The sequence below is a fragment of the Paraburkholderia steynii genome, assembly GCF_900100565.1.
Lineage (GTDB): Bacteria > Pseudomonadota > Gammaproteobacteria > Burkholderiales > Burkholderiaceae > Paraburkholderia > Paraburkholderia terrae.
The window spans coordinates 1-41155 of the sequence record NZ_FNDI01000052.1 but is presented as its reverse complement, the minus strand read 5'-3'; the positions used below and the strand labels follow the sequence as shown (position 1 = coordinate 41155).

The following is a 41155-nucleotide window of genomic DNA, read 5'->3' as shown; positions in this document are numbered from 1 at the left end:
CAAAACAAGCAAACCACCCAGCGTCGCAGACAACCCAAAGCGGGTGCCGCCCCGCACAGGGGCAACGCGTGAAGCGAGCTAACGCATCGCGGATGCCAGCGCAAAACACACGCAAGCCAGACAGCTTGCGCAGCAAAAAACGAAAACCAAAACCAAACCAAAAACCGCCGGAGGCACAGACCCCCAATAGCCGCCTCCCGTTTTTTGTGTTTTACTTTTCGTCACAAACAACAAAAACAAAGCAAAAAAAGCACCCCAACCGTACCGGACCCTCCCAGCAGGCAGGCGGTAGCAAGTGAACAACGGGCCCGAGCCGGTCTCACCCCACCCGGGGCTCAATACAAGAGCGTCCCCTAGGAGACAGTTCATGGCGATCAGCATCAGTCTGACGGTGAACGGTTCACCCGTTACCGCGAACGTCGAGCCGCACACCCTGCTTGTCCAGTTTCTACGAGAACAATTGCGGCTGACAGGAACGCACGTCGGCTGCGATACCGCGCAATGCGGCGCGTGTACGGTTCATCTGAACGGCCGCGCGATCAAATCCTGCAACATGCTTGCCGTGCAGGCAGAAGGCCAGGAAATCACCACGATCGAAGGGCTGTCGAAAAACGGCGAACTGCACCCGATGCAAGCCGCTTTCCGCGAGTGCCACGGCCTGCAGTGCGGCTTCTGCACGCCAGGCATGGTGATGAGCGCAACCGCGCTGGTCGCGACTGATCCGAACCTCACGGAAGACGAAGTGCGTCGTCAGCTCGACGGCAACCTGTGCCGCTGTACGGGCTACCACAACATCGTCAAGGCCGTCGTTCAGGGCGCTGCCGGCATGCAAGCCGACGCGTCTTCGAAAGCCGCCACGACCGTCTGAGGAGCCCGCCATGAACGCACCCGATTCGCACCGCATGGTGGGCACGCCCGTCCGGCGCAAGGAAGACTATCGCTTCCTCACCGGCAACGGTCAGTACACCGACGACATCGTCCTGCCCGGTCAGACCTACGCCGTATTCCTGCGCTCGCCCCACGCGCACGCGCGCATCACACGTATCGACACCGCCGCCGCGAAGCAGTCGCCCGGCGTCGTCGCGATTTTTACCGGCGCGGATCTCGCCGCTGAAAACGTCGGCGGGCTGCCGTGCGGCTGGCTGATCCACAGCATCGACGGCAAACCGATGCACGAGCCGCCACACCCCGTGATTGCGCATACGAAAGTGCGCCACGTCGGCGACCAGGTCGCAATCGTGATCGCCGATTCGGTGAAGGCCGCAAAAGATGCCGCCGAACTGATCGAAGTCGATTACGCCGAACTGCCCGCCGTGATCGACACCACGCACGCGTCGGATGCCGGCCAGCCCGCCGTCCACGACGAAGTGCCCGACAACACCTGCTACACATGGGGCCACGGCGACAAGGCGGCCACGGATGCCGCGTTCGCCAAGGCGCATCACGTGACGACGCTCGATATCGTCAATAACCGCCTCATCCCGAACGCGATCGAGCCGCGCGCCGTCAACGCCAGCTACGCGCCGCAGGACGACAGCTACACCGTGTATGTGGCCAATCAGAATCCGCACGTCGAACGGCTGTTGATGGCGGCGTTCGTGCTGTCGCTGCCGGAATCGAAAGTGCGCGTGATCGCGCCGGATGTCGGCGGCGGCTTCGGCTCGAAGATTTTCCTGTACGCGGAAGACGTCGCGCTGACGTGGGCGTCGAAGAAAATCCGCCGTCCGGTCAAGTGGACGGCCGAACGTTCCGAAGCGTTTCTATCGGACGCGCACGGCCGCGACCACGTGACGAAAGCCGAACTGGCGATGGACGCGGACGGCAAGTTCCTCGCGATGCGCGTCCACACGATCGCGAACATGGGCGCGTATCTGTCGACCTTCGCCTCCAGCGTGCCGACCATCCTCTACGCGACGCTGCTCGCGGGCCAGTACGCGACGCCCGCGATCTACGCCGAAGTGAAAGCGGTCTTCACGAACACGGTGCCCGTCGATGCGTATCGCGGCGCAGGCCGTCCGGAAGCGACGTACGTGGTCGAGCGCCTCGTCGAAACGGCGGCGCGCGACATGAACATAGACCCCGCTGAAATCCGCCGCCGCAACTTCATCCGCTCGTTCCCGTATGCGACTCCCGTCGGCCTCACATACGACACGGGCGATTACGAACCCTGTCTCGACCGCGCGATGGAACTCGCGGACGTCAAAGGCTTCGCCGCGCGCAGACAGGAATCGGAGAAGAACGGCAAGCGTCGCGGACTCGGCTACTCGTGCTACATCGAAGCTTGCGGTCTCGCGCCGTCGAACATCGCGGGCGCGCTCGGTGCGCGCGCGGGCCTGTTCGAAGCGGGCGAAGTGCGCGTGCATCCGACGGGCTCGGTCACCGTCTTCACCGGCTCGCACAGTCACGGCCAGGGCCACGAAACGACGTTCGCGCAAGTCGTGTCCGACCGGCTCGGCGTGCCGATCGACAACATCGATATCGTCCACGGCGACACCGGGCGCATTCCGTTCGGCATGGGCACGTATGGCTCGCGTTCGATTGCAGTCGGCGGCTCGGCAATCATGAAGGCGCTCGACAAGATCGAATCGAAAGCGAAGAAGATCGCGGCGCATCTGCTCGAAGCATCGGCGGATGACATCGAGTTCAAGGACGGCACGTTTCGCGTCGCCGGTACCGACCGCACGAAGACTTTCGCCGACGTATCGCTCGCCGCCTATGTGCCACACAACTATCCGCTCGACAAGCTCGAGCCTGGCCTCGACGAAAGCGCGTTCTACGATCCGACCAACTTCACCTATCCGGCGGGCGCGTATATCTGCGAAGTCGAAGTGGACGTCGATACGGGTGAGACGCGCATCGAGCGCTTCACGGCCGTCGACGACTTCGGCAACGTGATCAATCCGATGATCGTCGAAGGGCAGGTACACGGCGGTCTTGGCCAGGGCATCGGCCAGGCGATGCTGGAGCGCTGCGTGTATGACAAGGACACCGGCCAGTTGCTATCGGGTTCGTACATGGACTACGCGATGCCGCACGCGTCCGATCTGCCGTCGTTCACCGTCGAAACCGCAAAAGGCACGCCGTGTACGCACAATCCGCTCGGCGTGAAGGGTTGCGGCGAAGCGGGCGCGATCGGTTCGCCGCCTGCCGTGATCAACGCGATCATCGACGCGCTCGCGCCGCTCGGTGTCACGGACCTGCAGATGCCGGCCACGCCGCATCGCGTGTGGTCCGCGATCCACGCTGCACAAAACTCACGTCCCTGAGCGGAGGCCGACATGTATTCATTCGACTATCAACGTGCAGCCGATCCGAAAAGCGCCGTGGCGAACCTGAGCGCCGACAGCGAAGCGAAGTATCTGGCAGGCGGACAGAGCCTGTTGCCAACGATGCGCCTGCGTCTCGCGCAGCCATCGAAGCTGATCGACGTCACGCGCATTCCGCAGTTGAAGGAGATTCGCGTCGAGCCGACCAAAGTGACGGTCGGCGCGGCCGTCTGTCATGCGGACGTCGCGAGTCACGCGGAAGTGCAGCGCGTATTGCCGGTGCTCGCGTTTCTCGCGGGGCATATCGGCGACCGGCAGGTGCGCTCGCTCGGCACGATCGGCGGATCGATCGCGAACAACGATCCCGCCGCGGATTATCCTGCCGCCGTGCTCGGCCTCGATGGAACGGTCGTTACCGACCGGCGACGCATTTCAGCGGCGGATTTCTTCGTCGGTATGTATGAAACCGCGTTGCAGCCCGACGAACTGATCGTCGCCGTCGAGTTTCCGGTGCCGGAAAAAGCCGCGTACGAGAAGTTCAGGAATCCGGCGTCGCACTTCGCGTTGACGGGCGTGTTCGTCGCGAAGACGGCGGGCGGTGTGCGCGTCGCGATCACGGGCGCGGCGTCGTCGGTGTTTCGCGCGACGGACATGGAGAACGCGCTCGCCGCGAACTTCACGGAAGCCGCCGCGCGCGGCGTGACGGTCGCACCGGACGATCTCAACACCGACATGCACGCGAGCGCCGAGTATCGCGCTCACCTGATACCCGTGCTGACGGCGCGAGCGGTGCGAGCCGCAAACGGTTAGCGGACGCGGCGCGCGAGGCGTTTGTGTACCCGAGGCCCGGCGCGTCCGGGCCATTTCGTTTATCGGGTTTGTCCAGCTTCTTCAGTGTTCGAGCGATGCAAGCCGAAATGCCAGGGAGGACCATGCAGCCCGCTTCAATCGACGACACCCTCGCCCAGCTCACTGCGCAAGGCTACTTCGCGAGCCGCGAGCTGGCGACCGCGCTGTTTCTCGCGCTGCGCATGGAACGGCCGCTGTTCGTCGAAGGCGAGCCGGGCGTCGGCAAGACGGAATTGGCCAAGGCGGCGGCGGGCATGCTCGGCACGTCGATGCTGCGGCTGCAGTGCTATGAAGGGCTCGATACGGCGAGCGCGCTGTACGAGTGGGACTATCCGCGGCAGATCATGGCGCTGCGGCTCGCCGAAGCGGCCGGCGAGAAGCCCGACAGCAGCACGCTGTATCGCAGCGAGTTTCTATTAAAGCGACCTCTGCTGCAGGCGCTCATGCCAGATGAGCATCATCCCGGCGCGCGGCGTGTGTTGCTGATCGATGAAATCGACCGCGCCGACGAGCCGTTCGAGGCGTTCCTGCTCGAACTGCTGTCGGACTTTCAGGTGTCGATTCCCGAATACGGCACGGTGCGCGCCGAGCATCCGCCACTCGTCGTGATGACGTCGAATCGCACGCGCGAAGTGCATGACGCGTTGAAGCGCCGCTGTCTGTATCAGTGGATCGGTTATCCCGACCGCGAACGCGAACTGGCGATCGTCGCGGCGCGCGCGCCCGAAACGGGCGAAGCGCTGCAACGCCGCGCCGTCGATTTCGTGCATCGGCTGCGCGGCATGGATCTGTTCAAGGCGCCCGGCATTGCCGAGACGATCGACTGGTGCCGCGCGCTCGCCGCACTCACCGTCACCGAACTCGATCCGCAGTCGGTCCACGACACGCTCGGCGTGCTGCTCAAGTATCAGGACGACCTCGCGCGATTCGACGCCGAGCAGATCCGCCAATGTCTTGCGGCGGCGGAGTAACGTCGATGATGCCCGTCAGCGATCCCAACACCGCGACGCTCGCACGCAACGTCGTGCATTTCGTGCGGCTGTTGCGCGGCGCGGGCTTGCCGATGTCGCCCGCGCAAGCCGTCGATGCGCTCGAAGCATTGCGCTGGATCGATCTCGACCGGCGCGACGACGTACGCGCGGCGCTCGCCGCGTTGCTGTTGTGCGCGCCCGATGAGCGCGACCTCTTCAACGCCGCGTTCGATCTCTTCTGGCGCGATCCCGATTGGGAAGGCAAGCTGCGCGCGCTGCTTCTGCCGAAGGTGACGAGCGGCATCCCGCCGCCGAAGCGCAACAACCGGCTCGCCGACGCGCTCGCGGCGCATCACGCGAAGCAGCGCAAGCAAGCCCCGCAAGCCGCCGACAAAGACCGCCACGAACTGCACGCGCACGTGACGTTCAGTGCCGAAGAGCGTCTGCGTCATCGCGATTTCGACACGCTTACCGCAGACGAATGGCGCACGCTGCGTCACCTGATTCGCGCGCAGCGTCTGCCCCTCGCGATGGAGCCGACACGCCGGCTGAAAGCGGCGTCGCGCGGCACGCATGCGGACCTGCGCGCGAGCGCGCGACATGCCGTGCGCGCGGGCGGCGACTGGACCGTGTGGAAGTATCGCGCGGTGGTCGCACGCAAGCCGCCGCTCGTGTTGTTGCTCGATATTTCCGGCTCGATGAGCAGCTATTCGCGTGCCGTGCTGTACTTCTGTCATGCGCTGCTGCAATCGCGCGAACGCTTGCAGGTGTTTCTGTTCGGCACGCGCCTCACCAACGCGACGCGTGCGTTAAAGGAACGCGACCCCGATGTCGCGATTGCTGCGCTCGCGGATCAGGTGGTCGACTGGTCGGGCGGCACGCGCATCGGCGCGGCGCTCGCCGAATTCAACCGCCGTTGGGCACGCCGAGTGCTGACAGGCAGGGCGACCGTGCTGCTCGTCACCGATGGCCTCGATCACGAAGCCATCGACGTGCTCGAAACCGAAATGGCCCGCCTGCGCCGCTTCGCGCATCGCATCGTGTGGCTCAATCCGTTGTTGCGTTACCGCGAATTCTCGCCGAAAGCGCGCGGCGTACAGGCAATGCTGCCGTTCGTCGATGCGCACAAGCCAGTTCACAATCTCGACAGCCTGGCTGCGTTCGGCCGCGATCTCGCGCAATTGACGCGCGTGTCCCGCGATGCCGCACGCGCCGCGATCTCTGGAGGAGCGACGTCATGGAGTTGACCGAAACCTACACGCTACCGGTGCCGCAGCAGCGCGCGTGGGAAGCGCTGAACGACACGGAGATTCTGCGCGCGTCGATCCCCGGCTGCGATAGCATTGAACCGGACGGCGAGAACGCTTACGCCGTCGCGTTGAGCGCGGCCGTCGGACCGGTGAAGGCGCGCTTCAAGGGACGCATGGAACTCACCAATATCGATGCGCCTCACACGTATACGATCGTGTTCGAAGGCCAGGGTGGCGCGGCTGGCTTCGGCAAAGGGCAAACGCATGTGACGCTCGAACCCGAAGGCGACGAAGCGACGAAGCTCACCTATACCGCCACTGCGCAGGTCGGCGGCAAGCTCGCGCAGATCGGCTCACGGCTCGTCGACGGCGCCGCGCGCAAGCTCGCGGGTGAATTTTTCAAGCGCTTCGGCGAGCAATTGACGGGCGGCAGTGGCGGAGTGCAGGCAGAATCGGGCGATTCAGGCGACACTGCGAGTCCTGTCGATGACGGCGAAGCCGCCGCCGAAGGCAGTGGCGAAGAACCGAAGAGGAAGAAATCATGGACAGCGTGGATCTCGAAGTCCTGAAGTCCAGCGCGCGCTGGCTCGAACAGGGACATCGCGCGCTACTCGTGACGGTCGTGAAGACGTGGGGCTCGTCGCCGCGTCCCGAAGGCGCGATGCTCGTCGTGCGCGACGATGGCGCGGTGGTGGGGTCGGTGTCGGGCGGCTGTATCGAAGACGATCTGATCGATCGCGTGCGTCAGCGCGGCATCGAGCAGACGAAGCCTGAAGCGGTGAAGTACGGCATTTCGGCGGAAGAGGCGCATCGCTTTGGTTTGCCGTGCGGCGGGACTATTCAGCTTGTGCTGGAGCCTTTGACGGCGGCGAGCGGCATCGCTGAACTGTGCGATGCCGTTGAAGACGGACGTCTTGTTGCGCGCACGCTCGATATGGAAACGGGTGTCGCGCGTTTGGGCCCCGCGCAGGCAACGGATGGCGTGGACTTCAACGACAAGCGGCTGCTGACGATACATGGCCCGCGTTATCGGATGCTGGTGATCGGGGCGGGGCAACTGTCGCGCTATCTGTGCAATATCGCGGTCGGGCTCGACTATCAGGTGACCGTGTGCGATCCGCGCGAAGAGTACACGGATGAATGGGACGTGCCGGGCACCAAGGTCGTTCGTACGATGCCCGACGATACCGTGCTCGATATGAAACTCGATGAGCGCTGCGCTGTGATCGCGCTCACGCATGATCCGAAGCTCGACGATCTCGCGCTGATGGAGGCGTTGAAAACGCCTGCGTTTTACGTCGGTGCGTTGGGTTCGCGGCGCAATAACGCGGCGCGGCGCGAAAGACTCAAGGAGTTCGATCTCACCGAGACGGAACTCGCGCGGCTGCATGGGCCGGTTGGGATTTATATCGGCAGCAGAACGCCGCCTGAGATCGCTGTGTCGATTCTTGCCGAAGTGACGGCGGCCAAGAATGGCGTGTCGCTGCCGACGCTGCTGCAAGTCGAAGGCGCCAAGGCGGCGCGTGAGATTGCGGCTAGTGGGGGAGCGGCTTGTAGTATTCCGGATTAAGTTCTCTCAGACCGCGAACAGTGCCTGTTCGCGGTCGATTTCTCTCGCCTGGCTTTAGCCGTTCGGCTGACTGTCGCCGGGTTCTTCTGATCCCTAGCATCGAATTTTTGCGGACTACCACGTGGCTTCACGGTCGCGTCGTGACTCGTCCGCAGTCGCCACTATTCCCTTGACGGAATATTCCATGGAGGCTATATTTTCGATGACTTGGGACGTTGAGTACACCGATGCATTTCAGGCGTGGTGGGAGGGGCTGCGGAAGGCGGAGAGAGAGAGTCGATCGCGTCGACGATCCTCTTGCTCAAGGATCAAGGTCCCCAGCTGCCGTTCCCGTACTCCAGCAAGATCATAGGTTCGACAATAGGAAATCTGCGGGAACTACGAATTCAGCATCGCGGAAAGCCGTATCGAGTGTTGTATGTGTTCGATCCGCGACGCACTGCTGTATTACTGCTCGGCGGCGACAAGACTGGCCACGAACGTTGGTATCAACAGAACGTACCGCGAGCTGAAATCATCTATCGTGTGCACTTGCTGCGCACCACGCATGGAGGAGCCAAAGATGGCGAAAAAATTTGAAGAGCTCTGGCTGAAAATGCCGCCGGAATCACGCGCCCGTTCGGAAGCGATGGCGGAGAAACTTCGCGCCGCAATGCCCCTTCACGGCTTGCGTCAAGCGCGCGGCCTTTCTCAGGAAGCGCTCGCAAAGCGCCTCAACGTCAAGCAACCCAGTATCGCGAAACTCGAACAGCGCACGGACATGTATATCTCGACGCTGCGCGATCACATCCGCGCACTCGGCGGCGAGCTTGAAGTCATCGCGCGCTTTCCGGAAGGCGAGGTGAAGATCACCAACTTTGCGCAAATCGAAGACCCGAGCCGCGAAGAAGCGCAAGACGACTGACGGAGCACCAAACGCTCACATCAACCCACAAACCACCGCCGCCACGATCGACCCGCCAACCAGCACGACACCCACGGTCCGCCGCTTGTTGAGTTCCGTCCACAGCAGCACGCCCGTCAGCGACAGCAGAATCAGACTGCCCGCGATCGTATCGATCAACAGCACCCAGCCGACGCTCAACCCAACGCCCTTATGCAGGTTGTTCATCGTGCCGAGAAACGAGTTTTGCGTGCGCTTCACCGACACGAAGCCGTTGCCCACCCAATACTCGGCCTGCACGTTCTGCCCCGGCGCGGCGATCGCAATCTGCCAGAACTCCGGCTGCACGGCGCTTTGATCGCCCCACGCGACGGGGTGCGCAGGCTCGCGGCGCGCCCTGCCCGGCTTGCCATCGATATGCAGTTCGTCCTTCAGCCAGTGCGCCATGTCGCCGGGCGACTTGAAGCCTTTCTGCGGCAACGCAATCTGCAGCTGCTCGACCTGCGGCTCACCTGACGACACCTTCAGCGGTCCCGCACGGTGATTCAGCAGAAAGCCCGTCACGCCGAACAGCAGCCCGAGCACGGCGCCCCATAGCCCGACCCAGCCATGCACCTTGCGCAGCCACTTGATGAAATTCGCCCGTCGCGAGCGCTGGCGTCGCGCGGCCAGCTCGTCTGCATCCAGTTGCTGGGCGCCAGCAGCGGGCATCATGCCCGCGCGGGCAGCAGGCTTCAGTTCGATCGATTCGGGCGCGTTCATCGTGTTCCTGGCAAAACGGGTCGTGCGTCGCTGGCGTGAGGCGACGTTGGAATGGAAACTGGAAATGCCGTTCCGGAGCGGAACGACGGATGCCCGAAGCGTGCTTACCGTGTGACAGATGGCAGCTATGGCATTCCGGGTAAAAGCAGGATGGTCATCGAAGAGCTGGCTGGCTGCTTTGCCACGAGGAGAAAGATGACAATTAGCTGGCGACGCCCTTCAGATGAGAATAACTATCATTACACAGAATGTGATTTCTTTCAATCCCGAAGGTTTGAGCCAACTTCCGGAAATTGTTGCCGTTGTGTGCGGTTTGCCCGCTTGACACAAACGTCGTGTGATTTTGAAGTGTGAGATGCGACAGAACTAGACCAATTCCTTCGGACGCCTGATTCCCCATGCGCCTTTTCACGATCTTCCGTATCGCGATGGCTGCTTGCGCCTTTTTCACAGGCGCGGCCCGCGCCGCCGACCAGGCGGCTAACAACGCAGGCCTGTCCACACTGAACGCAGCAACCGCCGCACCCGTCGAGCCGTACACGAACGAACGCGAAACCCAGACCTTCACGGTGAACGCGGACGGCTCCTATACGAAGGTCGACGAAATGACGCTGCGCGTGAACAACGAGGCGGGCGTCGCGCGTGTTGCGCAGTACTACATCTGGTTCAACCGCAACATGGCGAGCGTCGACGTTCTGGAGGCGTACACGACATCCGCCGACGGCACGCGCCACGACGTGCGCCCCGAGCAGATTCGCGACGTGCAAGAAGCGCGATCGTTCGACGCGCCGATGTTCCAGGACATCCTCGAAAAGGTGATCGTGTTTCCCGCCGTCGAGCCGGGTGCGCGGGTGTACCTGAAGTATCGGAAGACGCAGATGCAGCCGATCGTGCCGGGCCATTTCAGCGACTTCACACCGCCCGATCTCGCGCCGACTCATAACTTCCGTCTCGTCTACGATCTGCCCGCTGACAAGCCGCTTTATGCAGACGCGCGCGGCTTCACCGCACTGCCGCCATCGACGAAGGACGGCCGCACGCGTTATGAGTTCCGCTACGACAAGGCGCATTTCGCGCGTCTCGAATATGGATCGATTGCGTACGTGAGCTATGGCGACCGGCTGATGGTCTCGACGTTTCCCGACTACGCCGCGTTCGCCGCGAAGTACCGTGAATCGGCCGTCGATGCGAGCGGCAGCGATCCGGCAATCGTCGGACTGGCCCGCTCGCTCACCGCCGGCGATCAGACGCCGCGCGCAAAAGCCAGGACGCTCTACAACTGGGTCCGCAAGAATGTGCGCTACGTCGCCGTCAATATCGGACGCGGCGCCGTCGTGCCGCATCGCGCGACGGAAATCCTCGCGCTGCGTTATGGCGACTGCAAGGACCACGTCGCGCTGTATGGCGCGCTGCTCGACGCCATCGGCATTCGCAACGAGCCCGCGCTGATCAGCAGCGGCACGATCTACACGCTGCCCGACGTGCCCGGCTACGGCGTGCTGAATCACGTGATCACGTGGCTGCCCGAGCTTCAGCTATACGCCGATTCGACCGCGCCGAACGTCGAGTTCGGCTATCTGCCGTCCACCGACATGAACCGCCCCGTCGTGCTCGTCAACGAAGGCGTGCTGTCGCGCACACCGTCGACGGCCACGATGTCACGCACCACCGATCTGTCGATCAACGTCGCGCACGATGGCTCCGCGACCTTCGTCTACCGGCTGGAGTCCGCAGGTTGGGCCGCAGAACAGGGACGCGCGCTTTTGCGGATGCAAACGCCTGCGCAGCGCGAAGAGTCGCTCCAGGCGGAACTGCGTTTCGTGAACCTCTCGGGCACAGCAACGCTATCGACCAGCAACCTCAACGCGACAGACGGCCCTCTGTCGCTCACGATGAAAGGCAAGCTCGAAGACTTCGTCGTGCCTGGCACAGCCGCGTCGATTCCGGCACTCACGAGCTTCGTCGGCGGGTTTCAGTCGGACGCGCGCTACTGGCTCGGCGAGCGGCAGCGCACACAGCCTTTCGTGTGTCGCAATGTCGAGTTGCACGAGCGCACGCAGATTGCACTGCCTGCAAATTTTCGCGTGCTAGATATGCCGGAAGCAATGGCCGCGCGAGACCGCTTCATCGACTATCGCTCGACCTATTCGTACGACGCGAGCGCAAATGTCATCACTGTGACGCGCGACGGGACCACACGTTTTGGCAGCGAAGTCTGCTCGCCTGAAGATTTCACGCAGATGCGCGCGGGCATCGAAACGATCGGCCGCGACGTGCGCGCGCAAGTGATCGTACGTTCGACGCTTGTGGATGTGGCACGCGGCGCTTCATCGACGCTATCGGTGCCGTCGCGCGTGATCGCCGGTTCGCCAGCCCGCGTTCAATCCGCAGACTGACGACCGAGACACCTGCTCACGAATCACACTGGCCAGAGCGGCCCTTCCTGCATCGCGCCGATCTGCTCGCGCAACTCGAGAATGCGGTCTTCCCAATAGCGTTGCGAGTTGAACCACGGAAACGCGACAGGAAACGCCGGGTCGTCCCAACGACGCGCGAGCCACGCCGAGTAGTGAATCAGCCGCAAGGTCCGCAACGCTTCGATCAGATGCAGTTCGCGCTGATCGAAGTCGCAGAAGTCCTCATAGCCTGCGAGCAGATCCGTCAACGCGCGTGACGCCTCGTTGCGTTCGCCCGGCAACAACAGCCACAGATCCTGAATGGCGGGGCCCATGCGGCTGTCGTCGAAATCGACGAAATGCGGGCCTGCGTCGGTCCACAGGACATTGCTCGGATGACAGTCGCCGTGCATGCGCAACTGGCGCACGTCACCGGCGCGTTCGAAGGCCTGCTCGACGCCTTCCAATGCCATGCTCACAACCGCTTCCCACGCAACCCGCACGTCAGCGGGCACGAAGTCTTGAGAGAGCAGATAGTCGCGCGGCTCGTAGCCGAAGGTTTGAATGTCGAGCGTCGGGCGCGCCGCGTAGTTCACCGTCTGACCAACCGCGTGAATGCGCCCGATAAACCGGCCAAGCCATTCGAGCGTGTCCTTGCGGTCGAGATCGGGCGCACGGCCGCCGCGCCGTTCGAAGATGGAAAAGCGAAAGCCGTCGAATGTGTGCAGCGTGCGGCCATCGAGCGTGCGCGCCGGCACGGCGGGAATCTCTCGCTCGCACAGTTCCGCGACGAATGCGTGCTCTTCGAGAATTGCTTCGTCGGTCCAGCGCTCCGGCCGATAGAACTTCACGACGACAGGCGGCCCGTCTTCGACGCCGACCTGATACACGCGATTCTCGTAGCTGTTGAGCGGCAGCATGCGCCCATCCGTACGCACGCCTACCGTGTCGAGCGCGCTATCGAGCGCGTCCAGCACGACTTCGGGCGTGAGGCGGGCGAAGGGAACGGCGTGGCCGTCCTGCGGAGTGGGAATCTCGGGAGTGTCTTCGTTCATGCCCGCATTGTGCGCCGTGCCGCGAGCAAAAACGAGCGCCAGTGTCACTCGCGATGCGTCGACCGCTCAGCGGCGCCGCATCTCGTCAATCACGACAGCAGGCAGGAAGACCGCGATCAATGTATCTGCGCGCCAGCGGGGCGGACGAATTCGCCCGTGTCGATCAGATCCTCGAGGAAAAAGGGTTCCGTGTTCAGTATCTTCGACGTCCCCGGCTCGCCGGCGTACCACGCCACCATCGCCATGTCGCCGAGAATGCGCATCACGATCCCGCGTGCGCCTTGTGGCACGGCGATATGCACGGATCGAACAATAGAACCGACTTGCATGATGTTTCCCCGTTCTCCCAATTGCCGGCTTGTTTGGGACTGCGCCGGTCAACGTGATGATAAAAGCGCCGCAACATCCGAGTGGTTGCGTACGCACCTGAATCCTAAAAACCAGGGGCCAGGATCGACTCGCATCCCATCCGGCGCACATGCGCCGATGCGAACCCCTGAGCCCCATTGTTGCCCTTTTGGGCGCTTTGGCAAAGTAAAAAGTAAGGCCTCGTGAGGCATCCGTTCCGTCAATTCGACTTACGAAACCCTAACTGTAACGACCCGTAACAGGCCCATCATAAACCGGACCGCACGGTAGTCTCAAAAATGTCGATGTAAGCTACGATACGCGTTATATTCCAGTCGCGCACGCCCGGCCGGGCCGCCGTCGCGCAATGCTCGCTGCCGCCAGAAGCAGCGGCCCCCGCCCTCATCGGACCGCCCTTTTCATGTGGATCGTTCGTCTCGCGCTGCGGCGCCCCTATACGTTTGTCGTGCTCGCGCTGCTGCTGCTGATCATCGGCCCGCTGACGATCCTGCGCACGCCTACCGACATCTTCCCGAACATCGACATTCCCGTGCTGTCGGTGATCTGGACGTACAACGGCCTGCCTGCCGACGAGATGGAAAAGCGCATCGTGCTGAACTACGAGCGCGGGCTGTCCGTCGCGGTGAACGATATCGAGCACGTCGAATCGACTTCGCTGAACGGTATCGCCGTCGTCAAGATCTTCTTTCAGCCGCACGCGAACATCAACGAAGCGCTCGCACAAGTCACGGCGCTGTCGCAAACGCAGCTGCGTTCGCTGCCGCCCGGCATCACGCCGCCGAACATACTGCGCTACAACGCATCCACCGTGCCCATCCTGCGGCTGTCGCTGTCGTCGCCGTCGCTCACCGAACAGGAGCTCTTCGACTACGGTAATAACTTCCTGAAGACGCAGCTCGCGACCGTGCCGGGCGCGTCGGCGCCGCTGCCGTACGGCGGCAAGCAGCGTCAGATCATGGTCGATATCGATTCGCGCAAGCTGCAGGAGCGCAACCTGTCGCCGATGGACGTGGTGAATTCGATCACCGCGCAGAACCTGATCGTGCCGACGGGCACCGCGAAAATCGGTTCGACGGAATACTCGGTGCAGTTGAATGCGAGCCCCGATTCGCTCGCAGGACTGAACAACATTCCCATCAAATCGGGGCCAAACGGCACCGTCTATATTCGCGACGTCGCGCATGTGCGCGACGGTTATCAGCCGCAGACCAACATCGTGCGCGTGGACGGCCAGCGCGCATCGCTCTTGACCATCAACAAGAGCGGCAATACATCCACTCTGGAAATCGTCGATCGCATCAAAACCATGATGCCGGCGCTGCGCAATCTCGTGCCCGAGTCGCTGAACATCGATCCCGTCGCGGACCAGTCGCTGTTCGTGCGCGCGTCGGTGCAAGGCGTGCTGCGCGAAGCGCTGATCGCCGCATGCCTGACGGGCCTGATGATTCTGCTGTTCCTCGGCAACTGGCGCGCAACGCTGATCATCGCGGTGTCGATTCCGCTGTCGATGATCACCTCGATCATCGCGCTGTCCGCGCTCGGCGAGACGATCAACATCATGACCTTGGGCGGGCTAGCGCTCGCCGTCGGTATTCTCGTCGACGACGCAACAGTCGCGATCGAGAACATCAGTCATCAGCTCGAACAGGGCAAGAATCTCGAACAGGCGATTCTCGACGGCGCGCATCAGATCGCCATTCCAACGCTGGTTTCCACGCTGTCGATCTGTATCGTGTTCGTGCCGATGTTCCTGCTGACGGGCGTCGCGCACTATCTGTTCATCCCGCTCGCCGAAGCGGTCGTGTTCGCGATGCTGGCTTCGTACTTCTTCTCGCGAACGCTGGTGCCGACGCTCGCGAAGTATCTGCTGCGCCATCACCATCGTCCCGCCGACTTCCATCATTCGCACGAGACGCGCAACCCGTTCATGCGCGTACACCTCGCGTTCGAGCGCGGCTTTGCGACTCTGCGCGGGCGTTATCGTGAGTTTCTCGTGGCGCGCGTCGCGCGGCCCGGCATCTTCGTGTCGGGCTTTCTCGCGTGCTGTCTGCTGTCGCTGCTGCTGATGCCGTTCCTTGGCCGCGACTTCTTTCCTGCCGTCGATGCCGGCACGATCGCACTGCATCTGCGCGCGAAAACGGGCATGCGCGTCGAAGAAACGGCCGTCGTCACCGATCGCGTCGATGCGCGCATCCGCGAACTGATCCCGCGCGATGAACTGCATTCGATCATCGACAACATCGGCTTGCCCGTATCGGGTATCAACCTGTCGTACAGCGCGACGGGCACGATCGGCACGTCGGATGCCGACATCCTGATCAGCCTGAACCCCGATCACAAGCCGACGGCCGAATACGTGCGCAAATTGCGCCGCACGCTCACCGACGAATTCCCCGGCGTGCAGTTCGCGTTCCTGCCCGCGGACATCGTCAGCCAGACGCTGAACTTCGGCATGCCGTCGCCGATCGACATTCAGATTGTGGGGCGCGACGTGGCGGGCAATCGTGCGTTCGCCGCGATGCTGCTCGACAAACTGCGCGCGATACCGGGTTTTGCGGATGCGCGCATCCAGCAGCCGTCCGACCTGCCACGCATCTTCGTCGACGTCGACCGCACGCGCGCGCAACAGGCGGGCTTCACGCAGCGCGACGTCGCGAGCAATCTGCTGATCACGCTGTCGGGCAGCCAGCAGACGACGCCGACGTTCTGGCTCAATCCGCGCAATGGCGTCAGTTACAACGTGATCACGGAAGCGCCGCAATACACGATCGATTCGCTGCAATCGCTCGCGAACATTCCGCTGAACGCGAACGGCCACACGAACATCCTCGGCGCGCTGTCGACGATGCGGCGCGAAGCCGGCAACGCCGTGCTCACGCACTACAACGCGCAAACCACAATCGATATCTACGGCACCGCTGACGGCCGCGATCTCGGCGCCGTCTCCGACGATATCCAGAAGATCATCGCCGACACCAAGGCACAATTGCCGAAGGGCTCGTCGATCGAACTGCGCGGCCAGGTGCAGACGATGAACGACTCGTTCTCGGGCCTCTTCACCGGCCTCGTGTTCGCGATCGTGCTGGTGTATCTGCTCATCGTCGTGAACTTCCAGTCGTGGCTCGATCCGTTCATCATCATCACGGGTTTGCCGGGCGCACTGGCGGGCATCGTGTGGATGTTGTTCCTCACGCATACCACGCTGTCCATTCCGGCGTTGACGGGTGCGATCATGTGTATCGGCATCGCGACGGCGAACTCAATTCTGGTCGTCAGCTTCGCGCGCGAGCAGTTGCTCGAACATGGCGACGCAACGCGCGCCGCCATCGAAGCGGGCTTCACGCGCTTTCGTCCCGTGCTGATGACGGCCCTCGCGATGGTAATCGGCATGGTGCCGATGGCGATCGGCCTCGGCGAAGGCGGCGAGCAGAATGCGCCGCTCGGGCGCGCGGTGATCGGCGGCTTGACCATCGGCACGATTGCGACGCTGGTGTTCGTGCCCGTGGTGTTTTCGATGATCTATCGACGACTGTCGGAAAGACGCGCACGCGCCGCCGCGCATGTCGTCCAGAAGCCGCAATAAGGTGGCCGACGTGGCCACGGTCATAACAACGATGCGCAAGCACAGTATCTGGAGTTCTGATGGAAGGGAATCGTCCTGATGAGTCCGCGCCGCACGGGGAAGGCCCGCGCAGCTCATCGAAACGTTCGCGCTGGATCGTAATCGGCGCGGCGATCGTCGTGCTGGCGCTCGCTGCGCAGGGTATCTGGTCGCGTCACGACGCGCAGGCCGCACTCGAACGCGACGCGCAGCATTCCGCGCAACTGAGCGTCGAAGTGGTGAAGCCGCAGAAATCCGCGGCGGCGCTCGATCTCGTGCTGCCCGGCAACGTGCAGGCGTTTCTCGATACGCCGATCTACGCGCGCACCAACGGCTATGTGAAGAAGTGGTACGCGGATATCGGCGCGCGCGTGAAGGCGGGGCAACTGCTCGCTGAAATCGACACGCCCGAAGTCGACGATCAGTTGAAAGCGGCGAGCGCCGATCTGGCCAACGCACAAGCGACCTACACGCTCGCCAAAAGCACCGCAGACCGCTGGTCGGAGATGCTTCGCAGCAATTCCGTTTCGAAGCAGGAAACCGACGAAAAGGTCGGCGACATGCTCGCGAAGAAAGGCACGCTCGATGCGGCGCGTTTCAACGTCGCGCGGCTCGAAAAGATGCAGTCGTTCCAGAAGGTCTACGCACCGTTCGACGGCATCGTGACCGCGCGCAATGTCGATGTCGGCGCACTGATCGATGCGGGCAGCTCGGGCGGCCCGGCGAAGGAACTGTTCCATGTCGCGCAGGCTGACCGGCTGCGCGTCTACGTGAACGTGCCGCAGGCATACGCGCAGGATGTGAAGGCGCAGCAGAGCGCGTTTCTGACGCTCACCGAAACGCCGGCGAAGCACTATCCCGGCACGGTCGCGCGCACGTCGGGCGCCGTCGATCAACAGCAGCGCACGATGCTGGTCGAAGTCGATGTCGACAACCGCAACGGCGATCTGCTGCCAGGCGCTTATGCGCAGGTCCACTTCGCGCTGAAGTCGCAGGCCGCCGCGCCGTACACGCTGCCGGGTAACGCGTTCCTGTTCCGTCCCGACGGCGTGAAAGTCGCGACCGTCGATGCGCAGCAACGCGTGAAGCTCGTCAAGGTCGCGCTCGGCACCGACTACGGCACGCGCGTCGCCATTGCCTCCGGGCTGACGGGCGACGAGCAGGTGATTCTGAATCCGCAGGATTCGATCGTCGACGGCGCGGCGGTGCGTATCGTGCATCCGAAAGCGGGCGGCGCGGCGGGTGCGTCCGGTGCTTCGGGCGCCTCTAGCGGCTCGTCTTCGCCGCAAAGCGAGCAGACCGCAAAGGCACAAGAGTGAGCACGTATCGTATGCGTCTTCGTTCGGTGGCTTTCGCGCTGATGAGCGCGAGTCTCCTTGCCGCGTGTACGGTCGGCCCCGACTACAAGCGGCCCGCTGCAACGACGGCCGCCACCTACAAGGAACTCGAAGGCACAGGCTGGAAAACGGCCGAGCCCGCCGACGCGCGTATCCGCAGCGCCTGGTGGGAGGTCTACAACGACCCTGCGCTGAACGCACTCGAACAACAGGTCGCCAGTGCGAACCAGAACGTGCAGGCTGCGCAGGCGCGTTTTCGCGCAGCGCGCGCGCAGGTCGAGCAGTTCCGCTCGCAGTTCTTCCCCGTCGTCACCGCGAACGGCGGCTACTCGCGCGCGCGGTCGTCGGAGAACGTGAAGTTCAAATCGACGGCGGGCAAGACGCTCGACGACTGGATCGTCGGTGCCGACGCGACGTGGGAACCCGATTTGTGGGGCCGCGTGTCGCGCAGCGTCGAAGGCGCGCGCGCGAACGCGCAGGCAAGCGCCGCCGATGCGCAAAGCGCGCTGCTGTCGATGCAGGCCGAACTCGCGACGGACTACTTCGAACTGCGCGGCATCGACCGCGAAAAGCAACTGCTCGACGATACGATCGCCGCCTACAAGGAAGCCGTCGAACTCACGCAGAACCGCTACAAGGGCGGCATCGCCACCGACGCCGACGTCGCGCAGGCGCAGACACAGTTGCGCACGACGCAGGCGCAGGCGATCGATCTCGGCGTGCAGCGCGCGCAGCTCGAACACGCGATCGCGATCCTGATCGGCCAGACGCCGTCGACGTTCTCGCTGCCTGTTGCGCCGCTCGTCGCCGTGCCCGCCGTCGCGCCTGTCGGCGTACCGTCGACGCTGCTCGAGCGGCGGCCCGACATCGCCGCCGCCGAGCGGCAGATGGTCGATCTGAATGCGCAGATCGGCGTCGCGACGGCGGCGTATTTTCCGAATCTGATTTTGTCGGTGACGGGCGGGTTGGAGGCGACCAATTTCAGTGACTGGCTGCTTGCGCCGGCCCGCTTCTGGTCGCTCGGGCCGACGCTCGCCGGCACGCTGCTCGACTTCGGCGGACGCGCCGCGAAAAAAGCCGAAGCGCAGGCGAACTACGACGAAGGTATCGCGCAGTATCGGCAGACAGTGCTGACGGCGTTCGGCCAGGTCGAAGACAACATCGCGGCCTTGCGGGTGCTCGAACAGGAGGCGCAGGCTCAGGACGACGCCGTCTCGGCCGCGCAACGCTCGCTCGCGATCGTGTCGAACCGCTACAAGAACGGTGCGATCACGTATCTCGACGTGGTGGTCGCGCAAACGACGGCGCTCACCAACGAGCGCCAGGCGGTCTCGATCGCGCGCCGCCGGATGGCCGCGAGCGTCGCGCTGATCAAGGCGCTCGGCGGCGGCTGGGACGCGACTTCGTTGCCCACCGACGAACAGCTCACGCATCCCGACGCCACCGATCAGCCCGCCAGCGCGCCCGGCGCGACGCGCGGCTGACACGGCTCGCGTTCCTTTTCTGTTGCCGGATTCGACGACGTGGGACGCGCAATCGGCGTATCGTTGACCCTTCGCGCTGATTGCACGCATTTGCTGCGCGCGTCTCTGCGTCGTTTCAATCGTTTCCGGGAGTTTTGTTGTGACCGCATCGTCGGACCCGAGTCGGCCCGCTGATTCATCGTCTTTCGCTTCATCCTCTTCTGCTTCCTCCACCGGCGCGCCGTATCTCGAGCGCGGCACGCGCGCCTACTGGCGCGCCAGTCTCGCGCTGCTGTTCGCCGGCTACGCGACGTTCTCGCTGCTCTATTGCGTGCAGCCGCTATTGCCCGCGTTCTCCGCTTCATTCGACGTCAGCCCCGCGCAAAGCAGTCTGTCGTTGTCGCTGACGACGGCGGCGCTCGCGCTCGCCGTGTTCATCGCGGGCTTCGTGTCGGAGGGATGGAGCCGCCATCGGCTGATGACGGCTTCGCTCACCGCTTCTTCGCTGCTGACGCTCGCGGTCGCGTTCACGCCGCAGTGGCACGCGCTGTTGTTGCTGCGCGCGCTCGAAGGGCTTGCGCTCGGCGGCGTGCCCGCCGTCGCGATGGCCTATCTCGCGGAGGAAGTGCATCCCGACGGCCTCGGCCTCGCGATGGGCCTGTACGTGGGCGGCACGGCGATCGGCGGGATGGCGGGGCGTGTGATTACGGGCGTCGTCGCGGATCTGTTCTCGTGGCGCGCGGCGATCGGTACGATCGGCGTGCTCGGCATTCTGTCGATGCTCGCGTTCCGCTCGTTGCTGCCGCCGTCGCGCCATTTCGTCCCGCGCCGCGGACTTGGCTTTTCGCATCACCGCACGGCGCTCGTGAAGCATCTAGGACGGCCCGGTTTGCCGCTGCTGTTTCTGATGGGCTTCGTGCTGATGGGTAGCTTCGTCACGCTCTACAACTACATCGGCTACCGCTTGCTCGCGCCGCCGTTCGGACTGAGTCAGACGGCTATCGGCGGGATATTCGTCGTGTATCTGACGGGCGTGGTCGCGTCGCCGTGGTCGGGTCGCATGGCCGATACGTTCGGGCGCGGGCGCGTGCTGATCGGCAGCATCGTCATCATGCTGTGCGGTTTGCTGTTGACCGTCACGCAGTCGCTTGCGTTGATCGCGTGTGGGATTGCTTGCGTGACCTTCGGCTTCTTCGCTGGGCACGCGGTGGCGAGCGGCTGGGTCGGCCGCATCGCGAAGGAAGCGAAAGGCCAGGCGGCTGCGCTGTATCTGCTCGCGTATTACCTCGGATCGAGCATCGTCGGCTCGTACGGCGGGCGTGTGTGGGCGGCTTATGCGTGGACGGGGGTGGCTGCGCTCGTCGGCGGATTGCTGGTGATCGGCATACTGGCGTCGGCGCGGCTGCGGGCTCGCGAGCGCGTCGGCATGGCGTAGGCGTTACGCGGCGTTCCTCCAATGAACGATAAGTCCGCCCGCGTTTCCACCGATAAAGCGCATATTCAGAAAGGTCGGCGTAAGCGGGCGTTCGCACGGTGCGGAATTTCGCGCGTCGCTGTGATGATGGCGCAAAGCCTTGTCCCGCTTGGCTGCGCATCGCGAGGGACAGAAGCCCGCGTGCGCTTTAGCCCACAATACGCGTCGATAGCGTCTCCTATACTGGTACCAGGCGCGCCGCATGCAGTCGCGTCGGACGAGTACACAAAGGAGACAGGCATGCACTACTTCACGATCGGTGATTTCATTCTGGTCATTCCGATGGCGTTGGCCGGGGCGCTGTTCCTGGGCGCGCTGCCCTGCAAAACCGAGTTCAGGCATAACACGCTGCGTGTTCTTGGTGCGCTGCTGGGTGTGGTGTTTGCGGTCGTGCTGGTGGAGGGGCTGCCTGCGCTGGTGTAGCGGTTTGCTTTTGTTTTTTTGTGTTCATTTTTGCATTTGCGCTGGCATGCGGAGGGCGGTGTTTGCTGCGCAAGCTGTCTGGTTTTTTGGGCTTTGCGCTGGCATCCGCGAGTTGTTATCGAGCTTCAGGCGTCGCCCCTGTGCGGGGCGGCACCTACTTTTCTTTGCCGCCGCAAAGAAAAGTAGGCAAAAGAAAGCGGCTAACACCGCCAGCCCATCTTCCTATCCACGGGCCCCCAACGTCCCCACGCTTCACACGGCAACGCCCTTGTTCGCGAGCGTTGCCAACGCTTCGAATAGACGCCTCACCCGCTTCAAATACCCGTACTCAGGCAAGCGGCAGCGAACGCTATATGCCGCCCAGGTGGCAAACTGTGTGTAGGTTATCGCGTCGTATGCGTTAGCGCTCTTACAAGGTGGTGCGCGCGCGCTATCGGTCTGGAGTGATGCGTGTGGAGCACAGGGGGCCGACACACAGTTTGCCACCTGGGCGGCGGTGGACTATCTGGCGCGGCGTGATGTAGTGCTGGCGCGTGAAGCGGGTGAGGCGCACATCAAGAGCGCTGGCAACCAACGCGGAACAAGCAGGTTGCCGTGTGAAGCGTAAGAACCTTCGGGGGCCCTCAGGCAGGAAGAAATGTTGGCGGTGTTAGCCGCTTTCTTTTGCCTACTTTTCTTTGCGGCGGCAAAGAAAAGTAGGTGCCGCCCCGCACAGGGGCGACGCTTGAAGCAAGCTAGCGCAACGCGGATGCCAGCGCAAAACACATGCAAACCAGACAGCTTGCGCAGCAAACACCACCGCCCTCAGGATGCCAGCGAAAGCAAAAACCAAAAAACTGAGCACCCCTGCTCAACCCTTTAGATATGCTGATCCGTCGACGGCTTCTCCCACAAATTCACGCTACCTTCCGTCGCATAGTGATCGATCTCGGCAAGCTCTTCCGCCGTGAACGACAGATTCTTCAGCGCAGCGACATTCTCGCGAACCTGCTCGGCCTTGCTCGCGCCGATCAGCGCCGACGTCACGCGCGGATCGCGCAGCGTCCATGCGAGCGCCATCTGCGCGAGGCTCTGACCGCGACGCTGCGCGATGTCGTTGAGCTTGCGCACGCGCTCGATGTTCTGCTCGCTCAGATGCTCCTGCTTCAGCGAGCCGCCGCCCGCCTTGTTGACGCGCGCGTCCTGCGGCACGCCGTTCAGGTACTTGCCCGTCAGCACGCCTTGAGCGAGCGGCGTGAACGCGATCGCGCCCGAGCCGGTTTCTTCCAGCGCGTCGAGCAGTTCCTCTTCGATCCAGCGGTTCAGCATGTTGTACGCTGGCTGATGGATCAGCAACGGCACCTTGTATTCGGCCAGCAGCTTCGCCATTTCGCGCGTCTTCTGCGCGGAGTACGACGAAATGCCGATATACAGCGCCTTGCCCTGCTGAACGGCGCTCGCGAGCGCGCCCGCCGTTTCTTCGAGCGGCGTGTCGACGTCGAAGCGGTGCGAATAGAAAATGTCGACGTAGTCGAGACCCATGCGCTGCAGGCTCTGGTCGAGGCTCGCGAGGATGTACTTGCGCGAGCCGCCGCCCTGGCCGTACGGGCCGGGCCACATGTCCCAGCCGGCCTTTGACGAGATCAGCAGTTCGTCGCGATACGGCTTGAAGTCATCCTTGAAGATGCGGCCAAAGTTGGTTTCCGCGCTGCCATACGGCGGCCCATAGTTGTTCGCGAGGTCGAAGTGCGTAATGCCGAGATCGAACGACGTGCGCAGGATGTCACGCTGCGTCGAGATCGGCGTGGTGTCGCCGAAGTTGTGCCACAGGCCGAGCGACAGCGCCGGCAGTTTGAGACCTGACTTGCCGCTAACGCGGTACTGCATGTCCGAATAGCGTGCTGAAGCTGCTTCGTAAGCCATTGATGGTGTCCTTGTCGAGAACAGGAGTGGAGTCTGCGATGCGACGCGCGCATCGCGTGAATAATGCGTGTTTGTTGTAATTGATGATGCCTTGTAGCGAAGCGCCGCCTTGCAGATGGCATACACGGATATCCGCGATTTGATACCGGTATCACACCGGCGCGCAATCACGCAGCAGCGGCCCAACACGCTATGTTAGCCAATCGCCGCGCTTGCTGCAGACGCCCACATTGCGGGAAGCGAACATGGACTCGGCGCCGCCCATCACCTAGACTTTCGGCCACCGTAATCCATCGACAAGGAGTGTTCATGACCAAAGCGATCTCGCTCGCATTGATCGTCGGCGGCGTGGTGCTGCTGTACTTCGGCGGCCAGTCGTTTCATTCGTTCAGCAACGACGTGTCGCGCGTGTTCACCGGCTCACCGACCAACAAGACCATCTTCCTGATCGCAGGCGGCATCGTCGCGACGCTCGCCGGATTGATCGGGCTCGCGTCGTCGAAGCGCTAAAACGCTGAAGGCTCAGAACGCGACTTCGGGCTTGGACGCGGAGCGTGTGCCCGGCAGTGGCACGTTGCTCGCGCCGTGATAGGTGAAGACCAGCGAGAACTTCACCTGATCGGACAGGTTCTTGCCAGCCGAATGCAGCGTGTTGCAGTGGAAGAAGACGACGTCGCCCGCCTTCAATGTGGGCGACACCGCTTTCTGGATCAATGCGTCGTTCTCGGGAAGATCGGAGCGGAAAAACTTCGCGTCGTCGAAACGGTCCGACGTGAACGCCGCTGAGTGCGAGCCGGGCACGAACCAGAGCGCGCCGTTATCGACGGTTTCGTCGCCGAGCGCGAGCCACACCGACACCAGATCGTCCCGCTCGAACGACCAGTAACGCACGTCGCGATGCCAGCCCGTCAGGCTGCCGTACGCGGGATGCTTGGTCATCATGCAGTTGTGATGCGCGCGCGACAGGCGCGGCTCTTCGCCGAAATACAGTTCCATCCAGCCGCGAATCTCAGGCGCCGTCGCCCAGGCGGCAAAATGCGGATGACGCGCGTACGCGTCCAGCAACCGCCGCACCGTATGTCCGCCCGGCGCATGCTTCGACTCCGGCGCGCCCGGATAGCGCAGGTCCGCTTCGAATTCGACGGGATCGGCGGCTTCCTGCAACTGCTGGCGCGCGATCTGTTTCATCTCAGCGCAGCGCTCGGGCGTGATGAGACCCGGGACGATGACATAACCCTGATCCCGCAGCACCTGGATCTGCTCTTTCTTCGAATGGACTGACATGGACGTTCCGTTCAGCTAGCGTTCGTTCGACAACGGCTTCTCATTGTAAAACGGGCACGATCGTACCGGCGTCAGTCATGCGTTTCTCTTGCGCCCGACGTGCAATCGGGACGGGCGAAGCTGCACGCCGGATGGGCAGCTATGCACGTTCGTCGAGCGCAAAGGGAGCGATCGTGCGGGCTTCATCCTCGTAAAAACCCTGATCCCTCCGGACTTTCGACGGTCACGAATCACGTGTAGCCTGTCGTGCATGTCGATTGCAACACACGCTATCCCGCTATCGGCACGGCCATTCGCAGCCGCTGCTGATTCATTCCGTCTTTCCTCAGGCTATTGCGTCCCACTCGCTGGCATGGATGGTGCTGCTTTTGCCGCACCTTTCGTCGCGTGTCACGTCGCCTGATTCCTAAAGCCATGCACAGCCCATTGAGCACTCGCATCACCCACGCGTTCAACGCCGCACGTCCGGCACGCCGCCATGTGGCGCGCGCCCTGCGTCACCATACCGCGCGCACGCGCGCGCTCGCCGAGCAACTGCGCGACGCGAAACCTGTCGATAACGTGCGCACCTGGTTCCGCACCTTTTTCAGCGCACTGAGCCTGCAAGGCGCGTCTCGGCGCTTCTCGCTGCGCACGCTGCTGCGAAATCCGGCGCCTGTGCGGATGCTCGGCGTGTCGCCGCGCGCCGCCAAGCCCGCGAGCGTGGCGCATCCGACGAGCCGCCGTCCGCGCCGTCTGTCGGTGACGAGCGAAGGTTGGTTCGCGTTTGCGCGCTGAGCGCGCGCCCGTTCGTTTTCGCGTTCGTATGAGATAGATGCGCCGCTGCGGCCATTAGTGCGTCGTGGCGCGCGTGATCCGCGCACGCGGCTCGCACGAAACCGTCACACCAAAACAAAACGCCCTGCACGCGCTTCTCAGCGCATGCAGGGCGTTTTCGCTTCCTGCCATCTGAACCAGCACACCGCGCGACAATCAGCCGCGCGGCGTACTCAAAGCTTCACTCAAGCGAGCGCGGCAACCGGCTCCGTGCCGGCGGCTTCTGCCAGCGCGAGTGCCTTGTCGGTCGCTTCCCACGAGAATTCCGGCTCTTCGCGGCCAAAGTGGCCGTAAGCCGCCGTCTTTTCGTAGATCGGGCGCAGCAGGTCGAGCATCTGGACGATGCCCTTCGGACGCAGATCGAAGTGTTCCTGAACCAGACGCGTGATCGTCGCATCCGACACGCGGCCCGTGCCAAACGTGTTGACCATCACCGAAGTGGGCTGTGCCACGCCGATTGCGTACGACACCTGGATCAGCGCGCGCGAGGCGAGGCCCGCCGCGACGATATTCTTCGCGACATAGCGGCCAGCGTAAGCAGCCGAGCGGTCGACCTTCGACGGGTCCTTGCCCGAGAACGCGCCGCCGCCGTGCGGAGCCGCGCCGCCGTACGTATCGACGATGATCTTGCGGCCCGTCAGACCGCAGTCGCCCTGCGGGCCACCGATCACGAACCGGCCGGTCGGGTTCACGAGGAACTTGATGTCGCCCTTGATCAGATCAGCGGGCAGCGTCGGCTTGATGATCTCTTCGATCACGGCTTCGCGCAGTTGCGCGAGTTCCATTTCCGGTGCGTGCTGCGTCGACAGAACGACGGTGTCGATCGAATGCGGCTTGCCGTCGACGTAGCGAACGGTAACCTGCGACTTCGCGTCCGGGCGCAGCCAGGGCAGACGGCCGTCGCGGCGCAGATTGGCCTGACGCTCGACGAGGCGGTGCGACAGGTAGATCGGCAGCGGCATCAGTTCGGGCGTTTCGTCACATGCGTAGCCGAACATCAGGCCCTGGTCGCCAGCGCCCTGGTCGAGGTTGTTGTCGTGCGCACGGTCGACGCCTTGCGCGATATCCGGCGATTGCTTGTCGTACGCGACGAGCACCGCGCAGCCGCGGTAGTCAATGCCGTAGTCGGTGTTGTCGTAGCCGATGCGCTTGATCGTATCGCGCGCGACCTGGATGTAATCGACGTTGGCCGTCGTGGTGATTTCACCCGCCAGCACGACGAGACCCGTGTTGCACAGCGTTTCCGCGGCAACGCGCGAGTATTTGTCCTGGGCGAGGATCGCGTCGAGGATGGCGTCCGAGATCTGGTCGGCGACCTTGTCCGGATGGCCTTCGGAGACGGATTCAGAAGTGAAGAGGTAGTCGTTAGCCACGTTACAGGCTCCCTTATTGGTTACGGTTGAGTTTCACGTAGCCTGCTTCGAGCCTGAAGCGGCGACGCTTTAGCGGATTTCCTGACCGTCGGCCGGCTATCTGAAAGATAAGCGTCCGTCGGCTTCGCCCCGCAAGTTGTCTATTAACTCGGCGAAGCCCTTATTATAGCGACTTCTTTCTTTTGTCACAGAGTGTCTGCGCGTGCGGTATATCGACTCTTTTGTTGTTTTTCTTTACCCGGCGTGGTCTCGCGCACAAATTGGAGCCACCGCATGCTGAGCCGACTGGGCGTCACCCTCGCTATCGGCCTGCTCAAGCTGTTTGCTTTGCTGCCGTATGGCTTCGTCGCGCGTCTGGGCGACGGCCTCGGCTGGCTGCTCTATCAGATTCCGAGCCGCCGCCGCCGCATCGTCCACATCAACCTGAAGCTGTGCTTCCCCGAGTGGAGCGACGAGCGCCGCGAGGAAGTCGCGCAAAAGCACTTCCGGCACGCGATCCGCAGCTATCTCGAACGCAGCGTGCAGTGGTTCGGCTCGGCGAAAAAGCTTGAAAAACTGATCCAGCTGGACAGCGAAATCGACCTGACCGACCCGAATCTGCCGCCCACGCTGTTTCTGGGTTTCCACTTCGTCGGTATCGAGGCGGGTTCGATCTTCCTCAACTATTCGCTGAAGCGCCCGTGCGGCTCGCTGTATCAGCCGATGTCGAACCCGCAGCTCGAAGCCGTGGCGAAAGCGCAGCGTGGCCGCTTCGATGCCGAAATGGCCAGCCGCGCCGACAGCGCGCGCATCGTGCTGCGCTGGCTGCGCGATCGCAAGCCGGTGATGCTCGGCGCCGACATGGACTACGGCATGCGCAATTCGACCTTCGTGCCGTTCTTCGGCGTGCCGACCTGCACGCTGACGGCCGTCGGGCGCCTCGCGAAAGTCGGGCGCGCGCAGGTCGTGCCGTTCATCGGCGAAGTGCTGCCGAACTACAAGGGTTACCGGCTGAGGGTGTTCAAGCCGTGGGACAACTACCCCACGGGCGACGACGACGCCGACGCCCGCCGCATGAACGAGTTTCTCGAAGAGCAGATTCCGCGCATCCCCGAGCAGTATTACTGGGTCCACAAGCGCTTCAAGACGCGCCCGCCCGGCGATCCGAGTTTTTACTGAAGCGCGGCGGCGCACAGTGGGCGAGAGGTCCGGCCAGTCACTTACAATAGCGGCATGAAACTGAAATTCACCAAGATGCACGGCGCGGGCAACGATTTCGTCGTGCTCGACGGCTACACGCAACCGCTCAACCTGACGGAAGCGCAGGTGCGCGCGCTCGCGAGCCGGCATTTCGGCGTCGGCGCGGACCAGCTGCTGGTGGTCGAGAAGCCGACCGTCGAAGGCGTCGATTTCAGATACCGCATCTTCAATTGCGACGGCGGTGAGGTCGAGCACTGCGGCAACGGCGCGCGCTGCTTCGTCAAGTTCGTGCGCGACACGCGCCTCACCGACAAGCAAAGCGTGCGTGTACAGGTCCAGAAAGGCGTCATCACGCTGACCATGCAGGCGAACGGCGAAGTCGTCGTCGATATGGGCGCGCCCGTGTTCGAGCCGGCTCAGGTGCCATTCGACGCAAGCGGACTCGATGCGCGCCGCGAAGGCAACGACACGCTCTATCCGCTCGACGTCAACGGCGCGACGCGCTGGGTGTCGGTCGTGTCGATGGGTAATCCGCACGCCGTGCAGATCGTGGACGACGTCGAGGCGTTCCCCGTGCTGGCCGACGGTCCCGTGATCGAAAACCATCCGCGCTTCCCGCAGCGGGTCAACGCGGGCTTTATGCAGATCGTCAGCCGCAGCGAGATCAAGCTGCGTGTCTACGAGCGCGGCGCGGGCGAAACGCTCGCGTGCGGCACGGGCGCCTGCGCGGCCGTCGCGGCAGGCATCCGCCGCGGCTTGCTGGACGCGCCCGTCAAGGTACACACGCACGGCGGCACGCTGACCATCACGTGGGACGGCGAGCCCGCGTCGCCGCTGATGATGGCAGGCCCAGCCGCCACCGTGTTCGAAGGCGAAATAGAGCTGGCCGACTGAATGCATCACCGCCATGCGGAGGCTGGACCGCGTGGCGCGGCAGCAAGACAGCAACGAAGCGCGCAACCATTAAGCTGAAACCATGAACGAACGCGAAGTCGCCGACTACCTGCTAGCCAACCCCGAATTCTTCGCCGAGCACGCGGAACTGCTCGCCTCCGTGCGGCTCGCCAATCCGCACGGCAAGGCTGCCGTGTCGCTGCAGGAACGTCAGATGGACATGCTGCGCGAGAAGAACAAGCATCTCGAGCGGCGTCTCGCCGAACTGCTGCGCTACGGACACGAAAACGACAGCATCGCGTCGAAATTCGGTCGCTGGACGACGCGCGTGATGGCCGAACGCGATCCAGGCGCGCTGCCGCGCACGATCGCCATGGGCCTGCGCGACGTGTTCGACGTGCCGCAAGCGGCGCTGCGCGTGTGGGAAGTGTCCGAGCCGTACTCGCAGGCGGAATTCACGCGCCATGTCGGTGAGGAAGTGCGCATCTTCGCGAACAGCCTCGCCACGCCGTACTGCGGCGCGAATACGGGCTTCGAGGCGGCGCAGTGGCTGACGCCCGCCGTGTCGGCCGTGGCCGGCGACGCCACGGCCTCGGGCGACGGCGTGTCCGTGAACGGCACCGAATCGATCGCGCTGATCGCCTTACGCGACCCGGAAGCGTCGAATGACGCCGCCGCGTTCGGGCTGCTGGTGATGGGCTCGCCCGATTCGCGCCGCTTTCACGACGGCATGGCCACTGATTTCCTCACGCAGATCGGCGCGCTCGCGAGCGCTGCGCTGAGCCGCCTGCTGCCGCGCTGAGCGTCCGCCACGTGACATCCGCCGACCCGATCGCCACCTATCTGTCGAGCCTCGAGCACGAGCGGCGGTTGTCGGCGCATACCTTGCGCGCCTACACGCACGAACTCGACGAGCTGAAAAAGCTCGCGAACGGTCGCCCGCTCGAAAGCCTCACCGCTACCGATATCCGCGGCGCTGTCTCCCGCGCACATGCAGGCGGGCTGTCGGCGCGCTCGATCGGGCATCGGCTGTCGGCGTGGCGCGCGTTCTACCGCTGGCTCGCCGGACGCATCGAACTGCCCGCGAACCCGGTCGCGACGGTACGCGCGCCCAAACGCGCGAAGACGCTGCCAAAAGCCCTTTCCGTCGACGACGCACACCGGTTGATGGAAGCCCCCGCGACGGCCACAGCCGAAGGCGCGCGCGATCACGCGATGCTCGAACTGTTCTATTCGTCAGGCTTGCGTCTGTCGGAACTGGTCAACCTCGACGTGCATTTCTTCGACGCCGATGGCTATCGCTCGACGGGCTGGCTGAAGCTGGACGAAGCGGAAGTCGAAGTGCTCGGCAAAGGCAACCGGCGGCGCACGGTGCCCGTCGGCAGCAAGGCGCTCGATGCGCTGCGCGCGTGGCTCGCCGTGCGCGGCGAACTGTTGAAGCTCGATCCGCATCCGCTGTTCGTGTCGGCGCGCGGCAACCGGATGTCGCCGAACGTCGTGCGCGATCGCGTGAAGCGCATGGCGCTCACGGCGGGCATTCCCGCCAATGTTCATCCGCACGTGCTGCGCCATTCGTTCGCGACGCACGTGCTGCAGTCGAGCGGCGATCTGCGCGCCGTGCAGGAACTGCTCGGCCACGCGAGCATCGCCGCGACCCAGGTCTATACCGGCCTCGATTTTCAGCACCTCGCGCGCGTCTACGATCAGGCGCATCCACGCGCCAAAAAACGCGACTGACGCTGCCCGCGCAGCCAGTCATATCTGCTTTGCCGCTTTCGGCGGCATATTGTTCTGCTGAATCCTCACGAAGTCATGAATACCGTTACGCTGAAACCGTCGAAAGAGAAATCGCTGCTGCGCCGCCACCCGTGGGTCTACGCGAATGCGATCGACCGCGTCGACGGCAAGCCCGCCGCCGGCGCCACCGTGCTGGTGCGCGCGCACGACGGCCGCTTTCTGGCGCGCGCCGCGTACAGCCCGCATTCGCAGATCCGCGCGCGCGTCTGGAGCTTCGACGAAAGCGAACCCGTCGATCACGCGTTCTTCAAGCGCCGCGTGCAGAGCGCGCTCGCGCACCGTCAGTCGATGGTGCATAACACGGGCGCGACACGGTTGATCTTCGGCGAGGCGGACGGCCTGCCGGGACTGATCGTCGATTACTACATCCAGGACGACGATTCGAAGCGCGGCCAGATCGTCTGTCAGTTCATGGCAGCCGGCGTCGAAGCCTGGAAGGACGCGATCGTGCAGGCGTTGATCGGCGCAACGGGCTGCCCGAACGTCTATGAGCGTTCGGACGTGTCGATCCGCGAAAAGGAAGGGCTCGAACAGACGGTCGGCGTGCTCGCCGGCGATGAGCCGCCCGAAACGCTGATCGCCAGCGAAAACGGCGTGCGCTATCACGTCGATGTGCGCAACGGCCACAAGACGGGCTTCTACGTCGATCAGCGCGATAACCGCGCGCTGGTGCAGGAACTGTCGAAAGAACGCGACGTGCTGAACTGCTTCTGCTACACGGGCGGCTTCTCGCTCGCGGCGCTCAAGGGCGGCGCGAAGCGCGTAGTATCGATCGATTCGTCCGGCGAAGCGCTGGCATTGGCGCAAGCAAACGTCACGGCAAACGGCTTCGACGCCGCGCGCGCCACCTGGCTCGACGCCGACGCGTTCAAAACGCTGCGCCGCCTGTACGACGACGGCGAGCGCTTCGACCTGATCGTGCTCGATCCGCCGAAATTCGCGCCGTCGCGCGAGCACGTGGACCGCGCCGCGCGCGCGTACAAGGACATCAACCTCACCGGCCTCAAGCTGCTGCGGCCGGGCGGCCTGCTGTTCACCTACTCCTGCTCGGGCGCGATCGATGCTGAACTGTTCCAGAAGATCGTCGCCGGCGCGGCGGCCGACGCGCGCGTCGATGCGCGCATCCTCAAGCGGCTCGGGGCGGGCGTCGATCATCCGCTGCTGACGGCGTTCCCGGAAGGCGAATATCTGAAAGGCCTATTGTTGCAAATCGCCTGATCGCCCATAGTTAGGGCGTTATTTCCCTGGCGTTGACGGGGCTTTGGCCATGCAGCAGCGGCGCCCCGGCACTTATGCTTCAATATTCAGCTGAATTCATGCGGTTCGGGCCCTGCGCGCGGCGCGCGGTTCGCACCCCAGTTTGACGAACACAAGGCGACTTCACATGGCGAACAACATGATTCCCGTCACTATCCTGACCGGCTTCCTCGGCAGCGGCAAAACCACGCTGCTCAAGCGCATCCTGAACGAGAAGCACGGCATGAAGATCGCCGTGATCGAAAACGAGTTCGGCGAAGAAAACATCGACAACGACATCCTCGTGCAGGACACGGGCGAGCAGATCATCCAGATGAGCAACGGCTGCATCTGCTGCACGATTCGCGGCGACCTCGCGCGCGTGCTCGGCGATCTCGCCGCGCAGAAGCAGGAAGGCAAGGTGGACTTCGACCGTGTCGTGATCGAAACGACGGGGCTGGCCAATCCCGGCCCGGTCGCGCAAACCTTCTTCATGGATAACCAGATCGCCGACGAATTCCTGCTCGACGCGATCATCACGCTCGTCGACGCGAAGCACGCTAACGCACAGCTCGACGAACACGAAGTCGTGCAACGCCAGGTCGGTTTCGCTGACCGCCTGTTCATCACGAAATCCGATCTCGTCGACGAAAACGTAGTTGGCGATCTGCGCCACCGTCTGCTGCACATGAACCCGCGGGCGCAAATCCGCGTCGTGAACTTCGGTGAAGCGGACATCAAGGAAATCTTCGACCTGCGCGGCTTCAACCTGAACTCGAAGCTCGAAATCGATCCGGACTTCCTCGCCGAGGACGACCACGATCACGCGCATCACGACCATGACCACGATCACGATCATGACCACGCGAACTGCGATCACGATCACGGCAAGTGCGATCACGAAGGCCACGATCACGGCCATCATCACCATCACGCGCATCACGACGACAAGATCAAGTCGTTCGTTTTCCGCAGCGATCGCCCGTTCGATCCGAACAAGCTCGAAGACTTCCTCGGCGGCATTCTGCAGATTTATGGCGAGCGCCTGCTGCGCTACAAGGGCGTGCTGTACATGAAGGGCGTCGATCGCAAGGTCGTCTTCCAGGGCGTGCATCAGATGATGGGCAGCGATCTCGCCGCCAAATGGCAGCCCATCGAGAAAAAGACCAACAAGATGGTGTTCATCGGCATCGAACTGCCGCAAGACCTGATCACCGACGGTCTTGAAGCCTGCCTCGTCTAAATCGTTCTACTGGCTGGGGTGGACGCCTTTTAGCGTTCGTCCCAGCTGCCATCTGTTCGCTTCCCAACGCGAAAAAGACCTCAAAAGCGCAAGCACGGCAATTTAAAAGCCGGTTTACGGTCAAAGCACGTGAAAACCCTGTTACGAGAATACGTGTACGACCATCGCTTTTTAGTGAACAGCGCGTTATATTTTCACGATAAGTGGAGTTTGCGGCAGGGATTTCCCCTGCTTGCGGTTTCGTATTGTGATTCAGTTACAATACGGCCCCACTGGAGAAAGAGAACGATTTGCCCGGTGTAAAGCGCGTAGTCGCTTCGCAGCCGTGCCGGGCCGATAAACGGCGCCGGAAAATCTAATCCGGGGACATCGCCGATATGCCGGCCGGCCACACCCCGGCTTATAACGCGCTGCCGGGAAGCATTGCCTCAGGAGCATTGGAAGAATCGGTTTCCAGAGGAGTTCGGCCCCGCATCGGCGCTTCGGCGTCACGACAGCCCACCGTCCGTGTTCGCCGGCGCTCATTTGAGCGTCATCGAGGCGCCTTTGCGGGCAACACGAAAGTGCGGGCAATGATTTGCCTCACATTGACGAAGCAAGCCAGATGACGACGAAACGACTCTTGACCGAAGCCGAAATCCTGAAGATGAGCGACAAGGATTACATGAATGAGGATCAGCTCGCTTTCTTCAAGAACCGGCTCGAGCAGCTGCAGGCGGATATTCTCCGCAATGCCGGCCAGACCACCGAGAACCTCCGCGAAACCGTGATCGTGCCGGACCCGGCCGACCGCGCGACGATCGAGGAAGAGCATGCGCTGGAACTGCGCACGCGCGACCGCGAACGCAAGCTGCTGAAGAAGGTGCAGCAGTCGATCGCGCGGATCGAATCGGGCGACTACGGCTGGTGCGAAGAAACGGGTGAGCCGATCGGCATTCCCCGCCTGCTCGCGCGTCCGACCGCCACCCTGTCGCTCGAAGCACAGGAACGCCGCGAATTGCGCCAGAAGCTGTTCGGCGACTGATCGACGGGCGGCGCGGTTTTCGGGGTCCGCGCCCCAGACACGCTTCGTCAGAGGCGCACGGTGAACCGTGCGCCTCTTTTTTCTTTTCAGGCTGCGCTTTTTTCGGTCCGCTTGCCGGTTTGCATGGGCTAATCGGTAAATGCGCGACGCATAATCTGACGTGCGGGCGGTCCGTCAGCACCTTTTACTGCCGTCGAAGCCTCGACAGCGCATTTCCCAGTCACCGCACCCTTTCCGCCTTTTCTCGCGCCCGTTCGACTCGGGCTCTTGATATGGCAGCGTCCGCCCTAAAATAAATCCGACATGCGTTGCACGCGCGCGCGACACCCAGCATCGCGCGCCGGCCGCTCTCGGATTCCGTGGTGGCGCATTGGCGTCTCCGCGTCCTCTGTCGACCCAGAGTTAGCGCTTTAGCGCTTACTCTGGTCCCTCGCAAAGTATTTGCGGTTTTGGAAAAGGAACGCATATGGAGCAATTTCACGGCACGACGATCGTCTCCGTGCGCCGCGGCGACAAGGTCGCGCTCGGCGGCGACGGCCAGGTCACGCTGGGCAACATCGTCATGAAGGGCGGCGCGAAGAAGGTCCGCCGCATCTACAACGGCAAGGTGCTGGTCGGGTTCGCCGGCGGCACGGCCGACGCGTTCTCGCTGCTCGACCGCTTCGAAGCCAAGCTCGAAAAGCATCAGGGCAATCTCACCCGCGCCGCCGTCGAACTGGCGAAAGACTGGCGCACCGACCGCATGCTGCGCCGTCTGGAAGCCATGCTGATCACGGCTGACGCGACCACCACGCTGGTCATCACCGGCAACGGCGACGTGCTCGACCCGGAAGGCGGCATCTGCGCGATCGGCTCGGGCGGCGCGTACGCGCAGGCCGCCGCGAAGGCGCTCGCCGACAACACGGATCTTTCGCCGCGCGAAATCGTCGAAAAGTCGCTGGAGATCGCCGGCGACATGTGTATCTACACGAACCACAACCGCGTCATCGAGACAATCGAGTAAGGACACACGATGAGCACCATGACTCCCGCCGAGATTGTCTCGGAACTCGACAAGCACATCATCGGCCAGCATCGCGCGAAAAAAGCCGTCGCGGTTGCGTTGCGCAACCGCTGGCGCCGCCAGCAGGTCGCCGACCCGCTGCGCCAGGAAATCACGCCGAAGAACATCCTGATGATCGGGCCGACGGGCGTCGGCAAGACGGAAATTGCGCGGCGGCTCGCGAAACTCGCCGACGCGCCGTTCATCAAGATCGAAGCGACCAAGTTCACGGAAGTCGGCTACGTGGGCCGTGACGTCGACAGCATCGTGCGCGACCTGATCGAAATCTCGGTCAAGCAGACGCGCGAAACCGAAATGCGCAAAGTCCGCACAAAGGCGGAGGATCTCGCCGAAGACCGCATCCTCGACACGCTGCTGCCGGGCGCGCGCACGGTCGGCTTCGGCTCGGGCGCAGAGTCCGGCGGCGACGAATCGAACGCGACGCGTCAGACGTTCCGCAAGCGTCTGCGCGAAGGCCTGCTCGACGACAAGGAAATCGAGCTCGACATCGAGATGCCGCAAACCACGATGGACATCATGGGGCCGCCGGGCATGGAAGACATGACCGAGCAGATCCGCTCGATGTTCGCGAACCTGGGCGGCGGCAAGAAGACGCGCCGCAAGGTGAAGGTGAAGGAAGCGCTGAAGCTCCTCACCGACGAAGAAGCCGCGAAGATGCTCAACGACGAAGAGGTCAAGACGAAGGCCGTGCAGAACGTCGAGCAGAACGGCATCGTGTTCCTCGATGAAATCGACAAGATCGCGTCGCGCAGCGAAGCCGGCGGCGGCGAGGTCTCGCGTCAAGGCGTGCAGCGCGATCTGCTGCCGCTCGTCGAAGGCACGACGATCAACACGAAGTACGGGATGGTGAAGACCGATCACATCCTGTTCATTGCGAGCGGCGCGTTCCATCTGGCGAAGCCGAGCGATCTGATTCCCGAACTGCAAGGGCGCTTTCCGATTCGCGTCGAACTGGATTCGCTGTCGGTGAAGGACTTCGAAGCGATTCTCGACGCCACCGACGCCAGCCTCGTCAAGCAATACCAGGCGCTGCTCGAAACGGAAGACGTTCACCTCGAATTCGCCGACGACGGCATCCGCCGTCTTGCGGAAATCGCTTACTCGGTGAACGAGAAGACGGAGAACATCGGCGCGCGCCGTCTTTATACGGTGATCGAAAAGCTGCTCGAGGAAGTTTCGTTCTCGGCGGGCAATCATGCCGGCAAGAACGTGATGATCGACGCGGCGTATGTCGATCGCGCGTTGAACGAGGTCGCGCAAGACGAGGACCTGTCGCGCTACGTGCTGTAACGCGCGTCGTCACACCGGCGAACAGCCAAACGAAAGGGCGGCGCTCCGCAAGGAGCGCCGCCCTTTTTCATGCTCGTCCGCAAGAAACTACGACAAGGTCACTGCTTGACCGGCCGCTTCGCAAGCTTGCGCTGCAATGTGCGCCGATGCATGTTCAGCGCGCGCGCCGTCGCCGAAATGTTGCCGCCGTTTTCCGCGAGCACGCGCTGGATGTGCTCCCACTCCAGCCGCGCGACCGACAGCGGCGTCGGATTCTCGATCGCCTCTTCGGCCTGCAACGCGCTCGCTTCCGTTTGCAGCGCGGACAGAATCGTTTCGACGTTCGCGGGCTTCGCCAGATAGTTATCCGCGCCGTCCTTCACCGCCTGAACGGCCGTCGCGATGCTCGCATAGCCCGTCAGCACCAGCATCCGCGCGTTCGGTTGCAGGTCGCGCAGCGGCGCGACGAGATTCAGCCCGGAGTCGTTGCCCAGATGCAGATCGACGGTGATCTGCCCGAACTTCTGCTGATTCGCGAGGCGAATCGCTTCGTCGGCGTTGTGCGCTTCGGACACCGTGAAGCCGCGCCGCGTCAACCCGCGCGCGAGAATGCCGGAGAATACTTCGTCGTCGTCGATGACCAGAAAATTCTTATCGCTCATGCTTGCTTCTCCGTATTGGACGACGCGGCGCCCAGCCGGCCCGCGCCCGTTTGCTCGCGGGCCAAAGGCAACCGCAATACTGCGCGCGTGCCGCGCGGCTTGATTTCGCTGACGTCGGTGAGCTCGATCGATCCGCCGAGCCGCGCCGCCGCCGAAAACGCCAGATACAGCCCGACACCGTGTCCGCCCTGCGTGCTGTCGACGGGCGCCGCGCCCAGTAAGCCGCGCAGCGATGCGGGCACGCCCGGACCGGCGTCGCAGACCTCGAAGTCGATCGAATCGTTGTCGGCGAGCGTCGCGGCGAGCGTCACGTGATCGCGGCTCGCGCGCGCGGCGTTGTCGAGCAGGATGGTGAGAATCTGGCTGACGGCGACGGTGTCGTCGACACTGACGTTCGCGGGCGGCTCGCCGAGGCGCTCGAACTTGACGTGCGGGTGACGCAAGCGCCACTGATTGACGAACGAATCGAGCCATTCGTCGACCAGTTGCCGGCTGCCTTGCGTCGATGCGCGGCTGCGCAGGCGCGCAAGCGCCGACGTGCATAGCGTCATCTGCTGGTCGAGGATGTCGAGGTCGGCGGTGTACGGCTTCAGACCTTCGTCGCTGCGGGCGGCATCGCGCAGTTCTTCCGTGAGCATCGCGATCGTCGACAGCGGCGTGCCCATTTCATGCGCGACTGTCGCGGCCTGCACGCCGAGCGCCACCGCGCGCTCGTCGCGCAGCAGACGCTGTTGCGCATCGCCGAGCGCCGCATCGCGTTGACGCAGCCCGCGCGACATGCGCGCAACGAACCACGCGATCAGGCCGACGCTGACCATGAAGTTCACCCACATGCCGGCGCGATAGTAGTCGAACAGATTCGCGGGATTGTCGAGATTGAGCGGCACCGATTCGAAGCCGAGCACGGCATAGCACGCCACGGCGAACGCGGCGAGCCACGCCATCAGATGCCAGGGCAGTACGGCGGCCGCAATCGCCAGCGACGGCAGGTACAACGAGACGAAAGGGTTGGTCGTGCCGCCCGACAGAAACAGCAGCGCGGACAGCGCGCCGAGATCGACCCACAGTTGCCCGAACAGCTCGAGGTTCGACTCGGGCTTCTGGCTCGCGACGCGCAGCCACGTCAGCGCATTGAAAATCACTTCGAGCCCGATGATGAGCAGCATCGCCGGTAACGGCAGCTTGACGCCGACAAAGGTCTGGACGAACGCAATCGTCACGAGTTGCCCGATGATGGCAAGACTGCGTAGCCAGAAGAGATGCCCGAGGTTGACCCGGCCGGTGACGGTTATGCGCTGCATCCTGCGAGTTTAGCTGTTGGGAGGGGTCTGATTCATCTAGCGAATGTTCGGAACTATAGTGGTCTTTATCGTTTCCGGCGCGGCCGACAATCTCCACCCACAAATGCTTAAAACAACAGTTGATCCACATCAAGTTCTTTTGGATTCCTTCCAGACATTCCTGCGTCATGCTGTCGCAGCGCTTCACAAGGGCGACCGGCAAGCCCACGACATCTGGCTCCAGGCCGCTTCGCATCTGTTTCCAACCAATCCCGATTCGCTCGATGAAATGACACCGCAACTGGTCGCCAAGGGACGCGGCGTCGAGGCGGAGACGATTGCCCGTGCTTTCGCCGCGCTCGCGCCGCACGATCCCCGAGCGCTCTTTCGCCTGGGTCTCACACTGCAATTGATGAACCGGCACGGCGATGCCGTCGCGCCCTACCGTGACGCGCTCGCCATCGACCCCGACCTGCATAGCCTGCGCAACAATCTGGCAAGCGCGTTGATGTGGATGAACCCGGCTTCGGCGGAAGCGGCCGAACTGCTGACGGCCGCGCTCCACCAGAATCCCGCCGATACGAACGCGTGGGTCAATCTCGGCAAGTCGCAGGTATCTATAGCGGTGCGGAGTTGACGCCGAGGGGCAAGTCGATGATGGGGCTGCAAGGTGCCTCGACGAAGTGATCGCGGGTCGACTTCGCATCGAATTCATAGTTTTTCTATCTGAGTCCGGGCGCAGGGCGAACGGCGAGGGGCAAGAGTATGAGGCCGAGCTTATGTCGATTCTGACTCGCCGTTCAACTCCGCCTGCACCCTCGCTGTACCCTTGCCGGCGGGCACCGAGCCCAGCGACCTCAAGAACGTGGGAGAGCCCGCAAAGTTCGTCCCGACGACGTGAAGCCCATGGTTGCAGGGTTCGGGCTGGCGCAGGCAAGAGTAACGAGATGGTGGCGCATGAATCTGCAAAGTTCAAGCGGCCACGAATGAAACACCTGGCAGTGCTGCCCGGCATCGAGCCCTCTGATTCGTCGATAAGGAGAACAATAACTCATGGCTTTTATCAGCAATGCACCGGTGCGCCACCGAACCGTCGGCATCGATCTGGCAATCAGCGCGGTACAGGTCGCGCAGATCTTTGATGATGGCCGTGCGATTGGCAAACCAATCCGCTTTCGTTTGACTTCAACCGACCTCAGGCGTTTCGTGTCAGCCATCAAGAGCGGCGTCGGTGCGGAAACGCCAATCACGGCAGTGATGGAACCAACCGGCATGGCTTGGTTTCCGGTGGCGAACTGGCTGCAGCGTGCCGGAATCAAGGTCATTCGAGTCAAGGGACAGCGCGTGAAGGCGTTGCGCAAATACCTCAGCGAGCATGCCAAGACCGATGCGGCCGATGCGCATGTATTGGGCGCAATACCCGGCTTTGGTGGTCGTGGCCTCGACCCCGTTCATGTGCCCGGGCCCGAGCAACATGCACTACAGCGACTGACCAAGCAACGTCACCGCTATCAGGAACTAGTATGTTCCGCGCGGCGCCGCGTTCTTGACCTCGTCCGCTGGGCCTGTCCGGCCCTTGAGCCTGTGTTACCCGATACAGTGACGCAGATCACGTTGGCAATTCTCGGCGAGCTATTCGATCCGCGCAAGGTTGTCGCCATGCGGCGCGATGTGCTCGCCCGATTTCTGTCGCGACACGCTTCAGGCAATCATCCCAAGAGCGGCCCCTTTATCGATTCGCTGGTTGAGAAGCTCAAGTCAGCTGCCGAGGAGACCATCGAGCTCCACGGTGATAGTGTCGATTTCGTTGCACTGCAATTCGAGGTGGCACAGGAAGTCGAACATTTGCGATTGTGGGATCGTCACGTCAGCGCGATCGAGCGTGAGGTAGAACAGATCTATCAGCGGGTGCATCCGTCCAATGCGCTTCGAACCATCCCCGGCATTGGGGCGACCCTGGCTCCCTTGCTCATCGGCGTACTCGGCTACGCGAAACGCTTCCGTAACGAGGATCACATCCGTGGCTTCTGCGGCATGTTCCCAACCAGAAGTTCATCTGGTGGCATAGAGAAGCCCGGGCAGAGGCTGACAAAGAGCGGTAGCGATCGCGTCAAGCGGGCGCTGTACATCGCCGCGGACGTCGCACGCAAGATCGATCCAGATCTTGCCGCCGTGTACTGGCGCCTCATGGTGAACAAGGGGCATCACCACAAGCAGGCCATATGCGCAGTTGCTACGCGTTTGATCAACCGGATCTATCGTGTGCTGAAGACCGGCGAGCCGTACGTGCTTCGAGATCAGGAGGGTAACGCGATTACCGTTCAAGAGGGCAAGCGTATCGTTGCTGCGCAATTCACAGTGCCACTCGAAGTCCGCCAGTCTCGCAGGAACCAGCCCATGCCAGAACCGGCGTAGAACCTCGTTTCGAGGCCGCGAATAAGCGTTGACAGTCGGTACGAGATCA

The 41155-nt window shown here is 63.0% G+C and carries 37 protein-coding genes; 29 read left to right on the top strand and 8 right to left on the bottom strand.

Features of this window, described 5'->3' with window-relative positions; genetic code table 11:
• The 10 genes from BLT65_RS47745 to BLT65_RS43965 form a co-directional block, all read left to right on the top strand.
• Window positions 1–299, top strand: a 299-nt coding sequence (locus tag BLT65_RS47745; RefSeq protein WP_208545902.1) for a hypothetical protein, incomplete at its 5' end; no start/stop codon positions are given.
• Window positions 300–367: 68 nt separating this feature from the next.
• Window positions 368–868: a (2Fe-2S)-binding protein gene (locus BLT65_RS44005; RefSeq protein WP_091790382.1), complete on the top strand. Its 501-nt coding sequence runs from the start codon at window positions 368–370 to the stop codon at window positions 866–868.
• 10 nt (window positions 869–878) lie between these two features.
• A complete protein-coding gene (locus BLT65_RS44000; RefSeq protein ID WP_091790381.1) occupies window positions 879–3266 on the top strand; it encodes a xanthine dehydrogenase family protein molybdopterin-binding subunit in 2388 nt (795 codons plus the stop codon).
• A 12-nt stretch (window positions 3267–3278) separates the two neighbouring features.
• Window positions 3279–4076, top strand: coding sequence for an FAD binding domain-containing protein (locus BLT65_RS43995; protein ID WP_091790380.1), 798 nt, complete (start codon window positions 3279–3281; stop codon window positions 4074–4076).
• Between the two features lie 122 nt (window positions 4077–4198).
• Window positions 4199–5086: an AAA family ATPase gene (locus BLT65_RS43990; protein WP_042312942.1), complete on the top strand. Its 888-nt coding sequence runs from the start codon at window positions 4199–4201 to the stop codon at window positions 5084–5086.
• A gap of 5 nt (window positions 5087–5091) precedes the next feature.
• A complete protein-coding gene (locus BLT65_RS43985) occupies window positions 5092–6333 on the top strand; it encodes a vWA domain-containing protein (RefSeq protein WP_091790379.1) in 1242 nt (413 codons plus the stop codon).
• Entirely contained in the window at window positions 6324–6905 is a 582-nt protein-coding gene (locus BLT65_RS43980) for an SRPBCC family protein (protein WP_091790378.1), read from the top strand. Before BLT65_RS43985 ends, BLT65_RS43980 begins: the two co-directional genes overlap by 10 nt.
• Entirely contained in the window at window positions 6878–7906 is a 1029-nt protein-coding gene (locus tag BLT65_RS43975; RefSeq protein WP_091790377.1) for an XdhC family protein, read from the top strand. The genes BLT65_RS43980 and BLT65_RS43975 overlap by 28 nt, the downstream gene beginning before the upstream one ends.
• A gap of 240 nt (window positions 7907–8146) precedes the next feature.
• Entirely contained in the window at window positions 8147–8485 is a 339-nt protein-coding gene (locus BLT65_RS43970; RefSeq protein ID WP_341865857.1) for a type II toxin-antitoxin system RelE/ParE family toxin, read from the top strand.
• On the top strand, window positions 8469–8810 hold the full coding sequence (locus BLT65_RS43965; RefSeq protein ID WP_091790376.1) for an XRE family transcriptional regulator: 342 nt from the start codon (window positions 8469–8471) through the stop codon (window positions 8808–8810). The genes BLT65_RS43970 and BLT65_RS43965 overlap by 17 nt, the downstream gene beginning before the upstream one ends.
• 15 nt (window positions 8811–8825) lie before the next feature.
• Here the strand turns inward: BLT65_RS43965 and BLT65_RS43960 are convergent, their stop codons facing one another.
• Window positions 8826–9551 carry a PepSY-associated TM helix domain-containing protein gene (locus BLT65_RS43960; protein ID WP_091790375.1) on the bottom strand — a complete coding sequence of 242 codons (726 nt, stop codon included), beginning with the start codon at window positions 9549–9551 and terminating at the stop codon, window positions 8826–8828.
• A gap of 398 nt (window positions 9552–9949) precedes the next feature.
• Between BLT65_RS43960 and BLT65_RS43955 the strand changes: the two genes are divergently transcribed.
• Window positions 9950–11947 (top strand): DUF3857 domain-containing transglutaminase family protein, encoded by a 1998-nt coding sequence (locus tag BLT65_RS43955; RefSeq protein WP_091790374.1) that lies wholly within the window; start codon window positions 9950–9952, stop codon window positions 11945–11947.
• A gap of 23 nt (window positions 11948–11970) precedes the next feature.
• Here BLT65_RS43955 and BLT65_RS43950 read toward each other — a convergent pair whose 3' ends face one another.
• Both BLT65_RS43950 and BLT65_RS43945 read right to left on the bottom strand, forming a co-directional pair.
• The gene (locus BLT65_RS43950; protein ID WP_091790384.1) at window positions 11971–13002 is read right to left on the bottom strand and encodes a serine/threonine protein kinase; all 1032 of its coding nucleotides are present in this window, start codon (window positions 13000–13002) and stop codon (window positions 11971–11973) included.
• 116 nt (window positions 13003–13118) lie between these two features.
• Complete coding sequence (locus BLT65_RS43945) at window positions 13119–13331, bottom strand: hypothetical protein (protein ID WP_007582104.1); 213 nt, start codon at window positions 13329–13331, stop codon at window positions 13119–13121.
• A gap of 440 nt (window positions 13332–13771) precedes the next feature.
• Here BLT65_RS43945 and BLT65_RS43940 point away from each other — a divergent pair, with 440 nt between their 5' ends.
• The 5 genes from BLT65_RS43940 to BLT65_RS43920 all read left to right on the top strand — a co-directional run bounded on the left by BLT65_RS43940 (window position 13772) and on the right by BLT65_RS43920 (window position 21669).
• Window positions 13772–16954, top strand: coding sequence for an efflux RND transporter permease subunit (locus tag BLT65_RS43940; protein WP_091790373.1), 3183 nt, complete (start codon window positions 13772–13774; stop codon window positions 16952–16954).
• A gap of 59 nt (window positions 16955–17013) precedes the next feature.
• Entirely contained in the window at window positions 17014–18291 is a 1278-nt protein-coding gene (locus BLT65_RS43935) for an efflux RND transporter periplasmic adaptor subunit (protein WP_091790372.1), read from the top strand.
• Between the two features lie 11 nt (window positions 18292–18302).
• Entirely contained in the window at window positions 18303–19793 is a 1491-nt protein-coding gene (locus tag BLT65_RS43930; RefSeq protein ID WP_091790383.1) for an efflux transporter outer membrane subunit, read from the top strand.
• 139 nt (window positions 19794–19932) lie between these two features.
• Window positions 19933–21207, top strand: a complete 1275-nt coding sequence (locus BLT65_RS43925; RefSeq protein WP_091790371.1) for an MFS transporter — start codon at window positions 19933–19935, stop codon at window positions 21205–21207.
• A gap of 279 nt (window positions 21208–21486) precedes the next feature.
• Window positions 21487–21669: a hypothetical protein gene (locus BLT65_RS43920; protein ID WP_007582094.1), complete on the top strand. Its 183-nt coding sequence runs from the start codon at window positions 21487–21489 to the stop codon at window positions 21667–21669.
• Window positions 21670–22527: 858 nt separating this feature from the next.
• Here the strand turns inward: BLT65_RS43920 and mgrA are convergent.
• Window positions 22528–23571: an L-glyceraldehyde 3-phosphate reductase gene (mgrA, locus tag BLT65_RS43915; RefSeq protein ID WP_091790370.1), complete on the bottom strand. Its 1044-nt coding sequence runs from the start codon at window positions 23569–23571 to the stop codon at window positions 22528–22530.
• A gap of 309 nt (window positions 23572–23880) precedes the next feature.
• On the opposite strand from mgrA, the gene BLT65_RS43910 reads away from it, so the two are divergent.
• Window positions 23881–24081 (top strand): DUF3185 family protein, encoded by a 201-nt coding sequence (locus BLT65_RS43910; RefSeq protein ID WP_028363859.1) that lies wholly within the window; start codon window positions 23881–23883, stop codon window positions 24079–24081.
• A gap of 12 nt (window positions 24082–24093) precedes the next feature.
• On the opposite strand, the gene BLT65_RS43905 is transcribed toward BLT65_RS43910, so the two are convergent.
• Complete coding sequence (locus BLT65_RS43905) at window positions 24094–24855, bottom strand: phytanoyl-CoA dioxygenase family protein (protein WP_091790369.1); 762 nt, start codon at window positions 24853–24855, stop codon at window positions 24094–24096.
• 414 nt (window positions 24856–25269) lie between these two features.
• Between BLT65_RS43905 and BLT65_RS43900 the strand changes: the two genes are divergently transcribed.
• Entirely contained in the window at window positions 25270–25632 is a 363-nt protein-coding gene (locus BLT65_RS43900) for a hypothetical protein (RefSeq protein WP_042304997.1), read from the top strand.
• Window positions 25633–25856: 224 nt separating this feature from the next.
• Here BLT65_RS43900 and metK read toward each other — a convergent pair whose 3' ends face one another.
• Window positions 25857–27044 carry a methionine adenosyltransferase gene (gene metK / locus BLT65_RS43895; RefSeq protein ID WP_007744723.1) on the bottom strand — a complete coding sequence of 396 codons (1188 nt, stop codon included), beginning with the start codon at window positions 27042–27044 and terminating at the stop codon, window positions 25857–25859.
• 243 nt (window positions 27045–27287) lie between these two features.
• Between metK and BLT65_RS43890 the strand changes: the two genes are divergently transcribed.
• The 9 genes from BLT65_RS43890 to hslU all read left to right on the top strand — a co-directional run bounded on the left by BLT65_RS43890 (window position 27288) and on the right by hslU (window position 36770).
• Window positions 27288–28202, top strand: coding sequence for a lipid A biosynthesis lauroyl acyltransferase (locus BLT65_RS43890; protein ID WP_255221860.1), 915 nt, complete (start codon window positions 27288–27290; stop codon window positions 28200–28202).
• A 54-nt stretch (window positions 28203–28256) separates the two neighbouring features.
• Window positions 28257–29117: a diaminopimelate epimerase gene (gene dapF, locus BLT65_RS43885; protein ID WP_091790368.1), complete on the top strand. Its 861-nt coding sequence runs from the start codon at window positions 28257–28259 to the stop codon at window positions 29115–29117.
• Between the two features lie 82 nt (window positions 29118–29199).
• Window positions 29200–29919 (top strand): DUF484 family protein, encoded by a 720-nt coding sequence (locus tag BLT65_RS43880; RefSeq protein ID WP_042305000.1) that lies wholly within the window; start codon window positions 29200–29202, stop codon window positions 29917–29919.
• Window positions 29920–29930: 11 nt separating this feature from the next.
• The gene (gene xerC, locus BLT65_RS43875) at window positions 29931–30854 is read left to right on the top strand and encodes a tyrosine recombinase XerC (RefSeq protein ID WP_091790367.1); all 924 of its coding nucleotides are present in this window, start codon (window positions 29931–29933) and stop codon (window positions 30852–30854) included.
• 75 nt (window positions 30855–30929) lie between these two features.
• Window positions 30930–32132 (top strand): class I SAM-dependent rRNA methyltransferase, encoded by a 1203-nt coding sequence (locus tag BLT65_RS43870; protein WP_091790366.1) that lies wholly within the window; start codon window positions 30930–30932, stop codon window positions 32130–32132.
• A 178-nt stretch (window positions 32133–32310) separates the two neighbouring features.
• On the top strand, window positions 32311–33393 hold the full coding sequence (locus BLT65_RS43865) for a CobW family GTP-binding protein (protein ID WP_208545903.1): 1083 nt from the start codon (window positions 32311–32313) through the stop codon (window positions 33391–33393).
• Between the two features lie 604 nt (window positions 33394–33997).
• Window positions 33998–34417 carry an RNA polymerase-binding protein DksA gene (gene dksA / locus BLT65_RS43860; RefSeq protein ID WP_007582076.1) on the top strand — a complete coding sequence of 140 codons (420 nt, stop codon included), beginning with the start codon at window positions 33998–34000 and terminating at the stop codon, window positions 34415–34417.
• Between the two features lie 466 nt (window positions 34418–34883).
• Window positions 34884–35420: an ATP-dependent protease subunit HslV gene (hslV, locus tag BLT65_RS43855; RefSeq protein WP_035987163.1), complete on the top strand. Its 537-nt coding sequence runs from the start codon at window positions 34884–34886 to the stop codon at window positions 35418–35420.
• 9 nt (window positions 35421–35429) lie between these two features.
• A complete protein-coding gene (gene hslU / locus BLT65_RS43850; RefSeq protein ID WP_091790364.1) occupies window positions 35430–36770 on the top strand; it encodes an ATP-dependent protease ATPase subunit HslU in 1341 nt (446 codons plus the stop codon).
• A 98-nt stretch (window positions 36771–36868) separates the two neighbouring features.
• Here the strand turns inward: hslU and BLT65_RS43845 are convergent, their stop codons facing one another.
• Together BLT65_RS43845 and BLT65_RS43840 are read right to left on the bottom strand one after the other, a co-directional pair.
• Entirely contained in the window at window positions 36869–37411 is a 543-nt protein-coding gene (locus BLT65_RS43845; RefSeq protein WP_007743952.1) for a response regulator transcription factor, read from the bottom strand.
• Entirely contained in the window at window positions 37408–38712 is a 1305-nt protein-coding gene (locus BLT65_RS43840) for an ATP-binding protein (RefSeq protein ID WP_091790363.1), read from the bottom strand. Before BLT65_RS43840 ends, BLT65_RS43845 begins: the two co-directional genes overlap by 4 nt.
• Before the next feature lie 139 nt (window positions 38713–38851).
• On the opposite strand from BLT65_RS43840, the gene BLT65_RS43835 reads away from it, so the two are divergent.
• Entirely contained in the window at window positions 38852–39328 is a 477-nt protein-coding gene (locus tag BLT65_RS43835) for a hypothetical protein (RefSeq protein ID WP_244187063.1), read from the top strand.
• Window positions 39329–39744: 416 nt separating this feature from the next.
• Window positions 39745–41106, top strand: a complete 1362-nt coding sequence (locus BLT65_RS43830) for an IS110 family RNA-guided transposase (protein WP_091778625.1) — start codon at window positions 39745–39747, stop codon at window positions 41104–41106.
• The last annotated feature ends 49 nt before the right edge of the window (window positions 41107–41155 follow it).

Excerpts from the sequence above, each read along its gene's own strand:
- BLT65_RS43990 (WP_042312942.1), top strand. The coding sequence starts at position 4,199 with ATGCAGCCCGCTTCAATCGACGACACCCTCGCCCAGCTCACTGCGCAA.
- BLT65_RS43930 (WP_091790383.1), top strand. The coding sequence starts at position 18,303 with ATGCGTCTTCGTTCGGTGGCTTTCGCGCTGATGAGCGCGAGTCTCCTT.
- BLT65_RS43980 (WP_091790378.1), top strand. The coding sequence starts at position 6,324 with ATGGAGTTGACCGAAACCTACACGCTACCGGTGCCGCAGCAGCGCGCG.
- BLT65_RS43995 (WP_091790380.1), top strand. The coding sequence starts at position 3,279 with ATGTATTCATTCGACTATCAACGTGCAGCCGATCCGAAAAGCGCCGTG.
- BLT65_RS43865 (WP_208545903.1), top strand. The coding sequence starts at position 32,311 with ATGATTCCCGTCACTATCCTGACCGGCTTCCTCGGCAGCGGCAAAACC.
- mgrA (WP_091790370.1), bottom strand. The coding sequence starts at position 23,571 with ATGGCTTACGAAGCAGCTTCAGCACGCTATTCGGACATGCAGTACCGC.
- BLT65_RS43940 (WP_091790373.1), top strand. The coding sequence starts at position 13,772 with ATGTGGATCGTTCGTCTCGCGCTGCGGCGCCCCTATACGTTTGTCGTG.
- BLT65_RS43950 (WP_091790384.1), bottom strand. The coding sequence starts at position 13,002 with ATGAACGAAGACACTCCCGAGATTCCCACTCCGCAGGACGGCCACGCC.
- BLT65_RS43870 (WP_091790366.1), top strand. The coding sequence starts at position 30,930 with ATGAATACCGTTACGCTGAAACCGTCGAAAGAGAAATCGCTGCTGCGC.
- BLT65_RS43960 (WP_091790375.1), bottom strand. The coding sequence starts at position 9,551 with ATGAACGCGCCCGAATCGATCGAACTGAAGCCTGCTGCCCGCGCGGGC.
- BLT65_RS43840 (WP_091790363.1), bottom strand. The coding sequence starts at position 38,712 with ATGCAGCGCATAACCGTCACCGGCCGGGTCAACCTCGGGCATCTCTTC.
- BLT65_RS43845 (WP_007743952.1), bottom strand. The coding sequence starts at position 37,411 with ATGAGCGATAAGAATTTTCTGGTCATCGACGACGACGAAGTATTCTCC.
- BLT65_RS43880 (WP_042305000.1), top strand. The coding sequence starts at position 29,200 with ATGAACGAACGCGAAGTCGCCGACTACCTGCTAGCCAACCCCGAATTC.
- dksA (WP_007582076.1), top strand. The coding sequence starts at position 33,998 with ATGACGACGAAACGACTCTTGACCGAAGCCGAAATCCTGAAGATGAGC.
- BLT65_RS44005 (WP_091790382.1), top strand. The coding sequence starts at position 368 with ATGGCGATCAGCATCAGTCTGACGGTGAACGGTTCACCCGTTACCGCG.
- BLT65_RS43910 (WP_028363859.1), top strand. The coding sequence starts at position 23,881 with ATGACCAAAGCGATCTCGCTCGCATTGATCGTCGGCGGCGTGGTGCTG.
- BLT65_RS43985 (WP_091790379.1), top strand. The coding sequence starts at position 5,092 with ATGATGCCCGTCAGCGATCCCAACACCGCGACGCTCGCACGCAACGTC.
- BLT65_RS43945 (WP_007582104.1), bottom strand. The coding sequence starts at position 13,331 with ATGCAAGTCGGTTCTATTGTTCGATCCGTGCATATCGCCGTGCCACAA.
- BLT65_RS43830 (WP_091778625.1), top strand. The coding sequence starts at position 39,745 with ATGGCTTTTATCAGCAATGCACCGGTGCGCCACCGAACCGTCGGCATC.
- hslV (WP_035987163.1), top strand. The coding sequence starts at position 34,884 with ATGGAGCAATTTCACGGCACGACGATCGTCTCCGTGCGCCGCGGCGAC.
- BLT65_RS43975 (WP_091790377.1), top strand. The coding sequence starts at position 6,878 with ATGGACAGCGTGGATCTCGAAGTCCTGAAGTCCAGCGCGCGCTGGCTC.
- BLT65_RS43965 (WP_091790376.1), top strand. The coding sequence starts at position 8,469 with ATGGCGAAAAAATTTGAAGAGCTCTGGCTGAAAATGCCGCCGGAATCA.
- hslU (WP_091790364.1), top strand. The coding sequence starts at position 35,430 with ATGAGCACCATGACTCCCGCCGAGATTGTCTCGGAACTCGACAAGCAC.
- BLT65_RS43955 (WP_091790374.1), top strand. The coding sequence starts at position 9,950 with ATGCGCCTTTTCACGATCTTCCGTATCGCGATGGCTGCTTGCGCCTTT.
- dapF (WP_091790368.1), top strand. The coding sequence starts at position 28,257 with ATGAAACTGAAATTCACCAAGATGCACGGCGCGGGCAACGATTTCGTC.
- BLT65_RS44000 (WP_091790381.1), top strand. The coding sequence starts at position 879 with ATGAACGCACCCGATTCGCACCGCATGGTGGGCACGCCCGTCCGGCGC.
- BLT65_RS43920 (WP_007582094.1), top strand. The coding sequence starts at position 21,487 with ATGCACTACTTCACGATCGGTGATTTCATTCTGGTCATTCCGATGGCG.
- BLT65_RS43935 (WP_091790372.1), top strand. The coding sequence starts at position 17,014 with ATGGAAGGGAATCGTCCTGATGAGTCCGCGCCGCACGGGGAAGGCCCG.
- BLT65_RS43905 (WP_091790369.1), bottom strand. The coding sequence starts at position 24,855 with ATGTCAGTCCATTCGAAGAAAGAGCAGATCCAGGTGCTGCGGGATCAG.
- BLT65_RS43900 (WP_042304997.1), top strand. The coding sequence starts at position 25,270 with ATGCACAGCCCATTGAGCACTCGCATCACCCACGCGTTCAACGCCGCA.